The following is a 57529-nucleotide window of genomic DNA, read 5'->3' on the forward strand; positions in this document are numbered from 1 at the left end:
AGTTCCCGTCCCACGGCGTCCACGTCCTCCCAGGCCGCCCCGGCAACCAGCCCTGCTCCCTCCCACGTGCTCCGCTTTCCGAAGAGCAGCGGCAGGTCGATGGTGTGCGCGGCGCCGAGGACGTTCCCGGGGGCATGCCAGTGCAGCACGTAACGGTGGGCGCTGCCGCCGGCCAGGACGTGCCGGCGGGCGAATTTACGGGCTGCCCGGCCATAAACAGTCTCCGTGACCGCCCAGTTGATGGCCCGGAGGAGGGTGGGGCCGGCGACGGGAACACGGTCCAGGCGGCTGAGGTAGGGGCTGCGGGGAAGGAACAGCCTCGCCTCCTCGGAGGTGTGGCCTATCAGGATCTCGACGCCGGGCGCGGAGCGGTTCCAGGCGGCCTCGATCCCGGTTTCCTCCGGCAGGGGCGCGTGACCGTACTGGGTGCCGAACGGCATCGCAGCCAGCATCCCGAACTTCCGCGCCACCTGCGCCACGTGGTCCTCCCGTTCCACCACCTCCATGGCGGGAGTCTCCTCGGTGACGGCCTCAGCGGCGATGCCCATGGCGTGGTTCATCCTGGCCCGCCCGCGCGAAATGCCCAAGGGGGCGCTTTGAATAATGGCGCGCTGGAACAGTGCCGGGGCTTCGGGCGTCGCCATCAAGTGGGCGATCGCGTCACCGCCTGCGGACTGGCCGAAGGCCGTGACCCGGCGGGGATCGCCGCCGAATGCGGCGATGTTGCGCTGCACCCAGCGGAAGGCCTCGAGCTGGTCCAGCAGGCCCAGGTTGGCAGGCCGGCCCGAGCGGGTTGCCAGGAAGCCGAACAGCCCCAGCCGGTAGGTCACCGAGACCACCACCACGCGGTTCTCGGCCACCAGCACCGCGGGGTCGAAGATGGCGAGGTCGCCCGATCCGGTGGTGTAGGAACCGCCGTGGATCCACACCATCACGGGCAGCCGCGCGCTTTCCGGGCTGGACAGGTCAATGTCCGCGGGCATCGTGATGGACAGGTTCTGGCAGTCCTCGCTCCCTGGCAGTTCGCCGTACCGGGTGCCCAGGATGTCGTCCAGGAAGGGCACGGGCCCTTGTGGGCAGGCGGGCGCGGGCGAGGTTGCGGCGTACGGCGCGGTCCAGTCGGGGGCCGGAGCCGGTGGCTGGAAACGTCCGGCGGTGGCGTACGGAATCCCGGTGGCGCGGAGGACGTGGCCGTCCCGCCAGCCTGTGACGGGACCGCAGGGGGGACTAAACAGGGGCTCGGAACTCACAGGGCAACGATTCCACAAATTCCTGGGAGTTTTTGTCCAGATATGCAGGCTTTGAAGGCGTTGAAGCCTGCATATCTGGACAAAAGTTCCTGGAATGACGACGGCGGGTGGTGCGGTTCCTGAAGAACCGCACCACCCGCTGTCGAGCGTTATATGGGCCAGCGGGGGACTAGTGGCCCGTGGGCACGTACCGCTTGATGGAGGCTTCCAGTTCGGCCTCGGCGGCGGCGCGGTCGCCCCAGCCCTCGGCCTTGACCCACTTGCCCGGCTCCAGGTCCTTGTAGCGGGTGAAGAAGTGCTCGATTTCCTTGATCAGGAAGTCGCTGACGTCGGTGACTTCCTGGATGTGGTCAAAGCGGGCATCCACGGGGACGCAGAGGATCTTGGCATCTCCGCCGCCATCGTCGGTCATGTTGAAAACGCCGATGGGGCGGGATTCAACGATGACGCCGGGGTGCAGGTCGAAGTCCTGGAGGAGCACCAGCGCGTCCAACGGGTCGCCGTCCTCGCCGAGGGTGTTCTCGAAGTATCCGTAGTGCGTGGGGTACTGCATGGAGGTGAAGAGGACGCGGTCCAGGCGGACGCGGCCGGTCTCGTGGTCGACTTCGTACTTGACGCGCGATCCCTTGGGGATCTCGATGGTCACGTCATGCTTCATGGAATGCTCCTCGGCAAGTCAGGGGGTTCGCGGCACTTCTGACGGGCAATAAAAAGGACTGTCAGTGCCGCCGACTATTATCGAGGATATAGCGAGAGGCCCTGGAATCAGGAACTTGTGGGGAAATTTCAGGACTTGAGGACCGGCGCAGGCATGACCAAAACCAGCAGTACGGATCAGTGGCTTGGCCGTGCCCGGCAGGCAGCGGGGAGCGGCGCCAGTGGCGTGCGGCGGTCCTGGCCGTTGGTCCTGCTCTCGGCGCTTCTTGTGGCCCTCGCGGTCCCGGCCGCACTGCTGGTGGCGCCAGGCTTCCTCGGTCCCGAACCACCAGCGCCCGCTCCTCCCCCGCCCGCCTGGCAGCAGGTTCCAACAGCACTTTCTCCCGTGCCGGGGCTCGCCCCGCCGGACGGCTCCGCTCCCGTTCCGCTCCCGTCCGCCGTCAGTGCCCAGCTGGAACCGCTGCTGAAGGCCGATGGCGGCGGAACCTTCACCGCTGTGGTGCAGGATGCGCTTACCGGCCAGGTCCTGTTTGACCGTGGCGGTTCGGAAGGCCGGGTGCCGGCGTCCAACATGAAGCTGCTGGCGGCGGTCGCCGCCCTGCGGGCCCTCGGCCCCGAGCACAGGTTCGCCACCCGGGCTGTCGCCGGGCCGGAGCCAGGCCAGGTGGTGCTGGTTGGCGGCGGCGACGTCCTTCTTGGACCCGGAGGGTCCGCCCCGGAGCAGGTGATGGGCCACGCAGGCCTGGCAACCCTGGCGGCCCAGGCCGCGGAGGCCCTGCAAACGGGCGGCGCCACAGGGGAGATCAAGGTCCTGGTGGACGATTCCCTCTTCCCGGGCCCCGCCCTGAACCCGGCGTGGGAGCCAGGGGACGTGGCCGCCGGTGAAGTCGCTCCCGTATATCCCCTGGCATTGAACTCCGCCCGCTACGATCCCGCCGTCACCACCGGCCCCCGCCCGCAGGACGCGGCAATGACGGCGGCGGAGGAATTCGCGGCCCGGCTGCGCACGGCAGGCGCCGGCGCGGGACTTACCGTGGCAGCCGCCGTCGAACGCCTGCCCCGGACGACAGCCGGCGCGACGGTCCCACCCGGCCCGGAGGGGAACAGCCAGCCGGCAGTGCTGGGCGAGGTTCATTCCGCCACTGTTGCGGAGCAGGTGGACCTGATGCTCCAGGACTCGGACAACTACCTGGCGGAGGCGCTGGGCCGGCTCACAGCGCTGGCTGACGGGCTGCCGGGAAGTAACGACGGCGCCACGGCGGCGGTGGGTGCGCAGCTGGCCGCTGCCGGACTGGCTGCGGAGGGGATGAAGCTGGTGGACGTGTGCGGCCTGGCCATGGGCAACCAGGTCCCGGCCCGGCAGTTTTCCGAGGTGGTGCGGGCCATCACGTCCGGCACGGACACCAGGCTCCGGGCGGCGCTGGACGGCTTCCCGGTGGCGGGCCTCTCCGGAACCCTGGATACCCGGTACGGTGATGCCGCCACCGCGCGGGGTGCGGGACTGGTGCGCGCCAAGACCGGCACCCTCAACACCGTGCTGGCACTGAGCGGCTACGTGGTGGACGCGGACGGCCGGCTCCTGGTCTTTTCCTTTATTGGTAACGGGCTGACCCCCGGTGCCGCGGGGAACAAGGAGGCGCTGGACCGCGCCGCCACCGCGCTCGCCGGTTGCGGCTGCCGCTAAGGGGGCCGGAAGGGCAGTCCTGCCCCGCAAGGGCGGCCCTGACACGCAGGGGGCCAGCACCGCCCATGGGGCGCCGGGCCGTTCATGGTGGGCAGATGGTTCGCCGGTGAGCGAACTTAAGGACTATCCCAAGCATGCTGTGTTCTGATGGGAACCATGGAGCCCACAGCACGCGAGTCGTCAGCCCAGACGTTGTCCGCCACGGCACAGTCCCTGATCAACTGGGACCTCGCCGCCTCCACCGCCGCGCGCCTGGCCCCGGCCGGGCCTGTGCTGGACCAGGCCGCCATCAGCGAGGCCGTGGACAGCCTGCGGCGCCTGGCGGATGTGTCCGTTGACCATGTCCACGAGATCACCGGGCTGGAAGCAGCGCGCGACCTCCGCGACTCCTCCGTGCTGGTGGTGGACCGCGCATCCTGGGCCAAAGCCAACACGCAGAGCTTCGCCGTGATGCTCAAACCCGCCATGGAAAAGATGCTGGAAAACAGGCAGGGCACGCTGAGCCCGGGCGCCGCCAGCGTCAGCGGGGCCATCACCGGAAGCCAGCTCGGCGCCGTCCTGGCTTTCCTGTCCAGCAAGGTCCTTGGCCAGTACGATCCCTTCGCCGCCCTCGCCGAAGGCTCCACCGCGCCTCCGGCCGGCAGGCTCCTGCTCGTGGCCCCGAACATTGTGGCCGTGGAACGCGAACTCAACGTCACCCCGGAGGATTTCCGGCTCTGGGTGTGCCTGCACGAACAGACCCACCGCGTGCAGTTCGCCGCGGCACCGTGGCTTCGGCACCACATGCTCGAGCAGATCGACCAGCTCAGCGTGCACCTGCTGGGCAACGTCGATTCCCTGATGGAGCGTGCCACCGCGGCTGCCCGCTCGCTTAAGGACCGTACCGCCTCGGGGAACACTCCCGGCCGGGGCGCCATCCTGGACCTCCTCCAGGACCCGGAGGAGAAGGCCGCCATCTCGCACCTCACGGCCGTGATGAGCCTCCTGGAAGGCCACGCCAACGTGGTGATGGACGCCGTGGACGCCAGCATCATCCCGTCCGTGAAGACCATCCGGCAGCGGTTCAACGACCGCGGCAAGGACCGCGGCGTGATCGAAAAGTTCATCCGCAGCCTCCTGGGCCTGGACGCGAAGATGCGCCAGTACTCGGACGGCGCCAGGTTCGTCCGCGCCGTGGTGGACGCCGCGTGCATGGAAGGCTTCAACAGGGTCTGGGAGTCCGCGGACCACCTGCCCACCGAACCCGAGATCCACGACGCCAAGCTGTGGCTTGAGCGGATGGGACTCTGATTGCCGCGCAGCCAGCCACCTGAGGCCGCTTCCGACGTCGAAGCCACCGCCGGGAGCTCCACTGCGGGCTGTACTGCGGGCACCGCCGCGGGTGCCATGAGCGGCGGTTTCAGCAGCGGACGACGACGGCCCGGCAGGCTGGCGCCCGTCGTCGGCACAGCGCGCAAGGCGCTGGGGGACGCCCTGGCCCAGGCCGGCTATCCGCGCCATGTCCTGGTTGCCTGCAGCGGCGGCCCGGACTCCCTGGCCCTGGCAGCCGTGGCCGCGTACTTTGCCCGGCGCGGGCATGTGGACGGCCACCTGGTGACGGTCGGGGCGGCAGTGGTTGACCACCAGCTGCAGGAAGGGTCCGCGCAGGTCGCCGCCAGGACCGCGGAAATGCTGCAGGAGCTGGGCCTGTCCCCGGTGGAAGTCCGGCCCGTAACGGTGGACGGCACCGGCATGGGGCCCGAGGCCGCAGCCCGCGAGGCCCGGCACGCCGCACTGGAAGCGGCAGCGGCAAGCCAGGGAGCGGCGGCAATCCTGCTGGGCCACACCCTGGACGACCAGGCCGAACAGGTGCTCCTGGGCCTGGCGCGCGGCTCAGGCACGCGCTCGCTGGCCGGCATGAGGCCTGCGAGGGGCGCCCTGCTGCGGCCGTTCCTGGGGCTTCGCCGGGCCGACACGGAAGAGATCTGCGAGGTGGAGGAGCTCGAGCCGTGGCACGACCCCACCAACTCGGACCCGTCCTATGCCCGCTCCCGGACGCGCGTGGAGGTACTGCCGCACCTGGAGGCAAATCTCGGTCCCGGCGTCGCGGAATCCCTTGCCCGCACAGCCTCCATCCTGCAGCTCGACGCCGATTACCTCGAGGATGTGGCGGAAGCCACCTTCGCGTCCCTCGTGGAGCGGAACGGCCCGGAGGTGAGCCTTCCAGAGGAGGCGTTGCGCGCCCTGCCCCCTGCGATCAGGTACCGCGTGATCGCCAAGGCCGCGGCCGACGTCGGCGGGCAGCAGCCCAGCTACCAGCGCCTTTTGGCTGCGGAGGCGCTGCTGCGGCGGCAGGGCTCGGCAGGGCCGGTGGAACTCCCCGGCGGAGTAAGCGCCTACCGCCTGTCCCTCGCGCAGCTGGCCGGGGCGGAGGCCGCGGACAGCCCGGCAGCCGGCGGTAAAGCCAAACCCGTTCCCCGCGAAGCCACACGCTGTGGGAAGCTAGTACTCCGGCCTCAAAAGCCGCCCGCAAAATAGTCGCACCCCGCATCTACACAGGAGCCATTGGTGGATTCAAACGACGTCCAGGCAGACCTCAAGCACGTTCTCTACACCAAGGAACAGATCCAGCAGCGGATCACCGAACTCGCTGCCCAGATCGACAAGGACTACGAGGGCCGCGAAATCCTCATCGTGGGCGTGCTCAAGGGCGCGGTGATGGTCATGGCTGACCTGGCCCGGGCGCTGCACAGCCACATTTCCATGGACTGGATGGCTGTGTCCTCCTACGGTTCCGGCACTCAGTCCTCCGGGGTTGTCCGCATCCTTAAGGACCTGGACACGGACCTCATGGGCAAGGACGTGCTGATTGTCGAGGACATCATCGACTCCGGCCTCACCCTGTCCTGGCTGAAGACCAACCTGGAATCGCGCGGCACGGCCTCGGTGGAGATCTGCACCGCGTTCCGCAAGCCCACCGCCGCCAAGGTGGAGATCGACGTCAAGTACGTTGGCTACGACATCCCCAACGAATTCGTGGTTGGCTACGGCCTGGACTACGCCGAGAAGTACCGCAACCTGGACTTCGTGGGCACCCTGGCGCCGCACGTTTACGAGTAGGCTGCCCCGCCCGATAGGCCGCCCGCGCCGGCGTCGGCATTGACCTGCACAACCCCCGCCCTTTGACCAGGCCCGCCGCCGTCCTGGCGGCGCTACGCCCACAGGGAACTTTTGCCGTCCATCATGCGTGATCTACTCCGGACGGTGTATAGCTAGAAGCTGACGCAGCACCATCACGCGCGCAGACTATTCGCCGTGCAGCACTACCAGAAGGGACGGGGCCAGCCCCCGAACAGATGAAAGCTAAGAACTTCTTCAAAGGCCCGGGCATCTGGATCGTCGTCGTGGTCGGCCTGCTCCTGGTGGCCTTTGCAACGCTTGCCCCCGGTGGTGCGGCACGGATTGACACGGACAAGGGCCTTGAACTGCTCTCCGGGGACCAGGTGGAGCAGGCCAAGATCTTCGACGGAGAAAACCGCGTTGACCTGACTTTGAAGGACAACCTGCAGCTCGACGGGCAGGACAAGGGCAAGAGCGTCCAGTTCTTCTTCGTGGACGCCCGCGCCGAGGACGTGGTCAAGGCCGTCACGGACGCCAGGCCGGCCCAGGGCTACACGGACCAGCCGATTGAGAGCAACTGGTTCTCCGGCCTGCTCTCCCTGCTGATTCCCGTCATCCTCCTGGGTGCCCTTTTCTGGTTCCTCATGACCCGCATGCAGGGCGGCGGCTCCAAGATCATGCAGTTCGGCAAGTCCAAGGCCAAGATGGTCAGCAAGGACATGCCGCAGGTAACCTTCGCCGACGTCGCCGGATCCGACGAAGCCGTCGAAGAGCTCCAGGAGATCAAGGAATTCCTCCAGGAGCCCGCCAAGTTCCAGGCCGTGGGCGCCAAGATCCCCAAGGGCGTGCTGCTGTACGGCCCTCCGGGTACCGGTAAAACCCTCCTGGCCCGCGCCGTCGCAGGCGAGGCAGGCGTCCCGTTCTTCTCCATCTCCGGCTCCGACTTCGTGGAAATGTTCGTGGGTGTGGGTGCCTCACGCGTCCGCGACCTGTTCGAGCAGGCCAAGGCCAACTCCCCGGCCATCATCTTCGTGGACGAGATCGACGCCGTTGGCCGCCATCGCGGTGCCGGCATCGGCGGCGGCAATGACGAACGCGAGCAGACGCTCAACCAGCTCCTGGTGGAGATGGACGGTTTCGACGTCAAGACCAACGTCATCCTCATTGCCGCCACAAACCGCCCGGACGTGCTGGACCCCGCACTGCTCCGCCCCGGACGTTTCGACCGGCAGATCGGCGTGGAAGCACCGGACCTGATCGGGCGCGACCAGATCCTGCAGGTCCATTCAAAGGGCAAGCCGATGGCACCCGGAGTGGACCTCAAGGCCGTGGCGAAGAAGACTCCCGGGTACACCGGCGCAGACCTGGCCAACGTCCTGAACGAGGCCGCGCTGCTCACCGCGCGCTCCAACGCGAACCTCATCGACGACCGTGCGCTGGACGAGGCCATTGACCGTGTCATGGCCGGACCCCAGAAGCGCAGCCGCGTGATGAAGGAGCACGAACGCAAGATCACCGCCTACCACGAAGGCGGCCACGCCCTGGTGGCGGCAGCGCTGCGGAACTCCAGCCCGGTCACCAAGATCACCATCCTGCCCCGCGGCCGCGCCCTGGGCTACACCATGGTGGTCCCGGACAACGACAAGTACTCCGTGACCCGCAACGAACTGCTGGACCAGATGGCCTACGCCATGGGCGGCCGCGTTGCAGAAGAAATCGTGTTCCACGACCCGTCCACCGGCGCGTCCAACGACATCGAGAAGGCCACCGGCACCGCACGCAAGATGGTCACCGAGTACGGCATGAGCGAACGCGTCGGCGCAGTCCGGCTGGGCCAGGGCGGCGGTGAGCCCTTCCTGGGCCGCGACGCCGGTCACGAGCGCAACTACTCGGACCAGATCGCCTACGTGGTGGACGAGGAAGTGCGCAGGCTCATCGACCAGGCCCACGACGAGGCCTATGCCATCCTCACCGAAAACCGCGACGTCCTGGACCGGCTGGCCCTCGAGCTTCTGGAACGCGAAACCCTGAACCAGGCCGAGATCGCCGACATCTTCCGTGACATCCGCAAACGCGATTTCCGCGAAGTGTGGCTGTCCAAGGAGTCCCGTCCGGTCCAGATGGCGGGCCCGGTGGAGTCGCGCCAGGAAAGGGCGGAGCGCGAGGCCCAGGAGGAGGCAAAGCAGGCGCGCCTGGATGAGCCGCTGGACGCCCAGCCGCCGCACCCGCAGGGTGTTCCGGAGGATGCTCCGTTCCAGGGCGGCGTCACCGACGCGGGCCCGGACACCCTTCGCGGCTAAGCTTTCTACGTGACCCACTTCGACGACGACGACGTTCCCGCCTCCGCCGGATATCCGGCGGAGGGCGGATCCCACCACTCAAAGCACCACAAGGTGGACCGGCCCCGGATTGAGGCGGCCGTCCGTGAGATTCTCATTGCCATCGGAGAGGACCCGGACCGCGGCGGCCTCATCGACACCCCCAAGCGCGTGGCCAAGGCCTACGCCGAGGTGTTTGCCGGGCTGCACCACGACCCCGCGGACGTCCTGTCCACCACCTTCGACCTTGACCATGAGGAACTCGTCCTGGTCAAGGACATCCCGTTCTATTCCACCTGCGAGCACCACCTGGTGCCGTTCCACGGGGTGGCCCACGTGGGTTACATCCCGTCTCACGAGGGCAAGGTGACGGGCCTGAGCAAGCTGGCCCGGCTCGTGGACATTTACGCCCGCCGCCCGCAGGTGCAGGAGCGGCTCACCACTGAGATCGTCGAGGCGATGGTCCGCTACCTCAAACCCCGTGGCGCCATCGTCGTTGTTGAATGCGAACACATGTGCATGTCAATGCGCGGTATCCGCAAGCCCGGAGCGAAGACCGTCACCAGCGCGGTCCGCGGGCAGCTCCATGACCCGGCCACCCGTGCCGAAGCCATGAGCCTCATCCTCGGAAGGTAAACCCCAGACCATGGACTCACTCGCTGCAGCGCCGGGAACCGGCCCCGCAACATCCCCCCTGCCCATCCTTCGCAAACCGCGGCCGGCGGCCCGGTTCGAAGACCTCCCCACGGACCGCACGCTGGTCATGGGCATCCTGAACGTCACCCCGGATTCGTTCAGCGACGGCGGCCGGCATGCCACGGCGGACACTGCCATCGCGGCGGGGCTGCGGATGTTCTACGCCGGTGCGGACATCATTGACGTTGGCGGCGAATCCACCCGGCCCGGTGCCGAGGACGTCAGCCCGGAAGAAGAACAGCAGCGTGTGGTCCCCGTCATCCAGGCACTGGTGAAGGCAGGGGCGCTCGTCAGCATCGACACCACGCACGCCTCCACGGCCGCCGCTGCGGTGGAAGCCGGTGCTGCCATTGTCAATGACATCTCAGGCCTCAGCATCGAACCGGAAATGGCGGAGTTCGTGGCGGCCGCCAAGGTTCCGTACATCCTTACCCACCGCCGCGGGGACGCGCGCACCATGAATTCGCTCGCCGACTACAAGGATGTGGCGGGGGAAGTGGTGGCCGAACTCGCAGGCGTGCGGGACAAGCTGTATGCCGCCGGTGTCACCGCGGAAAAGATCATCGTGGACCCGGGCCTGGGGTTCGCCAAGAACGACGCCCAGAACTGGGAGCTCCTGCAGAACCTGGACCAGCTGGACAGCCTGGGCCACCGCATCCTGGTGGGCGCCTCACGCAAGCGGTTCCTCGGCACCCTGCTCACGGTGGCCGGCAAGGCCGCCGCCCCGGAGGAGCGCGACGGCGCCACCGCCGCCATCACCGCCATCAGCGCTTACCGCGGCGCCTGGGCCGTCCGCGTGCACGACGTCGGCCCCAGCCTTGACGCCGTCAAGGTTGCCGCGCGCATGGCCGCACCCCGCGCCGACAGCTAAGCCGCGCGCCATGGACAGGATTACGCTGAGCGGGGTGACCGCCGTCGGCCATCACGGCGTGTTTGATTTCGAACGCCGCGAGGGCCAGCCTTTTGTTGTGGACGCAGTGCTGTACCTGGATTTCGCCAAGGCGGCGGAGTCCGACGACGTCCGGGACACCGCGCACTACGGCGAGGTGGCGCAGCGTATTACCGAGTGGATCTCCGGCGAGCCGCTGAACCTGATTGAAGCCCTGGCTGTTCGGATCGCTGACGGCCTGCTGTCCGAGTTCCAGCTGGAGGCCGTGGATATCACCGTCCACAAGCCGCAGGCGCCCATCGAGGTGCCCTTCGGCGACGTGGCGGTCAGCGTCCACCGCGCCCGGCGCGTTGGGGAAAAGCGCGATGGGGAAATGCGCGATGGGGATAAGCAAGCCCAGGGGGAGGGGCCATGAACAGCGGCTATACCAAGGCAGTCCTGGCGCTCGGCAGCAACCTGGGCGAGCGCAACGACACCCTGTCCGAGGCTGTGGCGGACCTCGTTGATCCGCCGGAGGTGCGGCTGCTCGCCGTGTCGCCGGTTGTGCAGACGAAGGCGGTGGGCGGTCCCCCTAACCAGCCGGACTTCCTCAACATGGTCATCACCGTGGAAACCAGCCTGGCTCCGCACCAGTTGCTGGACCACTGCCAGGCCGTGGAGAACAAGCACCACCGCGTGCGGGAGGTGCGCTGGGGGCCGCGGACGCTCGACGTCGACATCATCACCTACGGCGACCTCCGCAGCGACGACCCCACCCTGACCCTGCCCCACCCCCGCGCCGCCGTCCGCGCCTTTGTCCTCTACCCGTGGTCGCTCATCGAGCCTGCTGCCACCCTGGACGGGGAACGGATCAGCGCTCTGGCCGCCCGGGCTGACGATTTTGGCGACCTCGCACCGTTCGACGGCTTCGGTGACTTCGACGGCGTGCCCACGGCCGGGGCGGTGGAAGAACGATGAAACCCATCAATCCGCTGCGCCTCCTGCTCATCGGCTTCATCCTGGCCGTGGCGGGCTGGTCCGCCACGGTGGTGACCAGCCGGTTCAGCATGTCCACCCCCGTCCTCCCGGCCACCGCCCTGGCCACCATGGGCGTGATCGTTGCCATCACCTTGATCCTGGGCATCCGGGTGCTGAAGTGGCGCAACAGCCTCAACGGCACCGGTGCCAGGACGGGCGCAAAGAACGGAACCCGGAAAAGGCCCGTGCTTGACCCGCTCCTGGCCGCGCGGACCCTGGTCCTGGCACAGGCCTGCGCCTACGCCGGAACCGTGCTCCTGGGCTGGCATGTGGGCATCTTTCTGGACCAGCTCCGCATCTGGAGCCTGCGCAGCAACCAGGGCATCACCTGGCTGGCACTTGCCATGGCCGGCGGGGGACTGGTGATGATCGTGGTGGGCCTGCTGGTGGAGCGGTTCTGCAAGATTCCGCCGGAGGACGGCGACACCAAGGGCATCGAGGGAAAACCCGGCCGTACCGTGCATGGTGAAGCCGCCGGGGAAGGCGAATATGCGTACCGAGGCGATTGACCCTCCCGGCATCACCTGGCAGCGCGTGTCCCCGAAGTACGTCACCGTCAGGATGGTGCAGTGGGCCCTGGCCAACGTGGCCACCGTGCTGGTGCTGGCCCTTCCGCTGGTGCTTGTCCTGGCGGGCGTGTGGGCCTGGCCGCCGCTGTGGCTTGCAGTTGCCGTGCCCGCGGTGGCATTGGTGTCAGCCCTCTGGCGGCTGGCGCTCATCCCGCGGCAGGTCCGTGCCATCGGTTATGCCGAACGCGATGACGACCTCCTGATCAGGACCGGCATCTTCTTCCAGCGCACCATGGCCGTCCCCTACGGGCGCATGCAGTATGTGGACATCGGCGTGGGCCCGGTGGAGCGCGGACTGGGCCTGTGCACGCTTAAGCTCCACACCGCATCACCCGGCACCAACGCCCAGATCCCGGGCCTGCCCGCCGCAGAAGGTGCCCGGCTGCGCGAGCAGCTGGCGGCGCGGGGCGAAGCCAGGCTGGCAGGGCTGTGACTGCGGAGGAACCGCGTCCCGGGCCCGCCGCCTCCCTCCCTGACGCAGGCGGCGCCGCGGCTGCAGCGCAGCCGGACACCGCGCAGCCAGCCATCTCGTCCGACGGCGAGTGGCTGCGCGTGCACCCGGCCTCGCCCTTTATCCGCGGCTGGGTAGCCCTGGCCGCCATAGCTTTCTTCTTCGGCCGTGACATCTTCGAACGCTCGCTGCAGGGCAGGCCGGTCTTCGAGGAAGAGCTCGCCGGCCGGGCTTCCTGGCTGCTGGCGGGCGGCGGCACGGTGCTGCTGGTTTCGGTGCTGGGCTTCCTCCTCACCTGGTACTTCACCAAGTACCAGGTGTCCGGCGGCTACGTGAGGGTCAATACCGGTTTCCTTTTCCGGCAGCAGCGCCAGGCGAGGCTGGACCGGGTCCAGGCCATCGACATCGTGCAGCCCCTGCTTGCCCGGATCTTCGGCCTCGCCGAACTCAAGTTCGAGGTGGCCGACGCAGGAGAGTCGGCGGTGCGCCTGGCCTACCTGAAAATCGACGACGCCCGGCAGCTCCGCGCCACCATCCTGGCCCGTGCCGCGGGCGTGGCCGTTGACCCCGCCAACCCGGAGCAGCCGTCACCCGAGGCGCCCGAATTCCAGGTCCTGTCCGTGCCGCCGCAGCGCCTTGTGGGTTCCCTGCTGCTCAGCGAGCAGAGCTTCTTCGTGGTGGCGGGCGGCATTGCCTCCGTGGTGCTCGCAGCCGCTACGGACAGCCAGGCGTTCTACCTCTACCTCATTCCTGCGGGCCTTGGCCTGGCAGCCAGTTACTGGGGACTGTTCAACAAGGGCTACAACTTCACGGCCGCGATCTCCCCGGACGGCATCCGGCTCCGCTACGGCCTGCTGGACACCCAGGCGCAGACCCTTCCGCCCGGGCGGATCCAGGCCCTGAAGGTCACCCAGCCGCCGCTGTGGCGTCCGCTGGGCTGGTACCGGATGCAGGTCAACGTGGCAGGCTACGGTGTGGTGGAGAACGCGGGAGAAGGCTCCGCCCGGACCACCCTCCTGCCCGTCGGCACGCTGGCGGACGTGATGGGCATGCTCGCACTGGTGCTGCCGGACCCTGGAACCCCGCAGCCCGCCGTCGTCTTCGGTGCGGGGCTGACCGGACTGGATTCCGACGGCGGATTCGTCACCACGCCGCGGAGGGCCCGCTGGCTCGCCCCCCTGGGCTGGCGGCGGAACGGGTTCGCGGCCACGGACACCGCCCTGCTGCTCCGCTCGGGGCGCTGGTGGCGGCAGCTTGTGGTGGTTCCGCACCAGCGCACTCAGTCCATCGCCCTGCACCAGGGTCCGCTGGCACGCCGGTTCCGCGTTGCCGACCTGGTGCTCCACACCACCCCCGGACCCGTGGTGCCGCGGCTGGCCCAGGCAACTACGGAGGTGGCCCTGTCCTTGTTCGACGAGCAGTCTGCGCGCGCACGGCTGGCCAGGAAGCGGCAAACCACCGAACAATGGCTCCGGCAGGTGGCGCCTGGTGACCCGGCGGCCGGCACCGGGCCAGTGGCCGGGCCCCTGGAAGTCCCAACCCCCTTGGAAACCCCAACCCCAACCCCACAGCAACAGGAAGGCGGGCAGCATGGCTAAGCCGGGACGCCTCGGCGTCGGAATCATCGGCGCGGGCAAAGTGGGGGCGGTCCTTGGCGCCGCCCTGCGCGCCGCGGAACACGCCGTCGTCGGTGTTTCGGCGCTCTCCGAGGCGAGCCGTGAGCGCGCAGAAACGTTGCTCCCCGGCGTGCCCGTCCTGGAAGTGCAGGAGATTGTTGAGCGGGCGGAGCTGGTCCTGCTGGCCGTCCCCGACGACGCCCTCCCGGGCCTGGTGGACGGGCTCGCGAAGCTGGGCGCATGGCAGCCGGGGCAGCTGGTTGCGCACACCTCCGGCCGGTTTGGCGTGGGCGTCCTGCACCCGGTCAGGGCCGCCGGAGCCGTCCCGCTGGCGCTGCACCCCGCCATGACGTTCACGGGGATGAGCCTGGACCTCACCCGGCTGCTGGACTGCACCTTCGGCGTCACGGCCGATGCCGCCATGCTTCCCATTGCGCAGGCGCTGGTGGTGGAGATGGGCGCGGAGCCGGTGGCCATTGCCGAGGCGGACCGGACGCTGTACCACGCAGCCCTGGCGCACGGTTCCAACCACCTGGTCACCCTCGTTGCGCAGGCGTCCGAGCTGCTGCGCTCGGTGGGAGTGGAGTTGCCGGAACGCATGCTGGGCCCGCTCCTGCGGGCCACGCTGGAGAACGCGCTGGCGTCAGGGGAGTCCGCCCTGACCGGTCCGGTGGCGCGCGGTGACGTTGGCACGGTCGCGGCGCACGCCGAGGCGCTGCGGGAGTTCGACGGCGGCGGGCACGGCGATGTGCTGGCCGCCTACCTTGCCATGGCACGCGCCACCGCCCTGCGGGCAGAGGGGCGCGGACTGTTGAAGCCGGACCAGCTGGAGGGGCTGCGCCACGCCCTCGATCCCAAGGAGGACTGACGATGCCCATCAAACTTGCCACCACGGTGGCCGGCCTTCGAACCGAAGGTGCCCGGCTGCTGGGCTCCGGACAGGGCAGATCCCAGGGGCTCGTGCCCACCATGGGTGCGCTCCACGAGGGCCATGCCGCCCTGGCGCGTGCCGCCGTCGAACAGAACGATGTTGTGGTGGCCACCATTTTCGTCAACCCGCTGCAGTTCGGCGACGCCGTGGACCTGGACCGCTACCCACGCACGCTGGACGCCGACCTTGCACTGCTGGAGGAGCAGGGCGTGGACCTGGTCTTCGCGCCGCCGGTAGAGGAGGTCTACCCCGGCGGGGAACCGCTGGTGCGCATCACCTCTGGCCGGCTGGGCGAAAAATGGGAGGGCGCCTCCCGGCCGGGCCATTTTGACGGTGCCCTGACGGTGGTGGCCAAGCTCCTCCACTACGGCCTGCCCGCCGCGGGGCTGCCTGCCGCAGGTGCGGCACCGGGAGGCCTGCCCGCCTACCGGGCGTACTTCGGCCAGAAGGACGCGCAGCAGCTGGCACTGGTCCGGCGCATGGTGGCGGACCTCAATTTCCCGGTGGAGATCGTGGGCGTACCAACGGTGCGTGCTGTCGACGGGCTGGCGCTGTCCAGCCGCAACCGTTTCTTGTCTGACGAAGAGCGGGAGGCTGCCCTGGTGCTGGCGCGGGCCCTCCGGCTGTTGGAGGAACGGGCAAACACCCGGAAACCGCTGGACCTTGACTCAGCCCGGGCCCTGGTGGAATCCCAGCCGCTGGTGGCGCTGGACTACTTCGACGTGGTGGACCCGGTCACCCTGGAGCCGCTCGCGGAGAACTGCCGGGAGACGCCGTTCAGCGGTGAGGCGCTGGCGCTCATTGCCGCCAAGGTGGGGCCGGTGCGGCTGATCGACAACGCACCGCTGAGTTCCTGACCCCGGGCTGCGCTACATGCACGGCTCTTCGCGGTTGGTCATCAGCTGTTCGAGCAACGCGCGCTCCGGCCTGCCGGGGTGCTTGGCAACGCAGCGGCGCAGCCGGGCCCTGGCCAGCTCTTCGCCGGGTTCGCGGCTGCAGAGAACTTCATCGATGATTTCCTGGGCCTGCCACCGGAGGGACTCAATGGCGAACTCCCGGATCTCGGACGGGGTGTCATCGGCCATCCACGAATCAGGGTCTGAGGGAACGCTCTGGAACATCCGCTCTGCTGACATCGGGGCCTCCTTGCACCTGTCCGAAGCGGCCTGTGTGGGGGCCTCCACGGCGTCGAAGCACTGCGCTACGGGAAACATTACAGGTGGGAAGACCGGTCTGTCTTCCCCCGGAGTAGACTGATTTTGCGATGAATCCAGAGGCTAAAGTCCCGGCGTTCCCCGAAGCTGCCGCGCTGGCGGAATCCGGTCCTGCCCATTCGGTGGACAGGATCCTGGCTGTTGCCTACGAGCTGTTTTCCACGCGCGGCGTGCGGGACGTCGGCGTCAACGAGCTCATTGAGCGGTCCGGGGTTGCCAAAGCCACTTTCTACCGGCATTTTCCGTCCAAGGACTCGCTGGTCTTCGCATTCCTGGAGCAGCGGGACAAACAGTGGACCATGGACGGGATCCTCTCCGAGGCACGCCGCCGGGGCACCACTCCCGAGGAGCAGCTGCTGGCGATCTTCGACGTGTTCGGGGACTGGTTCCTGCGGGAGGACTTCGAGGCCTGTTCGTTTGTGAGGGTCATGCTGGAGATGGGGCCGGCCCATCCGCTGGGGCAGGCCAGCATCGATTACCTGGCAAAGATCCGCGGCCATGTCCAGGCCGTGGCGGAAGAGGCCGGGCTGGTGCGCCCCGAAGAGTTTGCCCGCTCGCTGCTGATCCTGATGAAGGGGTCCGTCATCCAGGCCGTCGAGGGTGACACGCTGGCCGCCGACCGTGCCCGGCAGATGGCGGTCTGGCTGATCGGACACCACAGCGGCTGACTCCCCGCTGCTCTCAAACGAACCGTTGTCCGGGGGCCAACCGCTGTCAGGCGCCGGGCTGCCCGGCGGGGATGCGGGGTGCGGAGGTGCTGGAGCGGACCACCAGCCGGGTCTCCATCAGCTCATCCGCCGGCCCTGCGGCGGCGGCGTCCCCGTCATCCTGCACCAGCGCCAGCAGGCGCTCCACCGCCCGCGTACCCTGGCTCCGCGGAAACTGGTCGATGGTGGTCAGTCCCAGGATCTCGCCCATTTCGTGGCCGTCCACCCCAATGACGGACAGCTCCTCGGGGATCCGCAACCCGAGGTCGCGGGCCGCCAGCATTGCGCCGAAGGCCATCTCGTCGGATGCGCAGAAGATGGCGGTGGGCCGTTCCTCTGCATCCGCCAGCAGCTGCTTCGTTTCCTTGTACGCATCGTTCGCCGAGTAATCGGAAATGAGGGACCAGGCTTCGCGCAGGGGCAGGCCTGCCGCCGCCATCGCGTCCTCATACCCGGCACGGCGGCCGCTGGAGATCTCGAAGTTCCTGCCGTATTCGTGCTCGCCGCCGAGGTGCGCCACCCGCGTATGCCCCAGGCTGATCAGGTGGTTGGTGGCGCGCCGGCCCACCTCCACGTCGTCAATCCGGAGGGTGGGGATCCCAGGCAGCGGACCGCCCACGCCGACCACCGGGATTCCGGCCGCGAGGATCTGTTCGGTCTCGTGCGCGTTGAGCTGGAGCGAAACTGCCAAAACGCCGTCGAGCCGCTTGCGCAGGAGGAAATCCCCCAGCACCGATTCCCGGTACCGGTCGCCTTGGAAGTCGTACAGGGTGAGGTCGTAGCCGGCGTCCATCAGCGCTGAATTGGCGCCCTCGAGCAGCGTGGCGAAGTACCACCTGTTGACGAAGGGGAGGACCACCCCGATGTTGTGGCTGCGCCCGCTCGCCAGGCTGGAGGCGTGGTAGGACATGACGAAGCCGAGTTCGCTGGCGGCGGCGGTCACGGCCTCCCTGGACCGGGCGGACACACTGCCCTTCCCGCTCAGAGCCCGCGACGCCGTCGCCTGCGAAACACCCGCCAAACGGGCTACATCCCTGATTCCTGCCACTGACCCTCTGATGTTCCGCTTGGCCCCATGCGCAGCCAGATGCACTGCGCAGGTCCCAGTTTACGCTGGGCGGCTGCGTCCCCGTCCGTGCTGAGCAGGATCTCCAGGCCGGGCAGGCCAACCGGCGCCTCACCCATGTTCATCATCACCAGGACTCCGTTGTTCACGAACGTCACGCAATCCGAAGCCGAGGACCCTTCAAGCCAGTCCAGGGAGCCGGCTCCGAGCTTCAGGGCGCGGCGGAGCCCCAGCGCCCGGCGGTACAGGGACAGGACAGAGGACCCGTCCCGGTCCTGCACATCCCGGGACAGCGCTGCCCACTCCTCCGGCTGCGGCAGCCAGGACTCGCCGGTGCTGTTGAAGCCGAAAGCCGGTGCGGCCGCCTCCCAGGGCAGGGGCACCCGGCAGCCGTCCCGGCCGATGCGTTCTCCCGCGGTGCGCTTGAATGACGGGTCCTGGCGGAACGTGTGGTCCATCGTGGTGTGATCGGGCAGCCCCAGTTCTTCGCCCTGGTACAGGTACACGCCGCCCGGCAGCGCGAGCATGAGCATCGAGGCCGCGGCGGCCCGTTGCAGGCCAAGCTCCGCGTCGGGCTGGACATCCTCGGCACCCAGGCCGTCGCCGGGGCGGGCCGCAGGCTCCACGATGCCGAAGCGCGTTGCGTGCCGGACGACGTCGTGGTTTGAAAGTACCCAGGTGGTGGGCGCCCCGACCGAATCGAACATCCGCAGCGAGCTTTCGATCACGGCACGCAGCCGGGCCGGGTCCCATGGGGTGCCAAGGTAGGCGAAGTTGAACGCCTGGTGCATCTGGTCCGGCAGGACCCAGTTCGTCAGCCGGGACAGGGGATCGATGCTGGCTTCGGCGCAGAGGATGCGGTCGCCGTCGAACTCGGCCAGGACCTCGCGCCACCTGCGGTAGATGTCGTGGATTTCAGGCTGCCCGAACATCGGCGCAAGGTTGCCAGGGAAATCGTCGGTGCTGATGCCGTCGGGCCGGCCATGCCAGTCCGGCAGGCCTTCGGCTTTGACCAGGGCGTGGGCCACGTCCACGCGGAAGCCCGCAACGCCACGCTGGAGCCAGAAGCGGAGGACGCGTTCGAACTCGGCGTGCACGGCCGGGTTGTCCCAGTTGAAGTCCGGCTGGGAGGAATCGAAAAGGTGCACGTACCACTGGCCGGGCTCGCCGGAGGGCTCGGTAATGCGGGTCCAGGCCGGGCCGCCAAAGTGCGACTGCCAGTTGTTGGGCGGGAGCTCCCCGGAGGCCCCGCGGCCGTCCCGGAAGATGAACATCTCCCGTTCGGGGCTTCCCGGCCCTGCCTGGAGTGCGGCCTGGAACAGGGCGTGGTCCGAGGAGCAGTGGTTCGGCACGAGGTCGATGATCACCCGGATGCCCAGCGAATCTGCCCGGGCAACCAGTGCGTCAAAGTCCGCCAGGGTGCCGAACACGGGATCCACGTCGCAGTAGTCGGCGACGTCGTACCCGCCGTCCCGCTGCGGCGAAACATAGAAGGGTGAGAGCCACACGGCGTCGACGTCAAGCGCCGCCAGCTGGTGCAGCTCGGCCGTGATGCCGGGCAGGTCGCCCTGGCCGTCGCCGTTGAGGTCCCGGAACGAGCGGGGATAGATCTGGTAAATCACCGAGGACCGCCACCATTCCGTGCCGTGGTCGGCGGGGTGGACCGGCACCAGCCGGAGTGCGGATACGTCGGACTCATCGAGGGTGAGTGTGTTGGTCATCCGGTTATGCTAGCGGTATTTGCGGCAGAAATGGAACAGCTTCCATTCAGTATCCACGCGGAAAACTTTAATTCGCGGATCGTGTGGACGTTCTCAATGGAATCGCTTACAGTTGTGACTTGTCTCACCGCCAGGGTTGGCATCTGACAGCCGACATCTCACAGGGCGGGCATTTCTTATACCGGGCAGTTGCCCAAATTCATGAAGGAGGCGCATCGGTGCGCACAGCTCTTACCAAGCCCTTGGCCCGCAAGGCCAGGCTTTCACTCACGACGGCGGCCGCCGTCTCCCTGATGCTTCTCGCCTCAGGCTGCTCCGGCGGACAGGCCCCGGCAGGCGGCGCATCAGGCGCTGCCTCCGAAAGTGCGGCAGCTGCCCCCCAGGCTGGAGAAGCAGCCACCGGCGAGGCACCCGCACGCGGGGACGCCGACCTCGTCATCTGGGCCAACGGCCCCGTGGTCCAGGCACTGCAGCCCATCGCCGACAAGTTCGGCGAAGAGAACGGCATCACGGTGGAAGTCCAGACCGTTGCCACCGAGCTGCAGACCAACTTCGTCACGGCCAACGCCTCAGGCAACGGTCCGGACATTGTCATGGGTGCGCACGACTGGATCGGGAACCTGGTCCAGAACGGTGCCATCGATCCCGTGCAGATCACCGCCGAGCAGAAGGCCGACCTCCTGCCTGTGGCCACGGACGCCGTGACTTACAACGGCCAGACCTACGGCATGCCCGCTTCGGTTGAATCCCTGGTCCTTATCCGCAACAAGGCACTTGCCCCCGAGGCGCCTGCTTCCTTCGAGGACCTGCTGGTGGCCGGCAACGCGGCAGTAGCCGCCGGGACCGCCGAGCGGGCGCTGAACCTGCAGGTGGGCCCCAAGGGCGACGCCTACTTCATGCAGCCCCTGTACTCGTCCGCGGGAGGCTACCTCTTCGGCAAGAAGGCCGACGGCAGCTTCGACACCGCAGACCTCGGTGTTGGCAAGGAAGGCTCCATCGCGGCTGCCGGGAAGATCGCCGAGCTCGGCGAAAAGGGCTCCAAGGTCCTCAGCACCTCCGTCAGCGCCGACAACTCCATCGCACTGTTCAACCAGGGCAAGACCGCCTTCATGGTGAACGGCCCATGGGCGCTCGGCGACGTGAAGAAAGCCGGGATTGACTACGGCCTGAGCGCCGTCCCGGGCTTCGCGGGCATGGAGCCCGCGCAGCCCTTCACCGGCGTGCAGTCGTTCTACGTCGCGTCCAAGGGCAAGAACAAGTCCTTCGCCGAAACCTTCGTCCAGACCGCCGCATCGCAGAAGGAAACCCAGCGCGCGCTGTACGAGGCAGTCCGCATCCCGCCGGCGATCGCATCCCTGGTGGAAGAAGTGGCACAGACCGATCCTGACACCAAGATCGCTGCCGATGCCGCTGCTGCAGGCATCCCCATGCCTTCGCTGCCCCAGATGGCTGCCGTGTGGGCCCCGCTGGGCCAGGCAGAGGCCGCCATCGCCGGCGGCGCAGACCCCGCGGCCACCATGGAGCAGGCCGGCCAGACAATCGCCGGTGCACTGAAGTAACACCCCGATGACCACCCGAACTAAGAACTCCTCGGGGAAGGCGGTGGGGCCCGGACTTTCGCTGGGCTCCACCGCGTCGGTCCCCGCCCTGCTGGCCAAGATCCTTGGACTGGGGGCCGTGCTCGGCGCCGCCGTATCCCTGACGCCGCTGCTGCTTGCCGGCGGCGAATGGGCCATGCTCATCGGACTGTGGGCCGGTGCCGCAGGGCTCCTGGCCGTCTATTCCACCAAGCGCCTGGTGCCGCTGAAGTACCTGCTGCCGGGCACCCTGCTCCTCACCGTCTTTGTCCTCCTGCCGATTCTTTCCACCGTGCAGCTGTCCTTCACCAACTCAGGCGACGGAACCCGCGGATCCAAGGAGGACGCGGTTTCCACCATTGTCCGGAACTCCGTGACCCAGCTTCCGGAGTCCAGGACCTTCAACCTGACAGTAGGTACCACGGGGTCCGTTGCGGACGGGCCCTTCACGTTCTTCCTGGTGGAGGCGCCGGCCAACGGCATCTTCGCCGGCGACGAGCAGGGCCTGCGCCCGCTTGCCGGGGAGGACGTGACGGTCGACGGCGGCTACGTCCGCGGTGCCGACGGCTACCAGATCCTCACGGGCAAGGAAGTCAACGCCGCAGGGCCGAAGATCAGCGGACTGACTGTCCCCACGGACAAGGGCGCGATCCGCGCCCAGGGCATCAACCGCGCCTTCGAAGGCGTCCAGACACTGACCTACGACGCCGGAACGGACAGCATCACCGATTCGGTGTCCGGGAAGGTCTTCACAGTCCAGCAGTTCGGCGACCGGGAATACTTCGCGGACGCGAACGGCAGCAAGGGGTTCGACCAAAGCTGGGAACGGAACGTCGGCCTCGCCAACTACGTCCGTCTCTTCACCGACCCCCAGGTCCGTGAAGCCCTGCTCGGCTCCTTCGTGTGGACGCTCGTCTTCGCCGTCGGCTCGGTGGCCACCACCTTCGTCGTCGGACTCCTCCTCGCCACCGCCCTTAACGATCCCCGCATCCGCGGACTCAAGCTCTACCGGGCCGTCATCATCGTTCCCTACGCCATCCCGGTGTTCATCTCCTTCATCGTCTGGCAAAGCTTCTACAACAAGGACTTTGGGCTCATCAACTCGATGCTCGGCGGAGCCAAGATCGACTGGCTTGGCGACCCTTTCCTTGCCAAGGTCGCCGTGCTGCTGACCAACCTCTGGGTGGGCTTCCCCTACATGTTCCTGATTGCCACCGGAGCGCTGCAGGCGCTTCCGCAGGACATCGCGGAGGCCGCCAAAATCGACGGCGCCAGCTCCTGGACCACCTTCACCAAGGTCCAGTTCCCGCTGCTGCTGGTGGCCGTGGCACCGCTGCTGGTGTCCTCGTTCGCGTTCAACTTCAACAACTTCAACGTCATCCAGCTGGTCACCGGCGGCGGTCCCTTCCCGGCCAGCGGCGGACAGATTGGCGCCACGGACATCCTGATCAGCGGCGCCTACCGCATCGCGTTCGGCGGGGCAGGCGCCGAGTTCGGTTTCGCCTCGGCAATTTCCGTAGTCCTGTTCATTGTCACGGCAGTGCTTGCAGGCATCCAGTTCCGCTACACCAAAGCCTTGGAGGATGTGCGATGACCAACCTGCTGACGGAAGCTCCGGCAGAAGAAGGCGCACCGGCGCGGCGGACAAACATGCTGGTCCGCAAGGACGGGCTCGAGCTGCCCCGCGGCAAGCGGTGGTGGCGGGAAGTGGGCTGGCGGCACATGGTGGGCCTGGCCGGCGTCGCTTTCGCAGGTTTCCCTGTCCTTTACATCATTTCCGCGGCGTTCAATCCGCTCGGAAGCGTGGCCACAACGGAACTGATTCCCACCACCTTCAGCCTGGTCAACTTCGAGACCCTGCTGGGCGGTTCCAAGGGCCCGTTTGGAACCTGGTACCTGAACACCCTGGTCCTGTGCACTGCGGTTTCCGTGGCCCAGGTCCTGCTGAGCACGCTTGCGGCCTACGCCTTCTCCCGCTTCCGCTTCTACGGGCGGCGCGGCGGGCTGCTGGCGCTGCTCCTGGTCCAGATGTTCCCGCAGTTCCTGGCCGTCGTGGCACTCTTCCTCATGATCGCGAAATTCGGCGAGCTGGTTCCGGCTATCGGACTGAACACCCTCGCAGGCTATGCGCTGGTCCTGATGGGCGGGGCGCTGGGCCAGGTCTGGCTGATCAAGGGGTTCTTCGATTCCATTCCGCACGAGCTGGACGAGGCCGCCCGGATTGACGGGGCGGGACACTTCCGGACGTTCACCAGCGTGATCCTCCCGCTGATCAGGCCCGTGCTGGCCGTGACTGGGCTCCTGGCATTCGTGGCCGTCATCGGCGAGTACATCCTGGCGAGCATTTTCCTGACGGACAACGGCGTCAAGACGCTGGCGGTGGGCATGTTCGGCATCATCGCCGGGGACCGCAGCAACAACCTTGGCGTCTTCGCTGCCGGCTCGGTGATGATCGCGCTTCCCGTGCTCATCCTGTTCCTCTACCTGCAGAAGTTCATTGTGGGCGGGCTGACGGCCGGCTCCGTCAAGTAGGGAAGGACACCCCCGAATAGTCAGCTTGCTTATGACTTTTCTTCTTCCTAGGCTGGAAGCTGTCCGGCAAGCAAAGTTTCGAGCGGCGGCCGGCGCCTTGTACCAGGTGCCGGCCCCCCGCTCAGGCCAGGAGGAAAAAATGTCAGAACACAGCATCGCAGGCAAGAAGGTCGCATTCCTGCTGACGGACGGCGTGGAGCAGGTTGAGCTCACCAGTCCCTGGCAGGCAGTGAAGGACGCCGGCGGCCAGCCCACCCTGGTGGCACCCAAGAGCGGCAAGCTGCAGGGTTATAACGGCACGGAAAAAGGCGACACGTTCGACGTCGACCTCACCGTCGCAGAGGCGGACGCCTCGGACTACGACGCCCTGGTCCTTCCCGGCGGCGTGGTCAATGCCGACCACCTTCGCGTGGACAAGGACGCCCAAAGCTTCACCCGGAGCTTCTTCGAGCAGCACAAGCCGGTGGCCTCCATCTGCCACGGACCATGGCTCCTCATCGAGGCCGGTGTGCTGACGGGAAGGAGCGTCACGTCCTACCACACCCTGGCGACCGACCTGAAGAACGCGGGCGCCAACTGGTCAGATGAGGAAGTGGTGGTGGACCAGGGACTGGTGACCAGCCGCACCCCGGACGACCTCCCTGCCTTCAACAGCAAGCTGGTGGAGGAAATCTCGGAAGGCCGGCACGCAGGCCAGACGGCGTAGCGCGGACGCGCCGGGCAGGCTGTCCGGCAGCACCGCCCCCAGGTGTTCCCTCAGGGTTTGGGAAAAGTTCCGGTGCCGGGGAATTAGTCCAACCGGTAGAGTGTTGGCATCTGCAGCGGCCACGTTCCGCGCACCCACTCATCGCACTCCCTGAGGGAACACCCATGTCTACCGAAGTCTCTCCGAACGCCAGCGGCCAGTCCGTCCGCACCGAAGGAACCACACCCGCCGCGCCGGAGAAGATGTCCCGCGAGTCGGTGACCATCATCAGCACGCTGCTGGTGGCGACCTTCGTGGTGATCCTCAACGAGACCATCATGAATGTCGCCCTGCAGCGGCTCATGGTGGACCTGCAGGTGGACGCGCCCACCGTCCAGTGGCTTTCCACCGGATTCATGCTCACCATGGCCGTGGTCATCCCCACCACCGGATTCATCCTGCAGAGCCTGTCCACCCGGGCCGTCTTTATGCTCGCCATGGGCCTTTTCGCCGGCGGAACGGCCCTTGCCGCCGTGGCTCCCGGGTTCGAGCTGCTCCTGCTGGCCCGCATCATCCAGGCAGGCGGCACCGCGATCATGCTGCCGCTGCTGATGACCACCATCCTTACCCTGGTCCCGCTGGCCAGGCGCGGCGCCGTGATGGGCAACGTCAGCATCGCCATCTCCGTCGCACCCGCCATGGGGCCCACCGTCTCCGGGCTGATCCTTGAGCACTTCACCTGGCGCTTCATGTTCGTGTTCGTCCTTCCGGTCGCCCTTGCGGCCCTGGCGATCGGCGCCAAGTACCTGACCAACATCGGCCAGGCGGAGAAAACCAGGCTCGACTTCCCCTCGGTCATCCTCACCGTCCCGGCCTTCGGCGGACTGGTCTACGGCCTCAGCCAGATCGGCGGCGGCCACGGCGGCCAGGCCGGCCCCGGAACCACGGCCATCGCGGCACTGGTGATCGGCGTGGCCAGCCTCGCGGTCTTCGTCCTCCGGCAGGTGCGGCTGCAGAAGGCCGAAGCTCCGCTGCTGGACCTGCGCGCCTTCAACTTCCGGATGTTCACGGTCTCCGTGCTGCTGATGGTGGTGGCCATGATGGCGCTGTTCGGCGGCGTCATCCTGCTCCCGCTCTACCTGCAGGAGGTCCGCGGCCTGGGCTCCCTCGAAACCGGCCTCGCGCTGCTCCCGGGCGGCCTGGCCATGGGCCTGCTGGGTCCGGTCATCGGCCGGCTGTTCGACAAGGTGGGGCCGCTGCCGCTCACCGTCTCCGGGTCCATCCTGATGGTGCTGTCCCTCTGGCAGTTTTCAATGCTCGACGCCGGCACGTCCGTGGCATGGATCGTCACCCTGCACGTGGGGCTGAGCTTCGGCCTGGCGCTGCTGTTCACCCCGGCGTTCACCACCGGCCTGAACCCGTTACCGCCGCACCTGTATTCCCACGGTTCGGCCATCATGAGCACCGCCCAGCAGGTGGCCGGCGCGGCCGGCACCGCGCTGCTGGTGTCCATCTTCGCTGTGGTGTCCGCGGCGTCGGGACTCGTTGCGGGGATGAGCGCCGCCTTCCTGACGGCAACCGTGATCTCCCTTGCCGCCGTCGTACTCTCCGCGATGATGCGCAAGACCGAAGGTGCCGTCCCGGCCCACGCCGCCCACTAGCCCAACTGGGTAGCAGCAGATGTCGGAATGAGCCGTCAAAACGACATCTGCTGCTACTTACCTGGGGTCAGCCAGCGTAGAAGTCAGCCAGTTCCTTGATCAGCTTGTCCGGGGCCTTGATCACGCCGTCGTGGCCGTAGCCGGGGAGGATGGTGTAGCTGGATCCCGAGAGGACATCGTGGATCTGGCCGCAGGCAATCCCGAAGTACGCCGGGCTCTTCTCGCCCACCACAATCAGTGTCTCCAGCGGCAGCGCCAGGAACGGTTCGGCTGGCATGTCCGCGGCGATGATTGCCTTGATCTCGCGGACGCCGGTGCGCATCATCTCCCGCTGCTGCTTGCCCTCTGAGGTGCCGGCGGTCAGCTTGTTGGCCAGGGTCAGCATGGAGAGCGGCATGCGGGACGAAAATGCGCCGCCGGCTTCAAGCCCGCGCTGAAGCACGGCCAGGGCGCGGTCGTCGTCGCCGGCAGCGGCGGCACGCTCGTACTCCGCCGTCCAGTCCGCCTTGACGCTGTGGTTCACGGAGACGGCGGGATCGTACACGGCCAGCCGCTCAACGGGCAGCGTCCGGGCCGCATGCAGCGCCACGGCGCCGCCGAAGCTGTGGCCGAATACGTCCGTGCTGGACGTATGCTTCATGACGGTATGCAGGTCGCGGATGTCCACATCCAGCGTGTAATCCTCCGGCTGGGGCGACGACGAGCCGCGGCCCCGCCTGTTGAACGTGTGCACCGGACGGCCCAGGGCCGCGCTGAGCTTCTGCGCGAACTTGGTGTAATCCGCAGCGGTCACCATGGAGGGCGGCACAATAACAACGCCCGAACCGGCGGAAGCGAGCTCGGCACCCGTGGAGAAGAGCTCCAGCGTGCCGCCGTCGGGGGTCCTGATGTTCTCACGCGTCATGTTCCGAGCCTAGCTGAGCAACCTGATTGCGGGCACCATGGACGCTGCGCCCCAGGAAAACAGTGGCTGCGGCCCTGCGGTCGTCAGCCCAGGCGTGCGATGAGCGCCGCGCCCTGCTCCCGGATGGCAGGCAGTTCAGCGTCCAGTCCGCACAGGATGAGTCCTGCGTCCGCAGCCTGCAGCGGCGATTCGGGGGTTGCCATGCCGTCCGCGCGCAGGTTGATCAGCGATTCCACCAAGCGGAACGCCAAATCTCCCGGGCTGGATTGCCACGTGGCGGCCGTGCCGGCAGGAGGCAGGTCCGCGCCCAGCTCCCGGTACAGATTGCGCAGTTCCTGACGGTCGGCCAGGAAACGGGCAAAGCGGCCGCTGCGCGCCTCCGGCAGGTGGTAAAGGATTCCGAGGTTCCAGCGGGCGCTGCACAGTTGCGTTCCGTCGTAAAGCGCGACGGCGTGAAGCCGGCCGGCTGCCGCCCCTTCGGCCGGCGGCAGGGCAGCCACTGCACGCGCAAACTCCAGCCCTGCCAGGACGGTGCCCTCCAACAGGTCCCCGAGGATGTCGTCCTTGGTCTTGAAGTGGTGGTACAGCGAGGACTGCCTGACCCCCACCGCATCCGCAATGGACCGGGTGGACGTGGTGGCGAACCCCTGCGTGGTGAACAGCTCGGCGGCTGCATCCAGGATTTCGTCCCGGGCTGTGGCCCCTGGCCTGGAGGGTTCTTGGCTGCGAGGTCGTCCCGGTCCGGCTGAAGTCACCGCATCATTCTTGCATTGCCTCACCACGGATGCGGAGCGGCCTCGCGCGCCCGCGTTGGCGGTGAGGGAACGGAAATACTGCCGAAACAAGATGTCAATCCGCCTTTTACAGAGGTGAAACTCCCCGGGGACATCCCGCTGGAAAACTATCAAGTGACCGGTATTCCGCAGCTTTCGGCCGAGTGCTGCAGTACCGGCGGCCCCCGCCACGCATCCCAGCCCCCGGAGAATCTGATGACCTCAACCGTTCTTCCCACCGTCCATGCGGACGATGCGGACCTGACGTCCCTGGGCTACCAGCCCACCCTCCACCGCAAACTCGGCCGCTACGCCTCCTTCGCGGCCGGCTTTTCCTTCGTGTCCATCCTGACCACCATCTTCCAGCTGTTCGCTTTCGGCTACTCGTTTGCCGGTCCGGCCTTCTTCTGGACGTGGCCGGTGGTCCTGGTGGGCCAGCTGCTCGTGGCCCTGAACTTCGCGGAGCTCGCTGCCCGCTACCCGCTGTCAGGAGCGGTGTACCAGTGGGCGCGCCGGGTCGGCGGGGAAGGCGTGGGCTGGTTCGCAGGCTGGTTCATGGCCATCGCCCAGGTGGTGACCGCTGCAGCCGCCGCCATCGCCCTCCAGGTTGTACTGCCCCAGCTTTGGGACGGCTTCCAGGTGGTGGGCGGCGATCCTGCCTTGAACACCGTCACCGGCGCCGCCAATGCAGTGATCCTCGGAGCCGTCCTCCTGGTGGCCACCACGGTCATCAACTCGCTCGGCGTCAAGCTCATGGCCCACGTGAACTCGGTTGGTGTCACCTGCGAGATCGTCGGCGTCGTGGCCGTGATCCTTGCCCTCATCAGCGCCGCCCAGCGCGGACCGGACGTGGTGGCGGACACCACCGTGCTCCAGACATCCGACCTCGGCGCGGTGGGAGCCTTCCTGGTCTCGGGCCTGATGGCCGCCTACGTGATGGTGGGCTTCAACTCCGCCGGGGAGCTCTCGGAAGAAACCAAGGACCCCCGCCGCACCGCCCCGCGCACCATCCTTTCCGCCCTGCTCATCTCGGGCATCGGCGGGGCGCTCATGATCATCACGGCCCTGATGGCAGCGCCGAGCCTCGACGACGGCCGGCTCGCCACCGAGGGCCTGCCCTACGTCCTCACCGCAGTCCTGGGCACCTTCTGGGGCAAGGTCCTGCTGGTGGATGTCGCCATCGCCATCTTCGTCTGCACCCTCGCCATCCAGACCGCCGGCTCGCGCCTGGTGTTCTCCATGGCACGGGACGGCAAGCTCCCCGCGTCCGCCCTGCTGTCCACGGTCCACCCCACCCGGGGCACCCCTATGTGGCCGTCGATCATCATCGGCGCCCTGGCCGTGGGCGTCCTCGCCATCAACGTGGGCAACGCGGCACTGTTCACCACCCTCTGCAGCGTCTGCATCGTGATGGTCTACCTGGCCTACCTCCTGGTCACCGTGCCGCAGCTCATCAACCGCCTTCGCGGCGACTGGAACCGGGTGGGGCAGACCCTGCCCGCCGGCCTCTTCTCCCTGGGCCGCTGGGGACTCCCCGTCAACATCCTCGCCGTCCTCTACGGGGCCGTGATGGTGGTCAACCTCGCCTGGCCGCGGCCCGAGGTCTACGACCCCTCCGGTGAAAACGGGCTCCTCCTCTACTCGGCACCGCTGATGGTCACGGTGGTCCTGCTCCTGGGCATCTGGGTGCGGCGCCGGAACCTCGCGGCCAGCGCCTGAGCCCCTCCAGAACCAGCACATTTCAGAACCAGCACGCTTCAGAACCAGCACAGGACAGACATGACACAAGTTACCGAAAGCCCGGCAACGGGGACCGCCACCACCGCAGGCGCCCGCGCCCACGCCAGGGAGCAGCACGGCAGGACCGCCGAAACCATGCGCTTCGTGCCCGCCTCCGCAGCCCCGGCACGCCTGACGGAAGGACTGCCGGACGGCGCAGCGGCGAAGCTCTCCTGGACGGAATCCCTGGCCTTTGGCCGCTACACCACGCTGAGCCTGGCCCGCGGAACAAGGATCCGGCTCACCGATACCTCCGGTGACGCCTGCGTCCACACCCTTCTCTACCGCGCGGGAGCCCTTCACGAGCGCCTCAACGTGGCGGACACCGTCAAGGTCCCCTGGCAGGCGTACCCCGGCACGGGTCACCCGCTGCTCTCCGACGCCGGGCGCCTGATGGCCACCATCGTGGCGGACACCTCCTCCCGGCACGACGCCCTGACCGGCGCCACCACCCTGGAAGGAAACACGGCCCGGTACGGTGCCGGAACCGCCCACAGTACATCCCCCGCAGCCCGCGAACTGCTCACCCTGGGCGCACTCAAGAGCGGGCTGGGACCCGCCGACGTGGCCCCGTCGCTGTCCTTCTTCAAGGGCATCAGCGTGGACCCTGCCGGCAGCATCACCTTCACCGGAAGCGCCAGCCCGGGAGCCGCCGTCGAACTCCTGCTCCAGATGGACGCAGTCCTGGTGCTGGCCAACACCGCGCACCCGCTGGACCCCCGCCCGGACTTCACCGGCACCGCAGTGGACATCGCCGCCTGGCACGCGCCGCAGGACCTTGCGGCCCTTGGGGCGGGCACCCTCACCGGCGCCCTGCCCCCTGAACACCTGCAGGCACTGCAGAACACCGAACACGACCTGACCGCGAGGAACGCCCAATGAACACTGCCACCTACGCCGCTCCCGCCGCCGATGCCCGTGAAGCAGCCCTTACCGTCGGAGACGTTGTCCTTGACGAATACGTCGAGGCACGCGGCCCCTGGTCCGCCGTCGTGGCCGCCGGGGACGTGCTGACCATCGTTGACCTGGAAGGCAATCAGGCAGTGGACTGCCTGCTGTACGCTGCCCGGGACACCACCGTGCGCTACTCGGCCGCCGTCACCATCGCACGGCAGCAATCGATCGTCCTCACCACGGGGTCGGTCCTGCGCGCGGAAACCGGCGCGCCGCTCATGACCGTGGTGTCCGACGAGGTGGGCGTGCACGACACCATCGGCGGCGCCTGCTCGCAGGAGTCCAACACCCTCCGCTACGGCCAGCACACCCGGGAACAGCACGCCTGCGTGGAGAACTTCCTGATCGAGGGCTCACGCTGGGGCCTCGGGAAGCGGGACCTGGTGTCCAACATCAACTGGTTCATGAACGTGCCCGTGGACCCGGACGGCGCCCTGGGCATTGTGGACGGCCTCTCCGCTCCCGGGAAACGCGTGGCTCTCAGGGCAGAGGTGGACACCCTGGTCCTGGTGTCCAACTGCCCGCAGATCAACAACCCGTGCAACGGCTTCAACCCCACCCCTGTCCGCATGATCGTCACCCGGCCGGAGGCTGCACTGTGAGTACTTTCGACACCCTTCTAGTTGCCAACCGCGGCGAAATCGCCTGCCGCATCATCGAATCCGCCCGGAAGCTGGGGCTGCGGACCGTCGCCGTCTTCTCCGAGGCGGACAGGGGAGCAAAGCACGTCCGGCTGGCCGACGAAGCCGTGCTCCTGGGGCCGGCCCCCGCGAAGGAGTCCTACCTCCGCGTGGACGCCCTGCTGGACGCGGCCCGGTCCACCGGGGCCGGCGCCATCCACCCCGGCTACGGCTTCCTCTCCGAGGACGCCGCGTTCGCCGAAGCCGTTGAGGCGGCCGGCCTGGTGTTTGTGGGACCCACCGCTGAACAGCTGCGCATCTTCGGCACCAAGCACACTGCGCGCGACGCCGCCAAAGCCGCGGGGGTGCCCATGATCGCCGGATCCGGCCTGCTCGCCGACGTGGAGCAGGCGGTTGCCGCGGGCGCCGCCATCGGTTTCCCGCTGATGCTCAAGGCCACCGGCGGCGGCGGGGGCATCGGCATGACGGTCTGCCGTGACGAGGCCGAACTTGCGGAGAGCTTCCCGCGCGTGGCCCGCCTGGCCGGGGCGAGCTTCGGCACCGCCGGTGTGTTCGCTGAGCGGTACGTTGAAAACGCCCGGCACATCGAGGTGCAGGTCTTTGGCGACGGCGCCGGCCGGGTGGTCAGCCTGGGCGACCGGGACTGCTCCCTCCAGCGCCGCCACCAGAAGGTCCTCGAAGAGGCACCCGCGCCGGACCTGCCGGACGCACTGCGCGAAGAACTGCACCGCAGCTCCCGTGCACTGTGCGCCTCCCTTAACTACCGTTCCGCCGGGACCGTGGAGTTCGTCTACGACTCCGCCCGCCGCGAAGCGTCCTTCCTTGAGGTCAACGCACGCCTCCAGGTGGAGCACCCGGTCACCGAGGCGGTCACCGGCGTGGACCTGGTGGAATGGATGCTCCGCCTGGCCCAGGGCGGCACTGAAGCGGAAGCGGTCCTGGCGGACCGGCCGGACAGCCTGCCCGTGTCCGGCCATGCCGTTGAGGCGCGCGTTTACGCCGAGGACCCGGCCCGCGGTTTCCAGCCCAGCGCCGGCACCGTGACCAACGCCGTCTACCCCTCCTCCGGGGATGTCCGCGTGGACGCCTGGGCCGAAACCGGCACCGAAGTTTCCACCAATTACGATCCCCTCCTGGGCAAGGTCATCACGTCCGGCCGGGACCGGACCGAGGCCTTCGACCGGCTGGCCGCCGCGCTCGCCGGCACCCGGATCGACGGGATCGAGACCAACCTCGGGATGCTCCGTGCGGCCACCGGCCTGGACGTGGTCCGCACGGTGCAGCACTCCACCAGCACGCTGGACAACGTGGGCGACCCCGAACCCCGCATCACCGTGGGCAGGCCGGGCCTGCAGACCAGCGTCCAGGACTGGCCGGGCCGCACCGGCCTGTGGCAGATCGGCGTGCCGCCGAGCGGCCCCATGGACGACCTGTCCTTCAGGCTCGGAAACACCGCGCTGGGCAACCCCGAGGGCGCGCCCGGCCTGGAATTCACCATGACCGGCCCCTCCCTGACCTTCACGCACCCCACCACGGTCTGCGTCACCGGCGCGGAGGTAACCGTCACCGTGGACGGACAAGAGGTGCCCGCGTGGACGCCGGTGACCGTGCCGGCAGGCGGAACACTCGACGCCGGCACGGCCTCCGGCGCCGGGCTCAGGGGATACATCCTGTTCCAGGGCGGCCTGGACATCCCGCAGTACCTGGGCAGCGCCTCCACCTTCACCCTGGGCCAGTTCGGCGGCCACGCCGGGCGGGTCCTGCGCGCCGGCGACGTCCTCCGCACAGCAGCGCCTGCCGCTGGCGGCGGCAGCGAAAAAATGACGGCGGCGGCAGTCCCCGTGGACAGCCGGCCCGCCCTGGCCTCGACCTGGGAGCTTGCCGTGACGGAGGGGCCGCACGGTGCCCCCGAGTTTTTCCGGCGCGAGGATATCGACGAGCTCTACGCGTCCGAGTACGAGGTCCACTTCAACTCCGCCCGCACCGGTGTGCGGCTCATCGGCCCCAAGCCGCGCTGGGCACGCACCGACGGCGGCGAGGCTGGACTGCACCCGTCCAACATCCACGACACTGCCTATTCAGTCGGCGCGCTGGACTTCACCGGTGACACGCCCATCCTGCTCGGACCGGACGGTCCCAGCCTCGGCGGGTTCGTCTGCCCGGTCACCGTGGTGACGGCCGAGCGCTGGAAGCTGGGCCAGCTTCGGCCAGGCGACAAAGTCAGGTTCGTTCCCGTCAGTGTCAGCCAGGCGCCGTCGGCCAGTGACCTTGGCCCGGGCCGCCAGCTGGTCCTGCCCGGCGACGCCGGATGGTCCGGCACTTTCCCGCCAAGCCTTCCAGCAGCCGCGCCTGCACCGGGCGCCGGCCGTCCCGAACGTACGGCGCGGGGAGACGGCGACGACGGCGTGCTGGGCCGGGTGCCGGAAGGCCCAGGAAGGCCTGCGGTCACCTACCGGCGGTCCGGCGATGACAACCTGCTGGTGGAATACGGGGAGATGGTCCTGGACCTCGGCCTCCGTGCCAGGGTGCACGCCCTGCACCAGCACATTGAGCAGCTCCGCGTGCCCGGGATCGTGGACCTGACCCCGGGAATCCGTTCCCTGCAGATCAAGGTGGACCCGTCGGTCCTCGCCACGAGGAAACTGCTGGGACTCGTCCGGGAGATCGAGGCAGCCCTGCCGGCGAGCTCGGAGCTCGTGGTTCCGAGCCGCGCCGTCCGCCTGCCGCTGTCCTGGGACGACCCCGCCACCCGGGAAGCGATTGAGCGCTACATGGCGGGTGTCCGGGATGATGCCCCGTGGTGCCCCTGGAACATCGAGTTCATCCGGCGGATCAACGGCCTGGATTCGGTCAACGACGTGTTCGACACCGTCTTCAACGCCGAATACCTGGTCCTCGGGCTGGGGGACGTGTACCTTGGCGCCCCCGTGGCAACCCCGCTGGATCCGCGCCACCGGCTGGTCACCACCAAATACAACCCCGCCCGCACCTGGACACCCGAGAACGCGGTGGGCATTGGCGGCGCGTACATGTGCATTTACGGCATGGAGGGCCCGGGCGGCTACCAGTTCGTTGGCCGCACCACGCAGGTATGGTCGCGCTACGCGGACTCCGCCCCGTTCGAACCGGGTTCGCCGTGGCTGCTGCGCTTCTTCGACCGCATCTCCTGGTACCCGGTCAGCCCGGAGGAACTCCTGGACCTGCGGGCGGACATGGCCGCCGGGAGGGGCCGCGGTGTCGAGGTCGAGGACGGCACCTTCTCGCTGGCCGAGCACGAGGTGTTCCTCGAGGAAAACCGCGAATCGATTGCCGCCTTCCGGGACAAGCAGGGTGCGGCGTTCGCGGTGGAGCGGCAGGCATGGGCAGACGCCGGCGAGTTCGACCGCGCGGAGGCTCTTGCCGCCGTCGTGTCGCCGGTTGTGGACGACGTGGCGGTCCCGGACGGCGGATCCCTGGTGGCCGCACCGTTCGCGGCGAGCGTCTGGAAGGTCGACGTCAAGGCCGGGGACCGGGTGGTGCAGGGCCAGCCGCTGGTGTCCCTCGAAGCGATGAAGATGGAAACCGTGCTCGAAGCGCCGTGTGACGGCGTGGTGCTCCGGGTCCTGCCGGCCGCTGGCTCGCAGGTAGTTGCGGGCGAGGCCGTGGTGGTTCTCGGCGCCGGGGACGCGGAAACACAGTACCCGGAAACACAGTACCCGGAAACACAGAACCCGGAAACGCAGGAAGTGGAAGCCCCTGAACTGGAAGAGGCAACAGTATGACCGGCACAACTACGGGTAAGGCCGCCGCACGGGTACGGGCCGCCCTTGCCGCAGTGGACGCGGTGGACCGTCCGGAAATCTGGATCACCCTCCGCGGGGCGGATGAGCTGCTCACCGAAGCCGCCGCCATCGACACCGCCGTTGCAGGGGGCGCAAACCTGCCCCTCGCCGGGCTCCTGCTCGCCGTCAAGAACAACGTTGACGTGGCTGGCATCCCCACCACGGCGGCGTGCCCCGGCTTTGCGTACACGCCGGAACAGGACGCGGAAGCCGTGGCCCGGCTCCGTGCCGCCGGCGCGCTGGTCCTGGGCGCCACCAACCTTGACCAGTTCGCCACGGGCCTGGTGGGCACGCGGAGCCCGCACGGCGCGGTCCGCGATTCCCGCCGCCGGGACTTCATTTCCGGGGGCTCCAGCTCCGGCTCCGCGGTTGCCGTGGCACTGGGCCTGGTGGACATCGCCATCGGCACGGACACCGCCGGCTCGGGCCGCGTGCCCGCCGGACTGCAGGGAATCGTGGGCATCAAACCGACGCTGGACGTTGTGTCCACGGCCGGGGTAGTGCCGGCCTGCCGGTCCTGGGACGCCGTCACCATCTTTGCCCGCCACCTTTCCACCGCAGAGCTGGCCATGGGCGTCATGGCCGGGGGAGCGCGGGCCTGGCCGGCCGGCATCCGCTTGGCCGCGCCGGAGAAGCCGCGGGTAGCGTACCCGGCAAGCCTGCCGGCGCTGCCCGAATCCTGGGCTGCGGAGTTCCACCGGAACATCGGCCGCCTGCAGGAGCTGGGCGTGGAAGCGGAAGCCATCGACTTCGATGCCTTCCTCGACGCTGCCCGGCTGCTGTACGACGGCGGCCTGGTGGCCGAGCGCTACGCCGCCGTCGGCGCATTCCTTGACAACGGATTCCTTGAAAAGGCCGACGGCGGCGCTGGCACCCCGGCGGGCGTCGATCCCACGGTGGAGGGCATCATCCGGGCAGCGGGCAGGGTGCCTGCCCACCGGTACGTGGCTGATTTGGCCAGGCTGGAAGCTCTGAAGGACACGGCGATGGCACAGCTGGAAGGGTTTGATGCGCTGCTGATCCCCACCGCCCCGTTCCACCCCACCCTTGCCGAGGTGGCCGCGGACCCGGTGGGAGTGAACTCGCTGATGGGGACCTACACCAACTTCTGCAACCTGTTCGACCTGTGCGCGGTGGCGGTGCCCGCCGGTGAAGTGGAGGGTGCCCAGTTCGGCCTGACCGTGGTGGGCCGGACCTTCGACGACGCCGTCGCCGCCGATATTGCGCGCCGGCTCGAATCAACCCCGGACGTTCCGGCGCTCTTTGCCGGCGGCGCCGCACCGGCAGCGGCGGATGAAGCCGCCCACCCGCCGTCGTCCGCTCCCTGGCCGCTGGCCGCAGGCGCTGACGCTGTGCCGCTCGTTGTGGTGGGCGCGCACCGCAAGGGGCAGCCGCTGGCGCCCCAGCTCGAGGAACTGGGCGCCGCCTGGGACGGCCCGGTGCGGACAGCGGCGCGCTACCGCATGGTGTCCCTCGACACCGTGCCGCCCAAGCCGGGGGTATACCGCTCGGACCGCGGCGGCGCGGAGCTGGTGGGTGAACGGTGGCTGGTGTCCCCGGCGGGACTCGGCGCGTTCCTGGCTGCCCTGCCCGAACCCATGCTGCTCGGATCCATCGAACTCGCGGACGGGTCGACGGCGGTCGGGTTCGCCTGCGACGCTGTTGCTGCTGCAGGCGGGGAGGACATCACGCGCTACGGTGACTGGCTGGCAGACCGCAGCGGGGGGCGCGCGCCCAGGAGCGTCTGGCAGAACCTGGGAGAGGCGGCCCTGGCCGGATTCAGCCGTGGCCGTGACTAGCCCTTGAAGTACTCCGAGATGTCCGCCACCAGCTCATTCACGGCTGCCGGGATGGAGCCGTGGAACCCTTTGGGGGAGAGCTCGAACGTGCTGCCGGGGACGGCGGCGTGCAGCCGCTCCGCAGTCGCCTTGTAGTAGCTCGGGCTCTTGCCGCCCGCCATGAAGTGGGTGTTGGCAGGCAGCACACTGAAGTCCCTGGCGTGGTCCGCCTCTTTGTACGCGGCACGCAGCTCGCCCACGCCGCTGGGCATGACCTCGCGGAACATCCTGTTGACCTTGGTCCGGGACAGCAAGGCCATGAGCCCGGCAAGGACCGGCTCAGGGATCCGCGCCATCGGCGAACCCGGGCTCGTGGCACGCTTCATGTGTGCCAGGGCGTGGCCCACCCGGCCGTTGTTGACGGCGTCCTCGAATCCGGACAGCCAGGAGGTGTCGATGCTGCCGTCAATGTTCACGGCGGCGTCGTATACCGCGAGCTTGTCCGGCACGTAGGTGGTCCCGGTGAACTCCTGGACGGCGTTCAGGGCCACGGACCCGCCCAGGCTGTGGCCCAGGATGTTCCGTGCACCTGTGGCGTCCAGGACGGTGCGCACGTCTGCGATCTCGGTGGCCATGGAGTAGTCGGCCGGCTGCCCGGACGAGCTGCCGCGGCCCCGGCGGTCGTAGACGTCCACGGCCCAGCCTTCGCCCAGGCCCTTTGCCAGCGCCACGGAAAACGGCCGGTAGATCAGGGCAGTCAGGAAGGCCCCGCCGATCAGCAGCACACGGCGTTCTCCCGGCGCATCCTCGGTGCCGTAGCTGTACAAAGCCAGCCGGCCGCCGTCGTGCGTTGGAAGTACCTGTTCTTTCACCACCCCATCCTAGGCAGGACAGCGAAGGTACCCGGGGCACGCCCGGGGCCGGGCGGTTTGCGTCCGAATCCGGGGTCCCCGAAGTCCCGGTAAACTTGGGGATTGTGACTTCCCAAAACACCCCCGCGCCCAAGAACGCCCCAGAGCCGCTCGACGCCAGCGAGCAGATGCGGATCCGCATGGAGAAGCGCGCCAAACTCATCGAGCGCGGCTCCGAGGCGTACCCGGTAGGTGTGGAGCGGACGCACTCCCTCGCCGAGGTCCGCGAAAAGTACGCCCACCTCGAGGCGGACGACACCACCGGCGACATTGTCGGCGTCACCGGACGCGTCGTTTTTGTCCGCAACACCGGAAAGCTGTGCTTCGCCACCCTCCAGGAAGGCGGAACCGACGGCAAGGGCACCCGGCTCCAGGCCATGCTCAGCCTCGCCAACGTGGGTGAGGAAGCGCTCGCCGACTGGAAGGCCCTGGTTGACCTGGGCGACCACGTGTTCATCAAGGGCGAGGTCATCTCCTCCCGCCGCGGCGAGCTCTCCGTCATGGCGGACTCCTGGTCCATGGCCTCCAAGGCCCTCCGCCCGCTGCCGGTGCTGCACGCGGAACTGAACGAGGAGACGCGCGTCCGCCAGCGCTACGTGGACCTGATGGTCCGCGATGAAGCCCGCGAAATGGTTTACACCCGCGCAGCCATCACCCGCTCCATCCGCGAAACCCTTTTCCGCCACAGCTACGTGGAGGTGGAAACCCCCATCCTGAACCTGGTCCACGGCGGTGCCCTGGCGCGCCCGTTCGAGACCCACATGAACGCCTTCGACCAGAAGATGACCCTGCGCATCGCCACCGAGCTCTACCTCAAGCGTGCCGTGGTGGGTGGGATCGACCGCGTCTACGACATGGGCCGCGTGTTCCGCAACGAGGGCGTGGACTCCACCCACAGCCCCGAGTTCACCACCCTTGAGTGCTACGAGGCGTGGGCTGACCAGTTCGTCATGGCCGAGCGCATCAAGGAGATCATCCTCGACGCCGCTGACGCCGTGGGAGCCGGACGCGTCCTCCAGACCGAGGCGGGGGAGATCAACCTCGACGGCGACTGGGCCTGGCTTGCGGTGTACCCGGGTCTTTCCGACGCCGTTGGCCAGGAAGTCACGCCGGAGACGCCACTTGAGGTGCTTCGCGGGATCGCCGAAAAGCACGAGGTCAAGGTGGACCCCAAGTGGGACGCCGAGAAGCTGGCAGTTGAGCTGTTCGGCGAGATCGTGGAGCCAACGCTGCTGAACCCCACGTTCGTTTACGACTACCCGCCCTCCGCCCAGCCGCTGGCCCGCCCGCACCGGGAGGACGGCCGGCTGATCGAGGCCTGGGACCTCATCATCGGGGGCATGGAACGCGGCACTGCATTCTCCGAGCTGATCGACCCCGTCATCCAGCGTGAACGGCTTACCGAGCAGTCGCGCCACGCCGCGGCCGGTGACGACGAGGCCATGCAGCTGGACGAGGACTTCCTGCGCGCGCTCGAGTACGGCGCTCCTCCCATGGGTGGAATCGGCCTGGGCATCGACCGCCTGGTCATGCTGTTCACCGGCGCCGGAATCCGCGAAACCATCCTCTTCCCGCTCCTCAAGCCGGAAGGGCACTGACCATGGAATACGTGGCCGTCCTTCTCCCGTCCATTGTGGTGGGCCTGCTTTTCTGGTTTGCCATGAAATCGATCTTCAACGCGGACAAGGCCGAGCGCCAGGCCGAGGCCCAGGCCCAGGCCGAAGCTGATGGCCGGACTGCGGGACCCGTCGACCGGACTGACCCGGAATCGAATAGATAAACCCCACACTTTTCCCCCAATATCCACAGGAACCATTCAGTACTTTGACGCGTTGCCATAAAAAGAGTCATACTTTTTAGGAAACATCCTGCTTTTCTGAAAACCGAACCCTTTCCATAAGGAAGTCTTTTAAATGGCACAGAAAGTAAACATCATCCTCGTTGATGATCTGGATGGGGGATCCGCAGACGAGAATGTGAAGTTTGGCCTTGACGGGGTCAACTACGAGATTGACCTTTCGGCGTCAAACGCCGCCGAGCTCCGCTCTTCGCTTGAGCGGTTTGTTGCAGCCGCACGGAAATCCTCCGGTGGCGGCCGGGCCGTCCGAACCAAAGCAGCAGCCAGTGGCCGCAGCCACGATTCTGCCCAAATACGGCAGTGGGCGCGTGAAAACGGCTACACGGTTAACAGCCGCGGCCGAATTCAGGCCGAAATCCAGGAAGCCTACCAAAAGGCAAATTCCTAGTTCCGCCCAAGGCTCCGTAAGCCCTGCTTCCCAACAACGGGGAAGCGGGGCTTTTTCGGTTCCCTGGCTTCACCACGCTTTGCCTGCGGGGCCGGGCATTTCGGATTTAGCAGCCTCCGTGGCACAAACGCGGGAAGTGGCGCCGGTTAAGGATGCTGTACCCGGCAGCAGGCACCGGCAGGGACGTGTCAAAGCCGGCAGAAGCGCCCGCGGAGGCCCCGCCGTCGTATTCCCGAGGCCACCACGGTTTCCCCTGTGGCGAACACGCTCCACAACCAGAGGCCAGCCACGTAGCATCAAAGTACGTCGTAGCTAGGAGTGTGGCGAAATGTTTGAGCGATTTACGGACCGTGCCCGTCGCGTAGTTGTGCTTGCCCAAGAAGAGGCACGCATGCTGAACCACAATTACATCGGTACCGAACACATCCTCTTGGGTCTGATCCATGAGGGTGAGGGTGTTGCCGCCAAAGCTCTTGAGTCTTTGAGCATTTCGCTCGACGGCGTTCGCGAGCAGGTGCAGGAGATCATCGGGCAGGGCCAGCAGGCGCCGTCCGGCCACATCCCCTTCACCCCCCGTGCCAAGAAGGTGCTGGAGCTCTCGCTGCGCGAAGCCCTCCAGCTGGGCCACAACTACATCGGCACGGAGCACATCCTGCTGGGCCTCATCCGCGAGGGTGAGGGCGTTGCCGCCCAGGTGCTGGTCAAGCTCGGCGCCGACCTGAACAGGGTCCGCCAGCAGGTCATCCAGCTCCTTTCGGGCTACCAGGGCAAGGAGACCACCGGCGCAGGCGTCGGCTCCGGCCAGCCCGAGGGCGCGCCTGCAGGATCCGTCGTCCTGGACCAGTTCGGCCGTAACCTCACCCAGGCTGCGCGCGAAAACAAGCTGGACCCGGTCATCGGGCGCGAGCAGGAGATGGAACGCGTCATGCAGGTCCTCTCCCGCCGTACCAAGAACAACCCGGTCCTGATCGGCGAGCCGGGCGTCGGCAAGACGGCCGTCGTCGAGGGCCTTGCCCAGGCGATTGTCCGCGGCGACGTCCCCGAGACCATCAAGGACAAGCAGCTCTACACCCTGGACCTCGGTTCGCTGGTGGCAGGCTCGCGCTACCGCGGTGACTTCGAAGAGCGCCTGAAGAAGGTCCTCAAGGAAATCCGCACCCGCGGCGACATCATCCTCTTCATCGACGAGATCCACACCCTGGTGGGTGCGGGTGCCGCCGAGGGAGCCATCGACGCTGCCTCGATCCTGAAGCCCATGCTGGCCCGTGGCGAGCTGCAGACCATCGGTGCCACCACACTGGATGAGTACCGCAAGCACATCGAAAAGGATGCCGCCCTGGAGCGCCGCTTCCAGCCGATCCAGGTCAAGGAACCCTCCGTGGCACACGCCATCGAGATCCTCAAGGGCCTGCGTGACCGCTACGAGGCGCACCACCGCGTCACCATCACCGACGGCGCACTGGCCTCTGCTGCCAGCCTCGCCGAGCGCTACATCTCTGACCGCTTCCTGCCGGACAAGGCGATCGACCTGATCGACGAGGCCGGCGCCCGGCTGCGCATCCGCCGCATGACCGCTCCGCCGGAGCTCAAGGCCATGGACGAGCGCATCGCCAAGCTGAAGATGGAAAAGGAGTCCGCGATTGACGCGCAGGACTTCGAAGGTGCAGCTGCGCTCCGTGACAAAGAGCAGAAGATGATCACCGAGCGCGCCGAGAAGGAGCGCCACTGGAAGTCCGGCGGCATGGACGACATCTCCGAGGTGGATGAGGACCTCATCGCCGAGGTGCTGGCCAACTCCACCGGCATCCCCGTGTTCAAGCTGACCGAGGAAGAATCCTCGCGCCTGCTGAAAATGGAAGACGAACTGCACAAGCGCGTCGTCGGCCAGAACGAGGCCATCAAGGCCCTGTCCCAGGCCATCCGCCGCACCCGTGCAGGGCTCAAGGACCCCAAGCGTCCCGGCGGCTCGTTCATCTTCGCCGGCCCCACCGGCGTCGGCAAGACCGAACTCGCCAAGGCACTCGCGGAGTTCCTGTTCGGTGAAGAGGACGCCCTCATCACGCTGGACATGTCCGAGTACTCCGAGAAGCACACCGTCTCGCGGCTCTTCGGTGCCCCTCCGGGCTACGTCGGCTACGAGGAAGGCGGCCAGCTGACCGAGAAGGTCCGGCGCCGTCCGTTCTCCGTAGTGCTGTTCGACGAAGTGGAGAAGGCCCACGCGGACCTCTTCAACTCGCTGCTGCAGATTCTGGAAGACGGCCGCCTTACCGACTCCCAGGGCCGCGTGGTGGACTTCAAGAACACCGTGATCATCATGACCACCAACCTCGGCACCCGGGACATCTCCAAGAGTGTGGCCACCGGCTTCCAGTCCGGCACCGACACGCAGACCGGCTACAACCGCATGCGCGCCCGTGTCACTGAGGAACTCAAGCAGCACTTCCGCCCCGAGTTCCTGAACCGTGTGGATGACGTTGTGGTGTTCCCGCAGCTCACCCAGGACGAGATCATCGAGATCGTGGACCTGTTCGTCACCCGGCTGGAGAAGCGCCTCAAGGACAAGGACATGGGCATCGAGCTCACGCCCGCGGCCAAGGTGCTCCTCGCCACCCGCGGCTACGATCCCGCCATGGGTGCCCGGCCGCTGCGCCGCACCATCCAGCGCGAGATCGAGGACCAGCTCTCCGAGAAGATCCTGTTCGGCGAGATCCACGCCGGCGACATCGTCGTCGTGGACGTGGAAGGCGAAGGCGACGACGCGAAGTTCACGTTCGCAGGCAACGCCAAGCCGCGCATCCCGGAAATCGCCCCGAGCGTCTAGTTTCCAGAGTCAAAGCCCCGCCACTCCACCAGGAGCGGCGGGGCTTTCGCGTTGCCCTCCGTCCCGTCAAAGCGTTGGCATCCGGCGGTCACGGGTTACCACGCTGCGGCACCGGAGTCATTTGCCGCTTGCTGCTCCTCCGTCGCTTTGACGCAAGCTACACAAATGACCCCGGCCCCTCCGCTTCACACGAAGGCGCGCCGCCCGCAGGTGGCGGCGGTCAGGCATTTGTGTAGTCGCCGTCAAAGCGAGGAACGAGCAGGCGCCGGCAAATGTCTCGGCCGACGGCGCCAAGCCAGCCAGGCACCCCTCGGCCCACGAAGTGACGGATGTGCCGCCGTCGTTTCCGCCGGTAGTGAAGTGGTTGTGACGGGGGGCACAACTCGGGTTGAATCGGGGGCATGGCTAACTTGGAACCGGCGATCCCGGATGAGCAACCTTTGACCCCTTTTCATGATCTGGACCATTACCTGTCCATCCCGCGGGTAAGCGGGCTGGCTTTGAGCCCCGACGGCCGGCGGCTGGTCACTACCGTGGCCACCCTGAACGGCAAGGGCACCGAATTCGCCACGGCGCTGTGGGAGCTTGATCCCGCAGGGCAGAAGCAGGCGCGCCGGATCACCCGCAGTGCCAAAGGCGAGGCCGGGGCGGCATTCGCAGCCAACGGCGATGTCTACTTCACGTCGGCCCGGCCGGACCCGGACAGCCCGGAAGGCGACCCCGTGAACGCCCTGTGGCTGCTTCCTGCGGATGGCGGCGAGGCCCGGGTGGTGCTGAACCGGCCCGGCGGGGTGGGCGCTGTGATGACGGCCAAAGCGGCGGACGCCACGTTTGTTGTTGCGGAAGTCCTGGCAGGCTCGGCCGATGAAGACGACGACGCCGAACGCCGCAAGTCCCGCAAGGACAACAAAGTCTCCGCCATCCTGCACAGCGAGTACCCGGTCCGTTACTGGGATGCGGACCTTGGCCCCGGCCAGCCGCGTATCTTCGCCGTCGAACAGGGACCCGACAAAGCGCACGGCAAGCCCGCCACCGTGGACGCCGCGGCGCCGCTGGTCCTGCGGAACCTCACCCCGGACGCCGGGCCCAGGCTCCGCGAAGCGGAAACGGCCGTCAGCCCCGACGGCAGGACCATTTACGCGAGCTACACCAGGCCCCTGGCCAAAGCGGACAGCCGGTCCATCCTGGTGGCCGTGGACGTGGCGTCCGGCAGCACCAAGGTGCTCCTGGATGAGGAAGGCATGAGCTACTTCCCCGGGCCCGTCAGCCCGGACGGCAGCACCCTGGCAGTGGTCAGCGAAAGCGACACCACGCCGCACCAGGCACCGCAGGTCAAGCTCCATCTGCTGGATGTCTCCGGGGCTGACGGCGACACTCCGGGCGGCCTTACCCCCGTAGCGCACGACTGGGACCGGTGGCCCAGGCCCGCCGCCTGGCTTCCTGACGGGTCCGCCCTCTTGGCAACAGCGGACGACGACGGTGCGTCGCCGGTTTTCCGGATCAGTGTCCCCGCCGCTTCGGCTGAAGTTGGCGTCACCCGGGTGACGGAGGACGCCGCGGCTTACACCGACGTCGTGGTCTCTCCGGACGGACGCAGCGCCTACGCGCTCCGGAGTTCGTATGAGTTCCCGCCCGAACCGGTCCGCATCGACCTCCAGACCGGCGAGACCACGCGCCTGCCCGCCCCGGCGGAGCGTCCCGTCCGCCCCGGCAGGCTGGAACGCATCGCGGCGACGGCGGCTGACGGGTCCCGGGTCCCGGCCTACCTTGCGCTGCCGGAGGGCGCATCCGCGGAGTCCCCGGCGCCGATGCTGCTGTGGATCCATGGCGGGCCGCTGGGCTCGTGGAATGCCTGGACCTGGCGCTGGAACCCCTGGCTGCTGACAGCCAAGGGCTATGCGGTGCTGCTCCCTGACCCGGCGCTCTCCACCGGCTACGGCCAGGCCCACATCCAGCGCGGCTGGGGAACATGGGGCAAGGCTCCGTTCACCGACCTCATGGCGGTGACCGACGCCGCCGTCGAACGCCCTGACATTGACGCTGGCCGCACCGCTGCCATGGGAGGCTCCTTTGGCGGCTACATGGCCAACTGGGTGGCAGGGCAGACGGTCAGGTTCAAAGCCATCGTGACCCATGCCAGCCTGTGGGCCCTGGACCAGTTCGGCCCCACGACGGATGCCTCGCAGTACTGGCTGAAGGAAATGACCGAGGACATGGCGCTGGAGAACTCGCCGCACCGCCATGTGGAAAACATCAGCACGCCCATGCTGGTGATCCACGGGGACAAGGACTACCGGGTACCCATCAGTGAGGGATTGCGCCTCTGGTACGAGCTGCTGTCCAAATCGAAACTGGCCGCGGACCAGGACGGGCAGACGCCGCACCGGTTCCTGTACTTCCCGGACGAGAACCACTGGGTGCTGCAGCCGCAGCATGCAAAAGTCTGGTACCAGGTGGTGGAGCAGTTCCTGGCCAAGAATGTCCTGGACCAGGAGCTGCCCCTGCCGGCCGAACTGGGACTCTGAGCTCCTGGCCACCTCGTAGGATGGCTCTGTGACTGAGTCCTTCCATATCCGCCCTGCCCGCACCAGCGATGTGTCCGCCATCAAGAAACTGGTGGCGCCGCTGGCGGACCAGCGGATATTGATGGCCAAGGAAACTGTGGCCTACTACGAAAGCCTGCAGGAATTCCGCATCGCAGAGTCCAGCGACGGCGAGGTCATCGGCTGTGGAGCGCTGCACGTGATGTGGGAGGACCTCGCGGAAGTCCGCACCCTGGCCGCGTCCGAGGACTGGCGCGGCAAGGGCGTGGGGCACGTGCTGGTGGAGAGCCTGCTCGAGGAAGCGCGCGCCCTGGGCGTGGCCCGCGTCTTTTGCCTGACGTTCGAGGTGGACTTTTTCAGGCGCCACGGCTTCGAAGTGATGGCTGACCAGTCAGCAGTGGACCCCGTGGTGTACTCCGAGCTCCTGCGCTCGCATGACGAGGGCGTCGCCGAGTTCCTGGACCTTGCCAGGGTCAAGCCCAACACGCTTGGCAACACCCGGATGATCCGGGCGCTCTAGGACCCGCCCCAAGAATCGGTTGCAGCCGCCTGACCTGCGCATACTTGTTTTATTCGAATTGATGGATAAACTATGTGTGGCCGGGTTGGGGGACCCAAGGGAAGGGACAGTCATTGGGGGCTGTCCCTTTTCTGCGTCTAAAGGACGGACCGCCGGGCGGCATCCGGGAACCTACCGCTGCCGGGCCTGCCGGTAGTAGGGTCAAGGTGACATTCTCCAGGAAGCAGAGCCAGGAGCACCGCCATGAAAAAACTCATCAATGATCCCCGGGCCGTAGTCGAAGAATCAGTACAGGGCTTCGGCCTGGCCTACCCCAATCTGGTTACCGTCAGCACAGACCCCACCTACATCACCCGCAAGGACGCGCCGGTGGGCGGCAAGGTGGGGCTGGTCTCCGGAGGAGGCAGCGGGCATGAACCGCTGCACGCCGGCTTCGTGGGGCTGGGAATGCTCGACGCCGCTGTGCCGGGGGCGGTGTTCACCTCACCGACGCCGGACCAGATCCTTCCGGCGACCCTCGCGGCCAACTCAGGAGCCGGCGTCGTCCATATCGTGAAGAACTACACCGGTGACGTTTTGAACTTTGAAACGGCGGCCGAACTCGCGGAGGCTGAGGGCGTCAGCGTCCGCACCGTCCTTGTCAATGACGACGTCGCCGTTGAGGACTCCCTGTACACGGCCGGGCGCCGCGGCGTGGGCGGAACCGTGCTGGTGGAGAAGCTTGCCGGCGCCGCCGCGGAGAGGGGCGATGACCTGGACGCGGTGGCGGCGGTCGGTGAACGCGTCAACGCCAACGTCCGCACCATGGGTGTGGCGCTGTCCGCATGCACCGTCCCGCACGCGGGCACCCCCAGCTTCGACCTGGCCGAAGACGAGATCGAGATCGGCATCGGCATCCACGGTGAGCCCGGCCGGCACCGGATCCCCATGGAGAACGCCGACGGCATCACGGACCGCCTGCTGGAACCTGTCCTTTCCGATCTGGGAATCACGTCGGGGGACAGGGTCCTCCTGTTCGTCAACGGCATGGGCGGCACGCCGCTGAGCGAGCTGTACATCGTCTACCGGCGGGCGGCGCAGGTCCTCGCGGACCGTGGTGCCACGGTGGACCGTTCTCTGGTGGGCAACTACATCACCGCCCTGGAAATGCAGGGCTGCTCCATCTCGGTCCTGAGGCTGGACGGTGAGCTCACCGAACTGTGGGACGCGCCGGTGCACACGGCCGCGCTCCGCTGGGGCGTGTAACCGTGGCGCTTGATGTCACCTGGGCGGTGAAGTGGCTGACCCTGTCCGCCCAGGCTATGGCCGAGCACCGGGTGGAGCTGATCGAACTCGACCGGGCGATCGGGGATTCGGACCACGGGGAAAACATGGACCGGGGCTTCCAGGCTGTCCTGGACAAGCTGGCTGAGGCCCCGCCGCAGACCCCCGGTGCCGCCCTGAAGCTGACAGCCATGACCCTGATGTCAAAGGTCGGCGGGGCGGCCGGGCCGCTCTACGGCACAGCTTTCCTCCGTGCGGCAGCATCCTTGGGTGACGCGGCCGAAATAGAACCCGCAGCCTGGGCGGGCGCCCTTGCCGCTGCCCGCGACGGCATCGTGGCGCGCGGGAAGGCCGAGTCCGGGGACAAGACAATGGTGGATGCCTGGACGCCGGCCGTGGACGCTGCCCGGAAAGCCGCGCTGGACGGCAACGGTGATGTCCTCACCGTCCTGGTGGCGGCGGCCGAGGCTGCCGAAGCGGGCGCCGTTGCCACCGACCCCATGGTGGCGCGGAAGGGCCGCGCGAGCTACCTCGGGGAGCGCAGCGCAGGGCACAGGGACCCCGGCGCAGCCTCTTCCGCCCTGATCCTCCGCGCAGCCGTGGGGGCCGCTGCGTGACCGTCAGACTCGTGGTGGTATCCCATAGCGAAAAAATTGCCGACGGCGCCGCGGAGCTTGCCGCGCAAATGGCGCCCGACGTCCTGGTTCTGACAGCCGGTGGCACCACCGACGGAAGGATCGGCACCAGCCTGGAGAAAGTCCTGGCCGCCCTGGACAAGGCGGGCAGCGGCGGCACCGTCATCCTCACTGACCTGGGGTCGGCCGTGATGACCGCCGAATCCGCGCTCGAGTTCGCTGAAGACCCGGAGGCCATGGTGCTGGCGGACGCGCCGCTGGTGGAGGGGCTCGTGGCAGCTGCGGTCGCAGCGCAGGGCGGCGCGGACATGCAGGCGGTGAAGCGGGCAGCCGAGTCCGTGGGCGGTCCCGTCCGCCATCCGGATGACTCCCCGCTGAGTGCTGTTGGCGCAGGGCCGGCCACCGGAAAGGGGCCGGACTTCACGGGCGACTTTGAACTGGTCAACCAGGCCGGGATGCACGCCCGCCCGGCTGCGAAGATAGCCGGCGGGCTGTCCGCGCTGGATGCGGAAGTGACGGTCAACGGGGTGGACGGCGCGTCCATGACGGGACTCATGACGCTGGCTGCCGGCAAGGGGTCCGTGCTGCATGTGGAAGCCTGGGGCGCCGACGCGGAACGGGCAGTGAACTACGTGGGCGGGCTGGTGCAGGCAGGATTCGGGGAGCCGTAGCCTCCGTTCGGTGTCCGGCCGGTGTGTTCCCGCAGGCAGCGGCCCATCCTGCGAATAAGCTCGATGCCATGGAACGGCCCCAGCTCGAAGACAGCCCCGCAGAAATTGAAGTACTGGAAGGTCAAACGTCCGTGGAGGAGCTGCTGGCTGATCTTGGGTTCGAATGGCGGCACAGCACTCCGGCACACGATGCTGCACCCGCGACCGCCGGCGGCGAAGCGTTCGGGCAGCCTGCGCTGTTCTGAGCCACACTGTCCTGAACCACACTGTCCTGAACCACACTGTCCTGAACCGCACCGCGGCTCAGTCCTGCTGGCGCAGCCCTTCGGCGTCCAGTACCACCGCAGCGGTGATGAACCGGCCGCACTGTTCGCCAAACGGATAGTCCCCCCGAGGACGGAACTCGACACTGCGGACGGGCAGTGCCGTCCCGTCCGGTGCGGTTCCCGACGCCGTGACCGTCATGGGGGATTCGGTGAGCGCCTGCAGCATCAGCACCGCGTCCTTGCTGCCGTTCGGAGATGCGGTGGCTGAGCAGACGCCGTTGGTGCAGCCCTGGTCGATGGACGAGTTTCCCGGCCTGAGTTCCACGCTGTCCTCCGTGCACTCGCCGTCCTGGCAGGCCTCAAGGTGCAGGCCTGCCACCTGCTCCGCGTAGCTGGCAGGGATCGTGACCGAGACGGCCGTGGCCTGGGCGATGGCAGGGCAGGGCACCGCGCCGGGGCCGGGACCGCAGGCCGTGGCGAGTCCCGCCGTCGTCATCAAAGCCAAAAGCAGCCCGTGCCTGCGCATACTTCAGCGTAGGACGCCGTGGCCGGAGTATCCCGGGCCCAACCCAAGTGATGCCCGCATTGTTATGCCCGGGGCAGCTGTGACGGCCAAACGGAGACCGGTATAAAAATACACAAGGCCCCGCGTCAGTCCACAGGGAAAATGCTGATGAACCACAGGGAAGCGAGGGCGAAAACCGCGAAGAAGGGGACGATGCACCCCAGCGTTGACCGGGGCCTGGAGGAAACCTGCCGCGACTCGTTGGGATTGGCGGGGTTGTAGGCCACCTCGATTGGGGCGCCCGGCACCGGTTGGCTGGCCAAGGGGACCTCTGATTCGCCGGCAAACAATGTTCCCTGCGGGTCCGTGAACTGGTACATGGGAAAGAAGCGCCGGCTCCGGCTGGATCCGCCGCCGCCATTGGTCCAGCCCGCAACGCTGCCGGTGACGGTGGCCTGCACCTTGGTCCATGATGCGGCCTGCTGCTCATCCCGCTTCGTGGTGCGCACGGCCCGGAGCACTGCGAACACCGCTGCGATGACGAACAGCACCCACACGATGTACAGGATCATCTTCATGGCTTCCCCCTGGTTCCCCGTTTCAAGAAAAGTATGCCAGCCAGCGCATACTTTCCGCTCACCCAGGAAGCCGGTAGCCGCCGTCGTGCATCTCCGCCAAACCGTCGGCAAGCAGGCCCGCCAGCGCCCGCTCCAGCTGTTCCGGCGCCGAGTTGAGCCGGTGCAGGGCGGCCAGCGGCACGCCGATTCCCGTCGGTGCAAAACCCAGGTCCGCTGGCTCGCGGAAGAACATGTCCGGCGGCACCGGAGTTTCGGCCTGCCGGAGCACGGCGACCACGGCGCCGCGGACCTGGCGGTCCGTGCCGTGCCACGCCTGCCCCTTGGGGACGTAGGACGGCGGCGGCTCGCCTGCAGCGCGCCAGGCGCAGAGGTCGCTGACCGGACAGGCGGCGCACTTGGGTGCCCGGGCAGTGCACACGAGCGCCCCCAGCTCCATGACCGCAGCGTTCCACCGCACGGAAGAACCGTCGTCGGCCGGAAGGAGAGAAGCGGCCAGCCGCATCTCCGCCGCGGTGAGGGCAGGGGCCGGCAGCGCAGTACCGGAAACCAGGCGGGCATGGACCCGCCTGATATTGGTGTCCACCACGGTCTCCCGCCGGCCGTAGGCGAAGGAAGCCACGGCGGCCGCCGTATAGCCGCCCACGCCGGGGAGCGCCAGCAGTTCGGGGTACGTGTCCGGGACCTTGCCGTTATGGTCCTGGGCAATGGCTGCTGCAGCAGCGTGCAGCCTCAGTGCCCTGCGCGGATATCCCAGCCGGCCCCAGGCACGCACTGCTTCCCCTGCGGGTTCTCCAGCCAGGGCCGCGGGGGTGGGCCAGCGTTTCAGCCATTCGTGCCACACCGGCAGCACCCGGACAACGGGCGTTTGCTGCAGCATAATCTCGCTGACCAGAATGCCCCAGGGCGGACACGCGGGCTCGCGCCAGGGTAGGTCGCGGGCGGTTTCGCTGAACCAGCCATTGATTCGCCCGTGCAGACGGTCAAGGCCGGCTGCGGTCCCGGCAGCACATGCAGGACCTGCAGGATCGGCAGGGTGCGAGGAAACGGCGGTGGAGGATTCAGTGTCGATGCCAACACTGTAATGGATGTGTTTGGGAGGGCTGAAACGGGATGTGACCAGAGCGTCGGCGGCACGGCGGCGTGGTGGGTGAACAGAAACGGGCCGGTTCTCTAGCCTAGGAGGATGGGCAGGCAAGGCGAATCATCTCCACATGGCAGGGCACCGGCATCCGGTTCCACTGCCGTCCGCAAGCCGAGCGCGGCAGTCTACCGCCGTCGTCGGCTGTTCCTTGGCGGGGCGCTCCTGTTGATCATTGCGCTGGTCAGCAGCTTCGCCGTCGCCGGTGCCTTCAGCGGCAAGCCGGAGCAGGCCTCGTCCACGGCGAACGCGGCATCTGCAGAACCTGCGGCAGGGGCTTCACCGTCGCCGTCTGAACCTGCGCCGACGCCCACACCGTCAGCCACCCCCGGCTGCAACCAGAACCTGGTGACCGTTTCCGGGTCCACTGACAAGGCGGCGTATGGGCCTGGCGAAAACCCTATGCTGACGCTCAAGGTGACCAACGGCGGCACCATGCCCTGCGAAGTCAACATCGGAACATCTCAGATGGAGTTCCTGGTGACGAGCGGCGCGGACCGGATCTTCTCCTCACGGGACTGCCAGGCCAGGAGCGAGGACCTGGTGAAGGTCATTGCGCCAGGAGCCAGCGAGACCGCCAACTTCCCCTGGTCCCGCACCCGGAGCGTGGAGGGTTGCCAGCCCATCGAAGCCAAACCGGGCGGTGGCGGTGCGTACTACATTTTCACGGCGAAGCTCGGGTCCAAGGCCAGCCCCAAGGCTGTCTTCCAGCTCAACTAGCATCGATTGCTCCGTAAATGCCGTTTTCAGCCTCCAAAACGACGTTTACGGAGCAATCGAGGGGGCTAGAGGAAGCGGTCCAGCAGGCTTGCTTCCGCCATCCGGCTCAGGCCCTCACGGACGGTGCGGGCGCGCTGGTCGCCGATCCCGTCAACCGTCATCAGGTCATCGATGGTGGCGGCCATCAGGAACTGCAGCCCGCCAAAGTGGTCCACCAGGCGGTCCGCAACGGCCTTGGGGACTGCCTTCAGCCCGGACAGCAGGCGGTAGCCGCGCGGCTGCACCACCGCGTCGAGATTGGCCTCACCGCCTGCGAACCCGACAATTCCGGAAATCTTGCCAAGGTCGATCAGCTCCGTGGGGCCAAGGCTGACCAGTGCGCTGACGGCGTTCTCGATGTCCTCCGGGGTGGCGTCCGGGGCGCCGTAATCGCGGATGATGACGTCGCTGCCGGGACCCCGGCCAACCGTGAGCTCATCGAGCTGGAGGGAGAGGAGGCGGCCGTCCTCACCGAGTTCCAGGACGTACTGGGCTATTTCCTCGGAGATCCGGCGGACCATTTCCTGCCGCTGCAGGGTCACGGCCACGTCCCGCACGGTCACCATGGCCTCGATTTCCAGGGCCGAGAGTGAACTGGTGACTTGGTCGAGGCGCGAGCGGTAGCGCTCCAGCGTTGCGAGGGCCTGGTTGGCGCGGGCAAGGACTTTCTCCGAGCCCTCCAGGACGTGCCTCAAACCGTTGACGTACAGGGCGATGATCTGCATGGACTGGCTGACTGAAATGACCGGCACCCCGGTCTGGATGGCAACGCGCTCGGCGGTGCGGTGCCGGGTGCCGGACTCCTGGGTTTCAATGCTGGAGTCCGGGACAAGCTGGACGGCCGCGCGGAGGATGTTGCCGGCGTCCTTGTCGCAGATGATGGCGCCGTCCATCTTGGCGAGTTCGCGGAGCCGGGTGGGGGAGAAGTCGATGCCGATGTCGAAGCCGCCGGAGCAGATGGAGTCGATGGTCCGGTCCGAGCCAAGGACGATCAGCGCGCCGGTGCGGCCCCGCAGGATCCGCTCCAGGCCGTCACGAAGCGGGGTTCCGGGAGCCACTCTGCCCAGGGTGGCCCTGAGTGATTCTTCGGGGCTCCGCGCCATAGTGTTCCCTTCAAAGGTGCGGACCGCCGCCCGCAGGATTGCCGGCTTCAGCAGGTTGCCGGCAGGACCAGAAAATGCTCTGTTTCCCGCAAGCTCAATGATAGGGGCAAGAAACAGCCTCTTCCGCACGGGCAAGCCCTAAAGTGCCTCATTAGGGAGTGCGGGAACAGGGGTCCGGAACGCGTCCGACGACGGGCGGCAGGGTGGGCATTTCGGCCCGCCTGCCGGCAGGCTGATACGGCGGTTTGATCCTGGCTGCCCTAGGCCGGGTTCGACAGCGAAGCCAGCGTCCTGGTGTTGCTGTCCCAGAGGCGGGCTTCCGTGCAGCGGCCCGACAAACGCAGGTCCAGCAGGTCCATGGCCGCCCCGAGCTGGTGCGCGGGGACACGGCGGGCAAGGGTGACATGCGGTGTCCAGGCGCCCGGCCGGGTAAGCGGCAGGGCCCCGAAGATGCCCTCATGGAGGAGGCGGTGCAGTTCAAGGAGCCGGCGGGTCACCACCACGGAGCGGGCCAGGACATACGCTCCCGTCCGCGCGGGGAAGATGTGGACGCCGGAAAAGCTGATGTCCAGGGGCAGCCGCTGCCACAGGTTCCGGAGGGTGTCCGGCAGTTGCATGTCCGCGCCGGCCGCAAGGGTGATGTGGGGACTGTTGCTGGGCGAGGTATGGCCTGCCAGGCTGGGAATCCCGGCTTCCGCGAGCCTCGCCCAGTCAGCCCTGATGGCGGAATCAGTGGAGTCCCCGAAGGTCAGCTCAATGCTCTGCATCCACCCATCATGCCGCCCACCACGGCCCAGGCTGCGCCCGGACGGCGGGAGCGGGGTCAGCGCATCCGCTCCCGCAGCATCCGTTCCAAGTCCCTGCTGACTTTCGTCAGCGACGCCGCCCTGAGCGCTTTCTGCTCGGCGGGTGTCTGGGTTCCCCGGCGGTGCTCGGCTGCCGGACGGGCCTGGTCACGCTCTCCGGCTGCGGCCAGTCCCGTGGCCAGGGGATCGAAGAAGAGGTTGCCGGAAAAGGAGATGCCCTGCACTGTTCAGGTCCTTTCCATGCGCCGGCAGAAGCCGTCCCGCGCCGGGTTGTCTTTGGTCATCATTCGGCCACGCTAACGGGAGGTCGTTTCACGGCCTTGAACGTCCGGTTTCGCGGGTGTTAAGCGGGCGCCGCCGCCGGTTTGCCGCCCTGCGATAAACTGGAACTTGGCCGTTTGCCAGCCCGTTTCCCCGGCCCCAACGCCGCAGTGCCTCACAGGCAGCGCCCGGGTAGTCCCAACCGCAGCGAAAGTAGCACCGTGTCCCAAGATGTCCTGACCCCCGCCCGGATCTCCGGTATTCACAAAGAGGCGGGCCGGCGTCGGACCTTTGCTGTCATTTCACACCCTGACGCAGGCAAGTCCACCCTGACCGAAGCGCTTGCCTTGCACGCCAAGGTGATCGGCACTGCCGGTGCCTCCAGCGGCAAGGCCAACCGCAAGGAAACCGTGTCCGACTGGATGCAGATGGAGAAGGACCGCGGCATTTCCATCAGCTCCGCGGCGCTCCAGTTCTCCTACCGGGACACCGTCATCAACCTGCTGGACACGCCCGGCCACGCCGACTTCTCCGAGGACACCTACCGGGTGCTGGCCGCCGTCGACTGCGCCGTGATGCTCGTGGACGCGGCCAAGGGCCTGGAAACGCAGACCATGAAGCTGTTCGAGGTCTGCAAGCAGCGCAACCTGCCCATCATCACCGTCATCAACAAGTGGGACCGTCCCGGCCTGGACGCACTGGCCCTGATGGACGAAATCACCGAACGCACCGGCCTGCAGCCCATGCCCCTGACCTGGGCCGTGGGCATCTCCGGCGATTTCCGCGGTGTCTGGGACCTCCGCAACGACCGTTTCGCCCGGTTCCAGCGCAACAACGCCGGCGCGCAGATCGCCCTCACCGAGTACTTCACGCCCGAGGAAGCAGCCGAGAGCCAGGGCAGCAACTGGACGGACGCCGTGGACGAGGCCGGACTGGTGATCGAATCGAACCTGGAGTTCGACGTCGAGGCGTTCCATGCAGGCAAGGCCACCCCCATCCTGTTCAGCTCCGCCGCGCTCAACTTCGGCGTCAAGGAACTGCTGGACGCACTGGTGGATTTCGCTCCGCCGGCAGCCCCGCGCCCCGACGTGGACGGCAACCCGCGTCCGGTGGAATCCCCCTTCTCCGGCTTCGTGTTCAAGGTGCAGGCCGGCATGAACAAGGCCCACCGCGACCATGTGGCCTTCATCCGGGTGTGTTCCGGCGTCTTTGAGCGCGGCATGGTGGTCACGCAGACCCGCACCGGGAAGTCGTTCGCCACAAAGTACGCCCAGCAGGTGTTCGGCCGGGAACGCGAAGTGATCGACGAGGCCTATCCCGGAGATGTCGTGGGCCTGGTCAACGCGTCCTCCCTGCGCGTGGGGGACAGCCTCTTCCTCGAAGGGCCTGTCGAATACCCCGCCATCCCGCTGTTCGCCCCCGAGCACTTCCAGGTGGCCCGCTCCAAGGACCCCAGCAAGTTCAAGCAGTTCCGCCGGGGCATCGAACAGCTCGAACACGAGGGCGTCATCCAGGTGCTCCGCTCCGACGTCCGCGGCGACCAGGCGCCGGTGCTTGCCGCCGTCGGGCCCATGCAGTTCGAGGTGGTGGAGGACCGCATGGCGCATGACTTCAGCGCCCCCATGCGGCTGGAACGCCTGCCCTACTCCCTCGCCAGGATCTCGACGGTGGACGCCATGCCGGCACTCGCCAACGTTATCGGCGCCGAGGTGCTTTTGCGGTCCGACGGCGAGTACCTCGCCCTGTTTAACGACGTATGGGCCCTGCGCCGCATTGAGAAGAACCACCCGGACCTCACCCTCATGCCCATCGGCACCCACAACCCCGCAAAGTAGGAACCGTGAACGCAGGCCCCAACAGCGCAGTTCAGCCCCGCGCCATCATCACCGGCGCCGGAACCATCAACCCTGTGGGTTCCACGGTCTCCGAGACCTGGGCCGGCCTGGTCGCGGGGAAATCCGGCATCGCCGCCCTTGACGATGCCTGGACCGAACAGCTGCCCGTGAAGATCGCCGGGCAGGTCACCGCGGACCTCTCGGAGCACCTGAGCACCCGCGAGATGAAGCGGATGGACCGGTGCGGGCAGCTGGCGCTTATTGCTGCCCGGGAGGCGTGGGCCCAGGCCGGCGCCCCGGACGTGGACCCGGAGCGTTTCGCCGTGGTGATCGGATCAGCCTACGGAGGCCTGGGTTCCACGCTGGAGCAGGACCGGACCCTCGCCGCCTCGGGCCCCCGCAAGGTCTCGCCGCACACGCTCACCAGGCTGATGGTCAACGGCCCCGCGGCCTGGGTGTCCATCGACCTCGGCGCCCGCGGCGGTGCGCGGACGCCTGTCAGCGCGTGCGCCTCCGGGGCTGAGGCGATTGTCCAGGCCGCCGAGATGATCCGCTCAGGAGCGGCCGACGTCGTTATTGCCGGCGGCGTTGACGCCTCCGTAAATGACCTCGTGATCACGGGTTTCTCCCAGATCCGCGCGCTGTCCACCCGCAACGATGATCCCCAGCGCGCATCACGTCCGTTCGACGGCGGCCGCGACGGCTTTGTCCTCGCCGAAGGCGCTGCCGTGGTGGTGCTGGAGAGCGAAGAGCACGCCCGCGCCCGCGGCGCCGCAATGCTGGGGGCCGTTGCCGGCGGAGCGGTAACGTCAGACGCCAACGACATCGTGGCAGCCGACCCCGCCATGCAGCGGCGGGTCATGCAGAAGGCCCTCGAATCCGCGGGCCTGGCTGCGGAAAACATCGGCTTTATCCACGCCCACGCCACCTCCACACCGGTGGGGGACAAGCTTGAAGGCCAGGCCATCAACGCGATCTTTGGAGCGGACGTGCCGGTCACGTCCACCAAGGGCCACACCGGCCACCTGCTCGGCGGCGCCGGCTCCCTAGCGGCCGTGGTGGTTGTCGAGGCGCTGCGGACCGGCCTGCTGCCCGGGACCCTGAACGTCCAGGAGCTGGACCCCGAGGTGGACCTCAACGTTGTTACCGAAGACGCCCACCGGCTCCAGCCGGGCTACAGCCCGGCCGGGCTGGTGAACGCCTTCGGCTTCGGCGGGCACAGTGTTGCCCTGGTGATCACCGGCGCCTAGGCCCTGCAAGTCGGCCGATCACCCCGTCGCGCCCTACATCGCACCCGCATGTGGACAACGCACCCCGCGTGCGGGGGTGCACTGACCATTTACGGGTGCCCGACGTGCGGCTAGCCGGGGAGAAGGTAAGTCCTAGGCCTCCGCGCGGACCTGCTCCACCAGCGCATCGAGAACGGGCAGTTGCCCCTTCACCAGCTTGAGCCGGGCTTCCGGTTCGGGGAACCAGCGGGCATCGTCGATTTCCGGGTAGTCCTGGATCCGGCCTGACCCTTTGGGCCACTCCAGCGGAAACGTGTTGCTGGCGATCCGTTCCGGCTGGAAGTCCTGCTCCGCGGTAAAGACGGTGATGACCTTGCCGGAGGGCTGCCTGAAGGCCCCGAGCAGCCGGTAGTCCGCAGCCGGAGCCGCAGTCCCCATTTCCTCCGCAA

General features: G+C 67.6%; 53 protein-coding genes (2 of these 53 only partly in view). 38 read left to right on the forward strand and 15 right to left on the reverse strand.

Features of this window, described 5'->3' with window-relative positions; all coding sequences use genetic code 11:
* A protein-coding gene (locus IEX33_RS06975) for a carboxylesterase family protein (RefSeq protein WP_229675267.1) crosses the window boundary here: on the reverse strand, window positions 1-1250 show its 5' portion. Its footprint begins 172 nt before the window's first position; the window shows 1250 of its 1422 coding nt (coding positions 1-1250); its start codon is at window positions 1248-1250; its stop codon lies off the left edge, out of view.
* A gap of 169 nt (window positions 1251-1419) precedes the next feature.
* Window positions 1420-1908, reverse strand: coding sequence for an inorganic diphosphatase (locus IEX33_RS06980; protein ID WP_104185712.1), 489 nt, complete (start codon window positions 1906-1908; stop codon window positions 1420-1422).
* Between the two features lie 153 nt (window positions 1909-2061).
* On the opposite strand from IEX33_RS06980, the gene dacB reads away from it, so the two are divergent.
* The 14 genes from dacB to panC all read left to right on the forward strand — a co-directional run bounded on the left by dacB (window position 2062) and on the right by panC (window position 16034).
* Entirely contained in the window at window positions 2062-3591 is a 1530-nt protein-coding gene (dacB, locus tag IEX33_RS06985) for a D-alanyl-D-alanine carboxypeptidase/D-alanyl-D-alanine endopeptidase (RefSeq protein ID WP_188728869.1), read from the forward strand.
* Between the two features lie 156 nt (window positions 3592-3747).
* The gene (locus IEX33_RS06990) at window positions 3748-4881 is read left to right on the forward strand and encodes a zinc-dependent metalloprotease (RefSeq protein WP_188729214.1); all 1134 of its coding nucleotides are present in this window, start codon (window positions 3748-3750) and stop codon (window positions 4879-4881) included.
* Window positions 4882-5052: 171 nt separating this feature from the next.
* Window positions 5053-6108 (forward strand): tRNA lysidine(34) synthetase TilS, encoded by a 1056-nt coding sequence (gene tilS / locus IEX33_RS06995; protein ID WP_308421968.1) that lies wholly within the window; start codon window positions 5053-5055, stop codon window positions 6106-6108.
* Between the two features lie 30 nt (window positions 6109-6138).
* Window positions 6139-6690 carry a hypoxanthine phosphoribosyltransferase gene (gene hpt, locus IEX33_RS07000; RefSeq protein WP_041651844.1) on the forward strand — a complete coding sequence of 184 codons (552 nt, stop codon included), beginning with the start codon at window positions 6139-6141 and terminating at the stop codon, window positions 6688-6690.
* Between the two features lie 236 nt (window positions 6691-6926).
* Window positions 6927-8990, forward strand: a complete 2064-nt coding sequence (ftsH, locus tag IEX33_RS07005; RefSeq protein ID WP_188728870.1) for an ATP-dependent zinc metalloprotease FtsH — start codon at window positions 6927-6929, stop codon at window positions 8988-8990.
* Between the two features lie 9 nt (window positions 8991-8999).
* Entirely contained in the window at window positions 9000-9644 is a 645-nt protein-coding gene (gene folE / locus IEX33_RS07010; RefSeq protein ID WP_188728873.1) for a GTP cyclohydrolase I FolE, read from the forward strand.
* Between the two features lie 10 nt (window positions 9645-9654).
* Window positions 9655-10575 (forward strand): dihydropteroate synthase, encoded by a 921-nt coding sequence (gene folP, locus IEX33_RS07015; protein ID WP_188728876.1) that lies wholly within the window; start codon window positions 9655-9657, stop codon window positions 10573-10575.
* A 10-nt stretch (window positions 10576-10585) separates the two neighbouring features.
* Window positions 10586-11008, forward strand: a complete 423-nt coding sequence (gene folB, locus IEX33_RS07020) for a dihydroneopterin aldolase (RefSeq protein WP_229675268.1) — start codon at window positions 10586-10588, stop codon at window positions 11006-11008.
* On the forward strand, window positions 11005-11550 hold the full coding sequence (gene folK / locus IEX33_RS07025; RefSeq protein WP_188728878.1) for a 2-amino-4-hydroxy-6-hydroxymethyldihydropteridine diphosphokinase: 546 nt from the start codon (window positions 11005-11007) through the stop codon (window positions 11548-11550). The genes folB and folK overlap by 4 nt, the downstream gene beginning before the upstream one ends.
* On the forward strand, window positions 11547-12119 hold the full coding sequence (locus IEX33_RS07030; protein ID WP_188728880.1) for a DUF3180 domain-containing protein: 573 nt from the start codon (window positions 11547-11549) through the stop codon (window positions 12117-12119). The genes folK and IEX33_RS07030 overlap by 4 nt, the downstream gene beginning before the upstream one ends.
* Window positions 12100-12612: a PH domain-containing protein gene (locus IEX33_RS07035; protein WP_188728882.1), complete on the forward strand. Its 513-nt coding sequence runs from the start codon at window positions 12100-12102 to the stop codon at window positions 12610-12612. The genes IEX33_RS07030 and IEX33_RS07035 overlap by 20 nt, the downstream gene beginning before the upstream one ends.
* Complete coding sequence (locus IEX33_RS07040) at window positions 12609-14228, forward strand: PH domain-containing protein (protein WP_377090341.1); 1620 nt, start codon at window positions 12609-12611, stop codon at window positions 14226-14228. The genes IEX33_RS07035 and IEX33_RS07040 overlap by 4 nt, the downstream gene beginning before the upstream one ends.
* Window positions 14221-15114, forward strand: coding sequence for a Rossmann-like and DUF2520 domain-containing protein (locus tag IEX33_RS07045; protein WP_188728884.1), 894 nt, complete (start codon window positions 14221-14223; stop codon window positions 15112-15114). The genes IEX33_RS07040 and IEX33_RS07045 overlap by 8 nt, the downstream gene beginning before the upstream one ends.
* 2 nt (window positions 15115-15116) lie before the next feature.
* A complete protein-coding gene (gene panC / locus IEX33_RS07050; protein ID WP_188728886.1) occupies window positions 15117-16034 on the forward strand; it encodes a pantoate--beta-alanine ligase in 918 nt (305 codons plus the stop codon).
* A gap of 12 nt (window positions 16035-16046) precedes the next feature.
* Here the strand turns inward: panC and IEX33_RS07055 are convergent, their stop codons facing one another.
* Window positions 16047-16313 (reverse strand): hypothetical protein, encoded by a 267-nt coding sequence (locus tag IEX33_RS07055; RefSeq protein WP_188728888.1) that lies wholly within the window; start codon window positions 16311-16313, stop codon window positions 16047-16049.
* 128 nt (window positions 16314-16441) lie between these two features.
* Here IEX33_RS07055 and IEX33_RS07060 point away from each other — a divergent pair, with 128 nt between their 5' ends.
* A complete protein-coding gene (locus IEX33_RS07060) occupies window positions 16442-17059 on the forward strand; it encodes a TetR/AcrR family transcriptional regulator (protein WP_188728890.1) in 618 nt (205 codons plus the stop codon).
* Between the two features lie 46 nt (window positions 17060-17105).
* On the opposite strand, the gene IEX33_RS07065 is transcribed toward IEX33_RS07060, so the two are convergent.
* Together IEX33_RS07065 and IEX33_RS07070 are read right to left on the reverse strand one after the other, a co-directional pair.
* A complete protein-coding gene (locus IEX33_RS07065; protein WP_188728892.1) occupies window positions 17106-18146 on the reverse strand; it encodes a LacI family DNA-binding transcriptional regulator in 1041 nt (346 codons plus the stop codon).
* On the reverse strand, window positions 18125-19885 hold the full coding sequence (locus tag IEX33_RS07070) for a glycoside hydrolase family 13 protein (RefSeq protein WP_188728894.1): 1761 nt from the start codon (window positions 19883-19885) through the stop codon (window positions 18125-18127). Before IEX33_RS07070 ends, IEX33_RS07065 begins: the two co-directional genes overlap by 22 nt.
* A gap of 218 nt (window positions 19886-20103) precedes the next feature.
* Between IEX33_RS07070 and IEX33_RS07075 the strand changes: the two genes are divergently transcribed.
* From IEX33_RS07075 to IEX33_RS07095, 5 genes are all read left to right on the forward strand, one after another.
* Window positions 20104-21444, forward strand: coding sequence for a sugar ABC transporter substrate-binding protein (locus IEX33_RS07075; protein ID WP_188728897.1), 1341 nt, complete (start codon window positions 20104-20106; stop codon window positions 21442-21444).
* 7 nt (window positions 21445-21451) lie between these two features.
* The gene (locus IEX33_RS07080; protein ID WP_188728899.1) at window positions 21452-23056 is read left to right on the forward strand and encodes an ABC transporter permease subunit; all 1605 of its coding nucleotides are present in this window, start codon (window positions 21452-21454) and stop codon (window positions 23054-23056) included.
* Window positions 23053-23994, forward strand: a complete 942-nt coding sequence (locus tag IEX33_RS07085) for a sugar ABC transporter permease (RefSeq protein WP_229675269.1) — start codon at window positions 23053-23055, stop codon at window positions 23992-23994. Before IEX33_RS07080 ends, IEX33_RS07085 begins: the two co-directional genes overlap by 4 nt.
* A gap of 139 nt (window positions 23995-24133) precedes the next feature.
* On the forward strand, window positions 24134-24700 hold the full coding sequence (locus tag IEX33_RS07090) for a type 1 glutamine amidotransferase domain-containing protein (protein ID WP_188728901.1): 567 nt from the start codon (window positions 24134-24136) through the stop codon (window positions 24698-24700).
* Between the two features lie 164 nt (window positions 24701-24864).
* A complete protein-coding gene (locus tag IEX33_RS07095; RefSeq protein WP_188728902.1) occupies window positions 24865-26340 on the forward strand; it encodes an MDR family MFS transporter in 1476 nt (491 codons plus the stop codon).
* A 67-nt stretch (window positions 26341-26407) separates the two neighbouring features.
* On the opposite strand, the gene IEX33_RS07100 is transcribed toward IEX33_RS07095, so the two are convergent.
* Window positions 26408-27244, reverse strand: a complete 837-nt coding sequence (locus IEX33_RS07100; RefSeq protein ID WP_104185690.1) for an alpha/beta fold hydrolase — start codon at window positions 27242-27244, stop codon at window positions 26408-26410.
* Between the two features lie 83 nt (window positions 27245-27327).
* Window positions 27328-27999 (reverse strand): TetR/AcrR family transcriptional regulator, encoded by a 672-nt coding sequence (locus IEX33_RS07105; RefSeq protein WP_188728904.1) that lies wholly within the window; start codon window positions 27997-27999, stop codon window positions 27328-27330.
* A gap of 234 nt (window positions 28000-28233) precedes the next feature.
* Here IEX33_RS07105 and IEX33_RS07110 point away from each other — a divergent pair, with 234 nt between their 5' ends.
* The 5 genes from IEX33_RS07110 to atzF are packed head-to-tail and all read left to right on the forward strand — an operon-like array spanning window position 28234 to window position 37011.
* On the forward strand, window positions 28234-29736 hold the full coding sequence (locus IEX33_RS07110) for an amino acid permease (protein WP_188728906.1): 1503 nt from the start codon (window positions 28234-28236) through the stop codon (window positions 29734-29736).
* A 60-nt stretch (window positions 29737-29796) separates the two neighbouring features.
* Window positions 29797-30678: an urea amidolyase associated protein UAAP1 gene (locus IEX33_RS07115; RefSeq protein WP_188728908.1), complete on the forward strand. Its 882-nt coding sequence runs from the start codon at window positions 29797-29799 to the stop codon at window positions 30676-30678.
* Window positions 30675-31352 (forward strand): urea amidolyase associated protein UAAP2, encoded by a 678-nt coding sequence (locus IEX33_RS07120; RefSeq protein ID WP_188728909.1) that lies wholly within the window; start codon window positions 30675-30677, stop codon window positions 31350-31352. The genes IEX33_RS07115 and IEX33_RS07120 overlap by 4 nt, the downstream gene beginning before the upstream one ends.
* On the forward strand, window positions 31349-35152 hold the full coding sequence (gene uca, locus IEX33_RS07125; RefSeq protein ID WP_229675270.1) for an urea carboxylase: 3804 nt from the start codon (window positions 31349-31351) through the stop codon (window positions 35150-35152). The genes IEX33_RS07120 and uca overlap by 4 nt, the downstream gene beginning before the upstream one ends.
* Window positions 35149-37011 carry an allophanate hydrolase gene (gene atzF / locus IEX33_RS07130; protein WP_188728911.1) on the forward strand — a complete coding sequence of 621 codons (1863 nt, stop codon included), beginning with the start codon at window positions 35149-35151 and terminating at the stop codon, window positions 37009-37011. The genes uca and atzF overlap by 4 nt, the downstream gene beginning before the upstream one ends.
* Here the strand turns inward: atzF and IEX33_RS07135 are convergent.
* Window positions 37008-37862, reverse strand: a complete 855-nt coding sequence (locus IEX33_RS07135; protein WP_188728913.1) for an alpha/beta fold hydrolase — start codon at window positions 37860-37862, stop codon at window positions 37008-37010. The genes atzF and IEX33_RS07135 overlap by 4 nt on opposite strands.
* A 104-nt stretch (window positions 37863-37966) precedes the next feature.
* On the opposite strand from IEX33_RS07135, the gene lysS reads away from it, so the two are divergent.
* The 10 genes from lysS to IEX33_RS07185 all read left to right on the forward strand — a co-directional run bounded on the left by lysS (window position 37967) and on the right by IEX33_RS07185 (window position 48845).
* Complete coding sequence (gene lysS, locus IEX33_RS07140; protein ID WP_188728915.1) at window positions 37967-39499, forward strand: lysine--tRNA ligase; 1533 nt, start codon at window positions 37967-37969, stop codon at window positions 39497-39499.
* A gap of 2 nt (window positions 39500-39501) precedes the next feature.
* Complete coding sequence (locus tag IEX33_RS07145) at window positions 39502-39681, forward strand: hypothetical protein (protein ID WP_188728917.1); 180 nt, start codon at window positions 39502-39504, stop codon at window positions 39679-39681.
* Between the two features lie 133 nt (window positions 39682-39814).
* Window positions 39815-40147, forward strand: coding sequence for a histone-like nucleoid-structuring protein Lsr2 (locus IEX33_RS07150; protein WP_066273149.1), 333 nt, complete (start codon window positions 39815-39817; stop codon window positions 40145-40147).
* 328 nt (window positions 40148-40475) lie between these two features.
* On the forward strand, window positions 40476-42968 hold the full coding sequence (locus IEX33_RS07155; protein WP_104185679.1) for an ATP-dependent Clp protease ATP-binding subunit: 2493 nt from the start codon (window positions 40476-40478) through the stop codon (window positions 42966-42968).
* Window positions 42969-43369: 401 nt separating this feature from the next.
* Window positions 43370-45493, forward strand: coding sequence for a S9 family peptidase (locus tag IEX33_RS07160; protein WP_188728919.1), 2124 nt, complete (start codon window positions 43370-43372; stop codon window positions 45491-45493).
* A 28-nt stretch (window positions 45494-45521) separates the two neighbouring features.
* Window positions 45522-46031 (forward strand): amino-acid N-acetyltransferase, encoded by a 510-nt coding sequence (locus IEX33_RS07165; RefSeq protein ID WP_188728920.1) that lies wholly within the window; start codon window positions 45522-45524, stop codon window positions 46029-46031.
* 243 nt (window positions 46032-46274) lie between these two features.
* Window positions 46275-47276 (forward strand): dihydroxyacetone kinase subunit DhaK, encoded by a 1002-nt coding sequence (dhaK, locus tag IEX33_RS07170; protein ID WP_188728922.1) that lies wholly within the window; start codon window positions 46275-46277, stop codon window positions 47274-47276.
* Between the two features lie 2 nt (window positions 47277-47278).
* Window positions 47279-47911 carry a dihydroxyacetone kinase subunit DhaL gene (gene dhaL, locus IEX33_RS07175; protein WP_188728924.1) on the forward strand — a complete coding sequence of 211 codons (633 nt, stop codon included), beginning with the start codon at window positions 47279-47281 and terminating at the stop codon, window positions 47909-47911.
* The gene (gene dhaM / locus IEX33_RS07180) at window positions 47908-48600 is read left to right on the forward strand and encodes a dihydroxyacetone kinase phosphoryl donor subunit DhaM (RefSeq protein ID WP_188728926.1); all 693 of its coding nucleotides are present in this window, start codon (window positions 47908-47910) and stop codon (window positions 48598-48600) included. Before dhaL ends, dhaM begins: the two co-directional genes overlap by 4 nt.
* A 68-nt stretch (window positions 48601-48668) precedes the next feature.
* Window positions 48669-48845 (forward strand): hypothetical protein, encoded by a 177-nt coding sequence (locus IEX33_RS07185; RefSeq protein ID WP_188728928.1) that lies wholly within the window; start codon window positions 48669-48671, stop codon window positions 48843-48845.
* Window positions 48846-48903: 58 nt separating this feature from the next.
* On the opposite strand, the gene IEX33_RS07190 is transcribed toward IEX33_RS07185, so the two are convergent.
* The 3 genes from IEX33_RS07190 to IEX33_RS07200 form a co-directional block, all read right to left on the reverse strand.
* Window positions 48904-49392, reverse strand: coding sequence for a hypothetical protein (locus IEX33_RS07190; RefSeq protein WP_188728930.1), 489 nt, complete (start codon window positions 49390-49392; stop codon window positions 48904-48906).
* 125 nt (window positions 49393-49517) lie between these two features.
* Window positions 49518-49949, reverse strand: a complete 432-nt coding sequence (locus tag IEX33_RS07195; protein ID WP_188728932.1) for a DUF3592 domain-containing protein — start codon at window positions 49947-49949, stop codon at window positions 49518-49520.
* A 58-nt stretch (window positions 49950-50007) separates the two neighbouring features.
* Entirely contained in the window at window positions 50008-50826 is an 819-nt protein-coding gene (locus IEX33_RS07200; RefSeq protein WP_308421965.1) for an HhH-GPD family protein, read from the reverse strand.
* A 306-nt stretch (window positions 50827-51132) separates the two neighbouring features.
* Here IEX33_RS07200 and IEX33_RS07205 point away from each other — a divergent pair, with 306 nt between their 5' ends.
* Window positions 51133-51807 (forward strand): glycosyltransferase family protein, encoded by a 675-nt coding sequence (locus IEX33_RS07205; RefSeq protein WP_188728934.1) that lies wholly within the window; start codon window positions 51133-51135, stop codon window positions 51805-51807.
* 65 nt (window positions 51808-51872) lie between these two features.
* Here IEX33_RS07205 and disA read toward each other — a convergent pair whose 3' ends face one another.
* From disA to IEX33_RS07220, 3 genes are all read right to left on the reverse strand, one after another.
* Window positions 51873-52949 carry a DNA integrity scanning diadenylate cyclase DisA gene (gene disA, locus IEX33_RS07210; protein ID WP_066280172.1) on the reverse strand — a complete coding sequence of 359 codons (1077 nt, stop codon included), beginning with the start codon at window positions 52947-52949 and terminating at the stop codon, window positions 51873-51875.
* Between the two features lie 260 nt (window positions 52950-53209).
* A complete protein-coding gene (locus IEX33_RS07215) occupies window positions 53210-53716 on the reverse strand; it encodes a 2'-5' RNA ligase family protein (protein WP_188728936.1) in 507 nt (168 codons plus the stop codon).
* 56 nt (window positions 53717-53772) lie between these two features.
* Window positions 53773-53979, reverse strand: a complete 207-nt coding sequence (locus IEX33_RS07220; protein ID WP_188728938.1) for a hypothetical protein — start codon at window positions 53977-53979, stop codon at window positions 53773-53775.
* Between the two features lie 258 nt (window positions 53980-54237).
* On the opposite strand from IEX33_RS07220, the gene IEX33_RS07225 reads away from it, so the two are divergent.
* The gene (locus IEX33_RS07225; RefSeq protein WP_188728940.1) at window positions 54238-55851 is read left to right on the forward strand and encodes a peptide chain release factor 3; all 1614 of its coding nucleotides are present in this window, start codon (window positions 54238-54240) and stop codon (window positions 55849-55851) included.
* Between the two features lie 5 nt (window positions 55852-55856).
* A complete protein-coding gene (locus tag IEX33_RS07230) occupies window positions 55857-57101 on the forward strand; it encodes a beta-ketoacyl-[acyl-carrier-protein] synthase family protein (protein ID WP_229675271.1) in 1245 nt (414 codons plus the stop codon).
* 132 nt (window positions 57102-57233) lie between these two features.
* Here IEX33_RS07230 and IEX33_RS07235 read toward each other — a convergent pair whose 3' ends face one another.
* Window positions 57234-57529, reverse strand: partial view of an NUDIX domain-containing protein gene (locus IEX33_RS07235; RefSeq protein WP_188728943.1) — the 3' portion only. The gene runs 178 nt beyond the window's last position; 296 of the gene's 474 nt are visible here — the last part of the coding sequence; the start codon falls outside the window, past its right edge; it ends in the stop codon at window positions 57234-57236.

The organism is Pseudarthrobacter scleromae, from assembly GCF_014644515.1.
Lineage (GTDB): Bacteria > Actinomycetota > Actinomycetes > Actinomycetales > Micrococcaceae > Arthrobacter > Arthrobacter scleromae.

Bases quoted from the DNA above. Each gene is read 5' to 3' on its own strand.
- IEX33_RS06980 (WP_104185712.1), bottom strand. From the start codon at position 1,908: ATGAAGCATGACGTGACCATCGAGATCCCCAAGGGATCGCGCGTCAAG.
- dacB (WP_188728869.1), top strand. From the start codon at position 2,062: ATGACCAAAACCAGCAGTACGGATCAGTGGCTTGGCCGTGCCCGGCAG.
- IEX33_RS06990 (WP_188729214.1), top strand. From the start codon at position 3,748: ATGGAGCCCACAGCACGCGAGTCGTCAGCCCAGACGTTGTCCGCCACG.
- ftsH (WP_188728870.1), top strand. From the start codon at position 6,927: ATGAAAGCTAAGAACTTCTTCAAAGGCCCGGGCATCTGGATCGTCGTC.
- folP (WP_188728876.1), top strand. From the start codon at position 9,655: ATGGACTCACTCGCTGCAGCGCCGGGAACCGGCCCCGCAACATCCCCC.
- folB (WP_229675268.1), top strand. From the start codon at position 10,586: ATGGACAGGATTACGCTGAGCGGGGTGACCGCCGTCGGCCATCACGGC.
- folK (WP_188728878.1), top strand. From the start codon at position 11,005: ATGAACAGCGGCTATACCAAGGCAGTCCTGGCGCTCGGCAGCAACCTG.
- IEX33_RS07030 (WP_188728880.1), top strand. From the start codon at position 11,547: ATGAAACCCATCAATCCGCTGCGCCTCCTGCTCATCGGCTTCATCCTG.
- IEX33_RS07035 (WP_188728882.1), top strand. From the start codon at position 12,100: ATGCGTACCGAGGCGATTGACCCTCCCGGCATCACCTGGCAGCGCGTG.
- IEX33_RS07045 (WP_188728884.1), top strand. From the start codon at position 14,221: ATGGCTAAGCCGGGACGCCTCGGCGTCGGAATCATCGGCGCGGGCAAA.
- panC (WP_188728886.1), top strand. From the start codon at position 15,117: ATGCCCATCAAACTTGCCACCACGGTGGCCGGCCTTCGAACCGAAGGT.
- IEX33_RS07055 (WP_188728888.1), bottom strand. From the start codon at position 16,313: ATGTCAGCAGAGCGGATGTTCCAGAGCGTTCCCTCAGACCCTGATTCG.
- IEX33_RS07060 (WP_188728890.1), top strand. From the start codon at position 16,442: ATGAATCCAGAGGCTAAAGTCCCGGCGTTCCCCGAAGCTGCCGCGCTG.
- IEX33_RS07070 (WP_188728894.1), bottom strand. From the start codon at position 19,885: ATGACCAACACACTCACCCTCGATGAGTCCGACGTATCCGCACTCCGG.
- IEX33_RS07080 (WP_188728899.1), top strand. From the start codon at position 21,452: ATGACCACCCGAACTAAGAACTCCTCGGGGAAGGCGGTGGGGCCCGGA.
- IEX33_RS07085 (WP_229675269.1), top strand. From the start codon at position 23,053: ATGACCAACCTGCTGACGGAAGCTCCGGCAGAAGAAGGCGCACCGGCG.
- IEX33_RS07090 (WP_188728901.1), top strand. From the start codon at position 24,134: ATGTCAGAACACAGCATCGCAGGCAAGAAGGTCGCATTCCTGCTGACG.
- IEX33_RS07095 (WP_188728902.1), top strand. From the start codon at position 24,865: ATGTCTACCGAAGTCTCTCCGAACGCCAGCGGCCAGTCCGTCCGCACC.
- IEX33_RS07100 (WP_104185690.1), bottom strand. From the start codon at position 27,244: ATGACGCGTGAGAACATCAGGACCCCCGACGGCGGCACGCTGGAGCTC.
- IEX33_RS07110 (WP_188728906.1), top strand. From the start codon at position 28,234: ATGACCTCAACCGTTCTTCCCACCGTCCATGCGGACGATGCGGACCTG.
- IEX33_RS07115 (WP_188728908.1), top strand. From the start codon at position 29,797: ATGACACAAGTTACCGAAAGCCCGGCAACGGGGACCGCCACCACCGCA.
- IEX33_RS07120 (WP_188728909.1), top strand. From the start codon at position 30,675: ATGAACACTGCCACCTACGCCGCTCCCGCCGCCGATGCCCGTGAAGCA.
- atzF (WP_188728911.1), top strand. From the start codon at position 35,149: ATGACCGGCACAACTACGGGTAAGGCCGCCGCACGGGTACGGGCCGCC.
- IEX33_RS07145 (WP_188728917.1), top strand. From the start codon at position 39,502: ATGGAATACGTGGCCGTCCTTCTCCCGTCCATTGTGGTGGGCCTGCTT.
- IEX33_RS07150 (WP_066273149.1), top strand. From the start codon at position 39,815: ATGGCACAGAAAGTAAACATCATCCTCGTTGATGATCTGGATGGGGGA.
- IEX33_RS07155 (WP_104185679.1), top strand. From the start codon at position 40,476: ATGTTTGAGCGATTTACGGACCGTGCCCGTCGCGTAGTTGTGCTTGCC.
- IEX33_RS07160 (WP_188728919.1), top strand. From the start codon at position 43,370: ATGGCTAACTTGGAACCGGCGATCCCGGATGAGCAACCTTTGACCCCT.
- dhaK (WP_188728922.1), top strand. From the start codon at position 46,275: ATGAAAAAACTCATCAATGATCCCCGGGCCGTAGTCGAAGAATCAGTA.
- IEX33_RS07185 (WP_188728928.1), top strand. From the start codon at position 48,669: ATGGAACGGCCCCAGCTCGAAGACAGCCCCGCAGAAATTGAAGTACTG.
- IEX33_RS07190 (WP_188728930.1), bottom strand. From the start codon at position 49,392: ATGCGCAGGCACGGGCTGCTTTTGGCTTTGATGACGACGGCGGGACTC.
- IEX33_RS07195 (WP_188728932.1), bottom strand. From the start codon at position 49,949: ATGAAGATGATCCTGTACATCGTGTGGGTGCTGTTCGTCATCGCAGCG.
- IEX33_RS07200 (WP_308421965.1), bottom strand. From the start codon at position 50,826: ATGCTGCAGCAAACGCCCGTTGTCCGGGTGCTGCCGGTGTGGCACGAA.
- IEX33_RS07205 (WP_188728934.1), top strand. From the start codon at position 51,133: ATGGGCAGGCAAGGCGAATCATCTCCACATGGCAGGGCACCGGCATCC.
- disA (WP_066280172.1), bottom strand. From the start codon at position 52,949: ATGGCGCGGAGCCCCGAAGAATCACTCAGGGCCACCCTGGGCAGAGTG.
- IEX33_RS07215 (WP_188728936.1), bottom strand. From the start codon at position 53,716: ATGCAGAGCATTGAGCTGACCTTCGGGGACTCCACTGATTCCGCCATC.